This window comes from Vibrio sp. 03-59-1 (assembly GCF_013114135.1).
Lineage (GTDB): Bacteria > Pseudomonadota > Gammaproteobacteria > Enterobacterales > Vibrionaceae > Vibrio > Vibrio cortegadensis.
The window spans coordinates 115,343-173,013 of the sequence record NZ_VTYA01000009.1; the positions used below are offsets into that span (position 1 = coordinate 115,343).

Annotated in this window: 50 protein-coding genes (1 of these 50 cut by a window edge); 22 read left to right on the top strand and 28 right to left on the bottom strand. The window is 42.1% G+C overall.

Going from position 1 to position 57,671, the window contains the following annotated elements:
• The 13 genes from F0249_RS11135 to F0249_RS11195 form a co-directional block, all read right to left on the bottom strand.
• Positions 1 to 387, bottom strand: partial view of a DapH/DapD/GlmU-related protein gene (locus tag F0249_RS11135; protein WP_171756717.1) — the 5' portion only. 363 nt of this gene lie to the left of the window's left edge; 387 of the gene's 750 nt are visible here — the first part of the coding sequence; its start codon is at positions 385 to 387; the stop codon falls past the left edge of the window.
• A 96-nt stretch (positions 388 to 483) separates the two neighbouring features.
• On the bottom strand, positions 484 to 1,866 hold the full coding sequence (locus F0249_RS11140; protein WP_171756718.1) for an O-antigen ligase: 1,383 nt from the start codon (positions 1,864 to 1,866) through the stop codon (positions 484 to 486).
• Positions 1,866 to 3,320: a lipopolysaccharide biosynthesis protein gene (locus tag F0249_RS11145; RefSeq protein ID WP_171756719.1), complete on the bottom strand. Its 1,455-nt coding sequence runs from the start codon at positions 3,318 to 3,320 to the stop codon at positions 1,866 to 1,868. Before F0249_RS11145 ends, F0249_RS11140 begins: the two co-directional genes overlap by 1 nt.
• Positions 3,317 to 4,588, bottom strand: coding sequence for a glycosyltransferase (locus tag F0249_RS11150; RefSeq protein ID WP_171756720.1), 1,272 nt, complete (start codon positions 4,586 to 4,588; stop codon positions 3,317 to 3,319). The genes F0249_RS11145 and F0249_RS11150 overlap by 4 nt, the downstream gene beginning before the upstream one ends.
• Positions 4,581 to 5,792 (bottom strand): glycosyltransferase family 4 protein, encoded by a 1,212-nt coding sequence (locus F0249_RS11155; protein WP_171756721.1) that lies wholly within the window; start codon positions 5,790 to 5,792, stop codon positions 4,581 to 4,583. The genes F0249_RS11150 and F0249_RS11155 overlap by 8 nt, the downstream gene beginning before the upstream one ends.
• A 200-nt stretch (positions 5,793 to 5,992) precedes the next feature.
• The gene (locus tag F0249_RS11160; protein ID WP_171756722.1) at positions 5,993 to 7,120 is read right to left on the bottom strand and encodes a glycosyltransferase family 4 protein; all 1,128 of its coding nucleotides are present in this window, start codon (positions 7,118 to 7,120) and stop codon (positions 5,993 to 5,995) included.
• Positions 7,101 to 8,663 (bottom strand): sigma-54 dependent transcriptional regulator, encoded by a 1,563-nt coding sequence (locus F0249_RS11165; RefSeq protein WP_171756723.1) that lies wholly within the window; start codon positions 8,661 to 8,663, stop codon positions 7,101 to 7,103. Before F0249_RS11165 ends, F0249_RS11160 begins: the two co-directional genes overlap by 20 nt.
• A gap of 111 nt (positions 8,664 to 8,774) precedes the next feature.
• Positions 8,775 to 11,228, bottom strand: a complete 2,454-nt coding sequence (locus tag F0249_RS11170) for a response regulator (protein WP_253825310.1) — start codon at positions 11,226 to 11,228, stop codon at positions 8,775 to 8,777.
• A 40-nt stretch (positions 11,229 to 11,268) separates the two neighbouring features.
• Positions 11,269 to 12,078, bottom strand: a complete 810-nt coding sequence (locus tag F0249_RS11175; RefSeq protein WP_017051591.1) for a phosphate/phosphite/phosphonate ABC transporter substrate-binding protein — start codon at positions 12,076 to 12,078, stop codon at positions 11,269 to 11,271.
• Between the two features lie 10 nt (positions 12,079 to 12,088).
• Positions 12,089 to 12,778, bottom strand: a complete 690-nt coding sequence (locus tag F0249_RS11180; RefSeq protein WP_136994651.1) for a CpsD/CapB family tyrosine-protein kinase — start codon at positions 12,776 to 12,778, stop codon at positions 12,089 to 12,091.
• Complete coding sequence (locus F0249_RS11185) at positions 12,778 to 14,886, bottom strand: SLBB domain-containing protein (RefSeq protein ID WP_171756724.1); 2,109 nt, start codon at positions 14,884 to 14,886, stop codon at positions 12,778 to 12,780. The genes F0249_RS11180 and F0249_RS11185 overlap by 1 nt, the downstream gene beginning before the upstream one ends.
• Positions 14,873 to 15,733, bottom strand: a complete 861-nt coding sequence (locus tag F0249_RS11190) for an OmpA family protein (RefSeq protein WP_171756725.1) — start codon at positions 15,731 to 15,733, stop codon at positions 14,873 to 14,875. Before F0249_RS11190 ends, F0249_RS11185 begins: the two co-directional genes overlap by 14 nt.
• Positions 15,734 to 15,808: 75 nt before the next feature.
• Entirely contained in the window at positions 15,809 to 16,135 is a 327-nt protein-coding gene (locus F0249_RS11195) for an STAS domain-containing protein (protein ID WP_017051587.1), read from the bottom strand.
• Positions 16,136 to 16,474: 339 nt separating this feature from the next.
• Between F0249_RS11195 and F0249_RS11200 the strand changes: the two genes are divergently transcribed.
• On the top strand, positions 16,475 to 17,350 hold the full coding sequence (locus tag F0249_RS11200; protein ID WP_171756726.1) for a DNA ligase: 876 nt from the start codon (positions 16,475 to 16,477) through the stop codon (positions 17,348 to 17,350).
• Positions 17,351 to 17,432: 82 nt separating this feature from the next.
• On the opposite strand, the gene F0249_RS11205 is transcribed toward F0249_RS11200, so the two are convergent.
• Complete coding sequence (locus tag F0249_RS11205; protein WP_017051585.1) at positions 17,433 to 18,803, bottom strand: MATE family efflux transporter; 1,371 nt, start codon at positions 18,801 to 18,803, stop codon at positions 17,433 to 17,435.
• Between the two features lie 183 nt (positions 18,804 to 18,986).
• Between F0249_RS11205 and F0249_RS11210 the strand changes: the two genes are divergently transcribed.
• The gene (locus F0249_RS11210) at positions 18,987 to 19,601 is read left to right on the top strand and encodes a riboflavin synthase (RefSeq protein ID WP_017051584.1); all 615 of its coding nucleotides are present in this window, start codon (positions 18,987 to 18,989) and stop codon (positions 19,599 to 19,601) included.
• Between the two features lie 127 nt (positions 19,602 to 19,728).
• Here the strand turns inward: F0249_RS11210 and F0249_RS11215 are convergent, their stop codons facing one another.
• Positions 19,729 to 19,932: a CPXCG motif-containing cysteine-rich protein gene (locus F0249_RS11215; RefSeq protein WP_017051583.1), complete on the bottom strand. Its 204-nt coding sequence runs from the start codon at positions 19,930 to 19,932 to the stop codon at positions 19,729 to 19,731.
• Between the two features lie 242 nt (positions 19,933 to 20,174).
• Positions 20,175 to 21,044, bottom strand: coding sequence for a fructosamine kinase family protein (locus F0249_RS11220; protein WP_171756727.1), 870 nt, complete (start codon positions 21,042 to 21,044; stop codon positions 20,175 to 20,177).
• 231 nt (positions 21,045 to 21,275) lie between these two features.
• Here F0249_RS11220 and F0249_RS11225 point away from each other — a divergent pair, with 231 nt between their 5' ends.
• From F0249_RS11225 to F0249_RS11235, 3 genes are all read left to right on the top strand, one after another.
• The gene (locus F0249_RS11225; RefSeq protein ID WP_029203247.1) at positions 21,276 to 22,241 is read left to right on the top strand and encodes a response regulator; all 966 of its coding nucleotides are present in this window, start codon (positions 21,276 to 21,278) and stop codon (positions 22,239 to 22,241) included.
• Positions 22,241 to 23,194 carry a diguanylate cyclase gene (locus tag F0249_RS11230; protein WP_017051580.1) on the top strand — a complete coding sequence of 318 codons (954 nt, stop codon included), beginning with the start codon at positions 22,241 to 22,243 and terminating at the stop codon, positions 23,192 to 23,194. Before F0249_RS11225 ends, F0249_RS11230 begins: the two co-directional genes overlap by 1 nt.
• 232 nt (positions 23,195 to 23,426) lie before the next feature.
• A complete protein-coding gene (locus F0249_RS11235) occupies positions 23,427 to 23,771 on the top strand; it encodes a DUF3802 family protein (protein WP_113795559.1) in 345 nt (114 codons plus the stop codon).
• Positions 23,772 to 23,797: 26 nt separating this feature from the next.
• On the opposite strand, the gene F0249_RS11240 is transcribed toward F0249_RS11235, so the two are convergent.
• Entirely contained in the window at positions 23,798 to 24,289 is a 492-nt protein-coding gene (locus F0249_RS11240) for a C40 family peptidase (RefSeq protein WP_136994659.1), read from the bottom strand.
• 110 nt (positions 24,290 to 24,399) lie between these two features.
• On the opposite strand from F0249_RS11240, the gene F0249_RS11245 reads away from it, so the two are divergent.
• Positions 24,400 to 26,457 carry a methyl-accepting chemotaxis protein gene (locus F0249_RS11245; protein ID WP_171756728.1) on the top strand — a complete coding sequence of 686 codons (2,058 nt, stop codon included), beginning with the start codon at positions 24,400 to 24,402 and terminating at the stop codon, positions 26,455 to 26,457.
• A gap of 30 nt (positions 26,458 to 26,487) precedes the next feature.
• On the opposite strand, the gene F0249_RS11250 is transcribed toward F0249_RS11245, so the two are convergent.
• The gene (locus F0249_RS11250) at positions 26,488 to 27,291 is read right to left on the bottom strand and encodes a sterol desaturase family protein (protein WP_171756729.1); all 804 of its coding nucleotides are present in this window, start codon (positions 27,289 to 27,291) and stop codon (positions 26,488 to 26,490) included.
• A gap of 76 nt (positions 27,292 to 27,367) precedes the next feature.
• On the opposite strand from F0249_RS11250, the gene F0249_RS11255 reads away from it, so the two are divergent.
• Both F0249_RS11255 and nagK read left to right on the top strand, forming a co-directional pair.
• Complete coding sequence (locus tag F0249_RS11255; protein WP_113795554.1) at positions 27,368 to 28,114, top strand: tRNA-uridine aminocarboxypropyltransferase; 747 nt, start codon at positions 27,368 to 27,370, stop codon at positions 28,112 to 28,114.
• Positions 28,115 to 28,259: 145 nt separating this feature from the next.
• Positions 28,260 to 29,168, top strand: a complete 909-nt coding sequence (nagK, locus tag F0249_RS11260) for an N-acetylglucosamine kinase (protein ID WP_113795552.1) — start codon at positions 28,260 to 28,262, stop codon at positions 29,166 to 29,168.
• A 136-nt stretch (positions 29,169 to 29,304) separates the two neighbouring features.
• On the opposite strand, the gene F0249_RS11265 is transcribed toward nagK, so the two are convergent.
• The 6 genes from F0249_RS11265 to F0249_RS11290 all read right to left on the bottom strand — a co-directional run bounded on the left by F0249_RS11265 (position 29,305) and on the right by F0249_RS11290 (position 34,294).
• Positions 29,305 to 29,571: a DUF2960 family protein gene (locus F0249_RS11265; protein ID WP_017051573.1), complete on the bottom strand. Its 267-nt coding sequence runs from the start codon at positions 29,569 to 29,571 to the stop codon at positions 29,305 to 29,307.
• 73 nt (positions 29,572 to 29,644) lie between these two features.
• A complete protein-coding gene (locus F0249_RS11270; protein ID WP_171756730.1) occupies positions 29,645 to 31,474 on the bottom strand; it encodes a bifunctional molybdopterin-guanine dinucleotide biosynthesis adaptor protein MobB/molybdopterin molybdotransferase MoeA in 1,830 nt (609 codons plus the stop codon).
• Positions 31,474 to 32,058, bottom strand: coding sequence for a molybdenum cofactor guanylyltransferase MobA (gene mobA, locus F0249_RS11275; RefSeq protein WP_171756731.1), 585 nt, complete (start codon positions 32,056 to 32,058; stop codon positions 31,474 to 31,476). Before mobA ends, F0249_RS11270 begins: the two co-directional genes overlap by 1 nt.
• A complete protein-coding gene (locus F0249_RS11280) occupies positions 32,036 to 32,755 on the bottom strand; it encodes an energy-coupling factor ABC transporter ATP-binding protein (RefSeq protein WP_017051570.1) in 720 nt (239 codons plus the stop codon). Before F0249_RS11280 ends, mobA begins: the two co-directional genes overlap by 23 nt.
• Before the next feature lie 9 nt (positions 32,756 to 32,764).
• Positions 32,765 to 33,463, bottom strand: coding sequence for an ABC transporter permease (locus F0249_RS11285; protein ID WP_171756732.1), 699 nt, complete (start codon positions 33,461 to 33,463; stop codon positions 32,765 to 32,767).
• 18 nt (positions 33,464 to 33,481) lie between these two features.
• Positions 33,482 to 34,294 (bottom strand): substrate-binding domain-containing protein, encoded by an 813-nt coding sequence (locus F0249_RS11290; protein ID WP_171756733.1) that lies wholly within the window; start codon positions 34,292 to 34,294, stop codon positions 33,482 to 33,484.
• A gap of 346 nt (positions 34,295 to 34,640) precedes the next feature.
• Between F0249_RS11290 and F0249_RS11295 the strand changes: the two genes are divergently transcribed.
• The 3 genes from F0249_RS11295 to F0249_RS11305 all read left to right on the top strand — a co-directional run bounded on the left by F0249_RS11295 (position 34,641) and on the right by F0249_RS11305 (position 40,132).
• On the top strand, positions 34,641 to 36,092 hold the full coding sequence (locus F0249_RS11295) for a sigma-54 dependent transcriptional regulator (protein ID WP_171756734.1): 1,452 nt from the start codon (positions 34,641 to 34,643) through the stop codon (positions 36,090 to 36,092).
• Complete coding sequence (locus tag F0249_RS11300; protein WP_171756735.1) at positions 36,070 to 38,256, top strand: HAMP domain-containing sensor histidine kinase; 2,187 nt, start codon at positions 36,070 to 36,072, stop codon at positions 38,254 to 38,256. The genes F0249_RS11295 and F0249_RS11300 overlap by 23 nt, the downstream gene beginning before the upstream one ends.
• Positions 38,257 to 38,545: 289 nt before the next feature.
• Positions 38,546 to 40,132 (top strand): ABC-F family ATPase, encoded by a 1,587-nt coding sequence (locus tag F0249_RS11305; RefSeq protein WP_171756736.1) that lies wholly within the window; start codon positions 38,546 to 38,548, stop codon positions 40,130 to 40,132.
• A 191-nt stretch (positions 40,133 to 40,323) separates the two neighbouring features.
• Here the strand turns inward: F0249_RS11305 and F0249_RS11310 are convergent, their stop codons facing one another.
• Both F0249_RS11310 and fdhD read right to left on the bottom strand, forming a co-directional pair.
• Positions 40,324 to 42,210, bottom strand: coding sequence for a methyl-accepting chemotaxis protein (locus tag F0249_RS11310; RefSeq protein ID WP_171756737.1), 1,887 nt, complete (start codon positions 42,208 to 42,210; stop codon positions 40,324 to 40,326).
• A 347-nt stretch (positions 42,211 to 42,557) separates the two neighbouring features.
• Positions 42,558 to 43,382, bottom strand: coding sequence for a formate dehydrogenase accessory sulfurtransferase FdhD (gene fdhD, locus F0249_RS11315; RefSeq protein ID WP_017051563.1), 825 nt, complete (start codon positions 43,380 to 43,382; stop codon positions 42,558 to 42,560).
• A gap of 229 nt (positions 43,383 to 43,611) precedes the next feature.
• Between fdhD and F0249_RS11320 the strand changes: the two genes are divergently transcribed.
• The 11 genes from F0249_RS11320 (at position 43,612) to cobB (ending at position 55,352) form a co-directional block, all read left to right on the top strand.
• The gene (locus tag F0249_RS11320) at positions 43,612 to 44,130 is read left to right on the top strand and encodes a DUF3305 domain-containing protein (RefSeq protein WP_171756763.1); all 519 of its coding nucleotides are present in this window, start codon (positions 43,612 to 43,614) and stop codon (positions 44,128 to 44,130) included.
• Positions 44,120 to 44,800 (top strand): DUF3306 domain-containing protein, encoded by a 681-nt coding sequence (locus tag F0249_RS11325; RefSeq protein WP_171756738.1) that lies wholly within the window; start codon positions 44,120 to 44,122, stop codon positions 44,798 to 44,800. The genes F0249_RS11320 and F0249_RS11325 overlap by 11 nt, the downstream gene beginning before the upstream one ends.
• Positions 44,801 to 45,049: 249 nt before the next feature.
• A complete protein-coding gene (locus F0249_RS11330; protein WP_171756739.1) occupies positions 45,050 to 46,711 on the top strand; it encodes a 4Fe-4S binding protein in 1,662 nt (553 codons plus the stop codon).
• 6 nt (positions 46,712 to 46,717) lie between these two features.
• Positions 46,718 to 47,377 (top strand): molecular chaperone, encoded by a 660-nt coding sequence (locus F0249_RS11335; protein WP_171756740.1) that lies wholly within the window; start codon positions 46,718 to 46,720, stop codon positions 47,375 to 47,377.
• A 73-nt stretch (positions 47,378 to 47,450) separates the two neighbouring features.
• The gene (locus F0249_RS11340) at positions 47,451 to 47,648 is read left to right on the top strand and encodes a twin-arginine translocation signal domain-containing protein (protein WP_017051558.1); all 198 of its coding nucleotides are present in this window, start codon (positions 47,451 to 47,453) and stop codon (positions 47,646 to 47,648) included.
• A 10-nt stretch (positions 47,649 to 47,658) separates the two neighbouring features.
• On the top strand, positions 47,659 to 50,514 hold the full coding sequence (locus F0249_RS11345; RefSeq protein ID WP_171756741.1) for a formate dehydrogenase subunit alpha: 2,856 nt from the start codon (positions 47,659 to 47,661) through the stop codon (positions 50,512 to 50,514).
• Positions 50,515 to 50,525: 11 nt separating this feature from the next.
• Positions 50,526 to 51,134 (top strand): formate dehydrogenase FDH3 subunit beta, encoded by a 609-nt coding sequence (gene fdh3B / locus F0249_RS11350; RefSeq protein ID WP_017051556.1) that lies wholly within the window; start codon positions 50,526 to 50,528, stop codon positions 51,132 to 51,134.
• Positions 51,135 to 51,151: 17 nt separating this feature from the next.
• Positions 51,152 to 52,156, top strand: a complete 1,005-nt coding sequence (locus tag F0249_RS11355; RefSeq protein WP_171756742.1) for a formate dehydrogenase subunit gamma — start codon at positions 51,152 to 51,154, stop codon at positions 52,154 to 52,156.
• Positions 52,157 to 52,269: 113 nt separating this feature from the next.
• The gene (locus F0249_RS11360) at positions 52,270 to 52,689 is read left to right on the top strand and encodes a hypothetical protein (RefSeq protein WP_171756743.1); all 420 of its coding nucleotides are present in this window, start codon (positions 52,270 to 52,272) and stop codon (positions 52,687 to 52,689) included.
• A gap of 490 nt (positions 52,690 to 53,179) precedes the next feature.
• Positions 53,180 to 54,400 carry an ammonium transporter gene (locus F0249_RS11365; RefSeq protein WP_017051552.1) on the top strand — a complete coding sequence of 407 codons (1,221 nt, stop codon included), beginning with the start codon at positions 53,180 to 53,182 and terminating at the stop codon, positions 54,398 to 54,400.
• Positions 54,401 to 54,614: 214 nt separating this feature from the next.
• Positions 54,615 to 55,352, top strand: a complete 738-nt coding sequence (gene cobB / locus F0249_RS11370; protein WP_171756744.1) for a Sir2 family NAD+-dependent deacetylase — start codon at positions 54,615 to 54,617, stop codon at positions 55,350 to 55,352.
• 104 nt (positions 55,353 to 55,456) lie between these two features.
• Here the strand turns inward: cobB and F0249_RS11375 are convergent, their stop codons facing one another.
• Complete coding sequence (locus F0249_RS11375) at positions 55,457 to 56,494, bottom strand: extracellular solute-binding protein (RefSeq protein WP_171756745.1); 1,038 nt, start codon at positions 56,492 to 56,494, stop codon at positions 55,457 to 55,459.
• 132 nt (positions 56,495 to 56,626) lie between these two features.
• Complete coding sequence (locus tag F0249_RS11380; protein ID WP_171756746.1) at positions 56,627 to 57,661, bottom strand: extracellular solute-binding protein; 1,035 nt, start codon at positions 57,659 to 57,661, stop codon at positions 56,627 to 56,629.
• Positions 57,662 to 57,671: the final 10 nt, after the last annotated feature.

Below are 57,671 nucleotides of genomic sequence, written 5' to 3' on the forward strand. Positions count from 1 at the left end.
AATACCAATATTGTGTCCAAGTGTGAGGGTAGGTGATTGAGAAGAGGATCGTCCGCTGAATGTCGTTTGACCTGATATTCGGCAGTCGCTCCCAATATTGATTGTGAGTGGGCCCGAAATGTAGGGAATGCCACCATATAGGTAGAGGCGTTTTCCGTAACGTGAAAGTCTTCCTTTAAAAGTTGGAGTGTGAAATAGGATTCTGAGAATTTCGTTAATGCTATTTCGTGCGAACGTATAAACACCATAAAAGATCTTGTTCATGATGTGTGGCGTTGGTAATTCAGCCATTCGAGCTTGTTTCAAAAAGAGAAACAAATTGCGAAATTTAGGATTTGGATGATCTTTAAGCCAACTTTTGAATTCATTTGTTTTGGTTGCCAACATAAGCTTGTCTCTTTTTGTTTATCTATATGTTGGTTATTACACAGATTGTGCCAATTAATTTAGTCAATAAATTCAATTGGATAGTCATGAAGATATTTAGGTGGCGGTATTATTCTCAATTTGACAGGCATTTTGAGTGAGGTGAGATACCGCAATAGTCAGCGCAGCGAGAATATAAATGGGCCAAGTGAAGCCTTGAGTAAGGAAAGTTGCAGAGACAATGGTTCCGATCAGTCCGGCATATACTGAATTTGCCATCGCAATTAAATAACAGTTATGAGTTTTTGGTTTTATGGCTATCTGCATAAGCGTCTTTCTCGCGGTGAGAATCAAAGAGGTGATAAATCCGATAAACACGACTAAACCAAGCATCCCCGTTTCAGCCAATACACCAAACCAAGTGCTGTGTACTGCGTGATTTAATCCATCCCAATGTGGACTATAAAAGAAATAATTAGAGTAAAAATTGTTCAAGCCGACGCCAGTAAATGGATTGTCGAGTGACATTTTGAACGCCGCTTCCCATGCATACAGTCTTCCCATTGCGGATGCGTCAATTCCTGCTTCTGCTGCACCTCCAGATGCTCTATCAGATATCCCTGCGACGCTGTATAGAACCAATGCCGCGATGGCTCCAATACTGAATAACGCAACTTTTGAACGTATCAGCTTTATAGCAAAAATACCGAATACCGCTAATGAACCAAGCAGTCCTCCACGGCTTTGTGTCGCGATGACAGCCATCATTAAAATAACAATCGTGACAATGCTGCATAAGCGAATTAGCCAATGGACTCTGGGTGTTGTCGCTAACCCTGCCGCAAAGGCGAGTGGAAACATAAGTACTAGCGCTAAATCGTTAGGATCGCCAAGAACAGAACCGATATCGCGGCCAATAGTGACTCGTGAACCTTCAACCAAACCAATGCCATTTACTGAATTAGACAGCGCGACCGTTCCCACCAATAATCCTGCCATCACGATTAATACCGATACCCGAGCGAGATTGTCGATATTGTTCATCAACCAAATTATGGCTAATGTCATGACAATAATTTTCCAATAGGTATTCTTAAATGTGGTGATGGCAATGCCACGATTTGAAGCGAACGCAATACCCACGATAACAAGCCCCCAAAAAATCGCTAACCAAGTGAGTGATGGATGCCAATACACTTTAAGTTCTCGGCTGATTAAGGTATGCCAAATAAGAGCCGATAACGCTCCTAAAGAGAGCAATAGGGGGATTTTCAAAGAATACAGAGCAGGGATCACTTCGTGAATACGAAAGAATGAAAACACCACAAATAGAGTGACGAGCCAGAAGGTCTGGCTAATCACAAACAGAGCACCAAGCGGAAGCAGAGCCAGAACTAGAGCAACCGCAGGGTTAGGAACAAGCATCCACACCAAACCAATCAAGGCGCAGATTAGGCTGACAAGAATGAATGAGCTAAGTCGTGATGGGTATGATGTCATTATGCTTTCCTTAGCGAATGCAATTTTGAAAACAATTCAGACCTAAAAGCAGAGTTAACCACTCGACTCGGCAGGGTAACAAGTTTGAGTTTAAGCGCACAAAAGATAACGATCATTGGCGCAAGAACGCTCATTAGTATTAGCGCTAAAACAGTAAGAGCGTAGCTTGCAATAAAAAACAGGAGTATGCATACCACTAAAAGGATGAGCATCGATTTGAAATCATAAGGAAGTTGGCGAAGACGTTGACTGACAACGGTTACAATGACCATGCGACTAACCTGAACCAAAAATACCGCCATTAAGATACCCCAAATTCCAAATGAGTTAAGTGTGTACGCCAGAGACAGACCAACAAATGTACAAAGCATGTTGATTCTCAACAGAGTCTGGGTGTTTTTTTCAGCAAGTATTCCAATATTGAACAGCTCAGTAAGCTCTTTGAATACGGCAATACTAAGTGTCGCAACGAGAATTTTTCCAGCAAATAAGTAGCTCTCCGGTAAGGCGATAATAATAAAAGCTTGACCGAAAAAAGCGATACATACGGCTAGAGCGGCGATAAGAACAATGCCATATTGCGTATAAATAGCGGCTTGCTTTGGCCCTTGTTGTTCGATGACATGAAAGCGTTTGGGCATCCACCACATTCCGAATGGCTGGACCAAAATACACATGGCTAAGGTAAATTTTGCTGCAATGGCATACAACCCAAGTTGCTCTAAATTGGTGGCGTATAAGATCAACCAACGTTCTGCACCATTTAGTCCAAAAGCGAGCAAGCCTGATAGCATGAGTGGGAAACAGTAATTTAGGTAACGAGATGAATATTGTAATTTGGGAAGGGAAAAGTTGAGACGTTGAGTTCCCTGAATTAAGAGAAATTGAACAAAATGAGCCACTGTACTCGCGAGTAATATTCGGACAACACTTGGGCCCGTGAACAGCACCCCTAGAATCAAACTGACTTGTAGCGTTGTGGTTGCAATACTAATTAATAGAAAGTGACGGGCTTTGTTTTGCATTCGAATCCAAGCCATGGCCACACCAATTGCGCCTTCTAAAGAGAGAGAGGCAATAACCACGAATAACTCGCTTGATGATAAAGGGGAGATCCAGCCATCAAGATCATCGATGAATAGAATAAAGCCAATCAAAGCGGCTATCATTAAAAACGAAATAGTGAGCGTTAAGCTAAGCAGTTGGCTCGCGATGCGTTTTTGCTCCTCATGGGAGGCTTTCTCTCCTGCAAACCGATACAGAGCTTCATGCAATGCAACACTGATAAACATACCTAGGAACGCACTTACTGTAGCAAGCAGTTCCAGTTTTCCAAGTTGTGCAGGTTCAAGGTATTGAGCCATCACAGGAAGCATCAACAATGAAATACCTTTAATTAGGAATATCCCAACTGCGTAAGTCAGCATATCGCCCATGGCCGATTTTAATTTCATAGCGATGTCCCTGTGCGTGAACAACGCTCTGAACAGACAGAGAGTGTCATCTCAGAGGTAAATTTATCGGTATCAATGAAACGGGCGATAGGTAGGTAACAGGTCTCAGCTTGGTACTCTTTTGCCAAAATATAAGCTCGAGATTGAATATTCGAACGCCATAATGGGGTAATGGCGAGTGTGTGCAATATGGTTTGTAAGCTCTTTGGGTCTTGAGGCGTGTATTTCATGCAGTTCAGACCATGAGTTAACTGGGTATCCCAGTACGCGCCATCTTTGGGGATAACGACACACATTCCTGCGGCAAGGGCTTCTAAAATGGATAAACCAAACGGCTCATTGATGCTAGTAGAAACGAAAATACTGTTTTGAGATCGTAGTTGATCCAAATTATCTGGCTGTTCGTGCCACTGAACATTTTGAATAGCGATAGGAGCTTGCGTGATATTGAGATTGATCCCTTGAGGGCGAATATAGCAAACCGTGGTGTGAAGGCAGGTTGTCGCATCATTTGGCGAGGAATTAAGAGTGTTAGTCTTTAGTGCATTGAGCAATAGATCTAAGCCCTTCCATTTAAGAAGTGATGCAGCCCAAAATAGAGAGGCATGATCGGTTTGGCTTTTTGTTGGCCAACAGGTCTGGGAAATACCATTCACAAAAGTGTGAGCGTGTGGGGAATGCAGTACAAATTCTGCTAACGTCGTTGAGTAATGATCGCCATTCTTAATTGAAAGATAACAGGAGAGAGCGTCAATAAGAGATTGTTTGGTACTGGGTAGATAAAATAGAGCATCACAGCGCGTCAGGCAGAACCCAATGGAGCGAGAAGACGCGACTGGTCCGTGAATAAATTGAATAATGTTAATTGCGACTAGGGTTCGGCACAGGTACAGGCTCATATCGATTCCAGGGCCAGAGCAACCAACCAGTTTAGAAATAGAGTTGGAAGCGGACACCTTAATACTCAACAGGGTTAAGCAGATGTACATTAATAGATAAAGCTGTTTTACCCAAAATAGACCGCCGCATGATGCCTTTGCGAGTGAGTATGGAATGTGCAATTTTACTATTGTTACATCATGCCTTCGTGCCAAGGAGCTGTTTGACCAACATTTAGGGCTTGCCGTCAGAATAGTGAACTGACTATTTTTCGCGTTACATAGCGCTAAAGCTTCACTTGTCGCCACTTTTGAACCTCCAGAAAAACCTATTGGGTCAAAGACTAAACTGTGTCCATATTCAGCACCGACTTTCGCTGTGTTATCCATGATGACCTCCTATCGACGGTACATAATTGATCATACTTTTAAGTGGTTTTAAGCCATCGAGTAGCGAAATTTTAGGGACTGTAGCTTGAGCGATCTTGGCTGAATACAATGATTGAATGGCTTGGGTGTTACGCTCAATAGTCAATTGAGTACTGACATAATTAAATGCATTTGCTCCTAGCATTTTTTGAAGAGGTTTATCGTCAATGAGTTTTTCAATGGCATGAACAATGGGAGCAACGCCACTATTTTCGTACAAAATGCCCGTGTCATTGTGAGTGATAAATTCTGGGATACCCCCGGTGCTCGGGGCAATAATTGGCAAACCAGCCAGCGCGGCTTCGCCAAGAACCAATCCGAAAGCTTCCGATCTCGCGCCACTAATAAAAGCGTCAACACCACCACTTAACCAATTCGCTACGTTGGTCTGTTCTCCTACAAAATGTATACGACTCATCAAATGCAACTTGGCAACTTGCTGAGCCAGTTCATCTCGCAGTTCGCCGTCACCAATCACCACTAAATGCAAATTAGGGTAGTGGTGCTCAAGCAGTTTCACAGCGGAAATCAGTCTATCAACGCCTTTTCGTTCAATGAGTGAACCGACTGTCGCTAAAACAAAATCACTCTCTTTTAAATTGAGTTTGGCTTTTACATTCAGCGGGGCACTTTTTGATATATCCGCTTCGATACCATTATGAATAATAGAGACCCGATTTTGCGGGTAACCTTCGTTAATGAGGTTAAGACTGATCGCTTTACTGACACAAATGATATTCGGTGATAAGTGTAATCCCAGCGACATTCGATCTCGTAGTTGGTAGTCGCTGTGGAGTTGGGTGATTAGCGGGATATTGCAAAGCTTGGCAACCAAACACATCCACTGACAAGGCGCACCACTGTTGACATGAATTAGGTCAATGTTATTGCGACGAATCAGGTTCAAGCCTTGCTGTACCAGATGGTACCAACCATTGACATCACAGCGTGGGCGACTCCAACCAGCGAGTAATGAGAACTCACTATGTTGGCTAAATATGTCACGCTCACTCACATGTGTGTGAAGCGCTTGGCTGTTGGTCCAAAGATGTGGGACAAACAGATCTCGGTCTAAATGTTTGAATAGACGGATGAGGCACATCTCGCTGCCTCGGATCCAGTTATCACCATAATGAACAAATAGGATGTTTTTTTTATTTTTCATTTTGATATACCTAACGTAATGACGATAGGTATACGATTGCAAAGGTGATGCCAAACTTAACTGTTAATTAACTATCTGATTTTAAAGGATGTGGTTATGGTTGGTTAATAGTTTATATACGTAATTCTCATATTGAGAAACATATTCTCAGTTTGAGATGAGCCTATTGTATGAATATAAAAGCGCTTTTGTTCAGACAATTAGCAACTAGAACTTTCAGATTTTGTCGGAAGGATTTGATACACATTCAGAAACTGAGGGATCACAGCTTCACTAGAGTAGTGCTTATTCACCGTGTTAATCGCATTTTGAGTCATGGCATTTTTTTCACCTTCAGAAGAAGAGAGCCAAGCTTGGAGATGTTCAAACAGTTGATCGGCGTTATTCGCGATAAAGCCATTTTCATTATGTTGAATAAGTTGGCTTAGATTTCCAACATTCATCGCTAGTACTGGTATACCACGTGACATCGCTTCTAATGCTGCCATTGGCAAACCTTCAAATCGTGAAGGAATGATAAGCAGCCCAATATTCTGCCAAACGAGTGACATATCATTTTGATGTCCGTGAAACTTAACATTTGAGGTTTTGTTTGCACTCAAATCAGAGTCAAGTGGACCGCTGCCATAAATATCAAAAACAAGTTCTGGAAAGTGTTTGGCTAAATCTAAGATTCGGTCTGGGGCTTTTTCATGGCTTAGTCTCCCAACAAAAGCCAGTTGCTGTCCGTTACTACGCGTCACATTACCTGTGTTGACGAAATTGTTAAGAACCGAAGCTTTAACGGGCAATTTCGTTTGTATCAACTGACTGACCGCAAGGTTGCTATTTGAGACACTAGCGGAATAGCGATCACACATGTCATACAATTTGACCTTTCCTGCAGGGGTTTCTCCGGCATGAAAAGTTGACAATTGAGTGATAGGCTGCGCCCATGAGAGTAATTTAGTTAATTTGCTTAAGATACTCGCTTTATACCCGTGAGCATGAATGAGTGTCGGTTGATGAATACGATTGGCGAGATGAAGTTGATGCAGCGGTTGATTCAATAATTGATGAAATCGTTGCGTGGATCTATTTTCCGTATCAACTAACTGGTGAAGATAAGAGTAGGGAATACCTTCAACATTCAATTTCTGGATGATCGCAGATTCTTCAGGATACTCTGTCAGTAATACCACTCGGACAGAGGGGATTTTACTTTTTGAATGCAATCCAAAATGCTTAAGCCCGATTGCGAGCTCAAGCACGTGCGTTTCTATCCCACCAAAAGTTAGGCTATCGATTAACAACCATATCTCGCCTAATCTAGGCTTGATCGCATTCACTTTCGGATTCCCAAGCCTGTTTCTTCCGATATACGGTAGAAGGACTTAACTCTAATAGTACTGCTGCATTTAGGACGTTACCGTCGCAAAAATCAATCGCATGCTGAATCGCTTCGCGCTCGATTTGCCACATTGGTCTTATGTCTCCATTCGGTTTAGTTAAGACCGAGTTAATCATAGACGAATCGGCGGCACTCACTGGCTGACTATTTGTGATGCTGTCACTTAAAATGGATTGAGCATCGAGATCGCCAGACTGTCCAGAAATTGTATTCGTCTGCTCAGAAATTTGAGGGACAAAAGTAGGCTGTACTTCAACAGGTTGCTGAATTTTGGTCGCCGCCGAGAGCCCCATTGGCTTAGTGGTGGTATCTTTGCTATTAATTGGAGGCGGTAGATGTTCAACAGAAACGTGAGTTTCATCATTAAGAACGACAATGTTTCGAATAATATTTTGCAGTTGACGAACATTCCCAGGCCAAGTGTAGCGTTTTAGAATCGTTTCTGCATCACGGTTAATTCCGATAAATTTCTTACCGTCTTGCTTAGCATAGACTTTCAAAAAGTGCTTCGCTAGAGTCGCAATATCAGAGCCTCGCTCACGAAGTGCGGGCATCTCAATGGGCACGACATGAACTCGATAATAGAGATCTTCGCGGAACCGACCTTCTTGAACTTCCAATAAGGGATTTCGGTTGGTTGCACATATTATACGCACATCAACTTTTATCTCTTTGCTGCCACCTAGTGGGGTAAAGGTGCCAGTTTGTAAGAAACGCAGTAACTTCTTCTGCATTTCCAGTTCCATTTCGCAGAGCTCATCTAGAAACAGTGTTCCACCATGAGCAAGCATCGCCGCACCTTTGCGATCGGTGGTGGCTCCAGTAAATGCGCCTTTCACATGGCCAAATATTTCACTTTCCATGAGATCACGAGGAATCGCGCCGCAGTTAATCGCAATAAATGATTTATCTTTGCGGTTACTCTCTTTGTGGATGGCTTCAGCACAAACCTCTTTACCCGTTCCACTCTCTCCATTAATGAAAACACTGGCGGTTGTTGGTGCAACAGAATCAATGGTTTTATACACTGCTTGCATTGGTAAACATGACCCGATAAATCCATGAAAGCGAGAACGGTCAAATTTGTTCTGCATATCATCAACTAAGTGCTCTAATTTAGCGCGCTTAAGATGAAGTTGAACAGAGGTTTTAAGTCGATCTGCTTTAATCGGTTTCTCAAGGAAGTCTTCCGCCCCTTTTTGAATCAGGCTGACGGCAATATCGACAGAACCATGCGCTGTGGCAATAATCACAGCAGTCGGTATTTCGTTGCTTGAAATCCACTCTAGGACATCTTCTCCAGACATATCGGGAAGTTTTAAATCAAGAATGACCAATTGTGGAGTGTTGCGTTGTATAAAGTCTTTTGCTTCGCGTCCGGTTTCAACATGAAAGATATCGTAAGGTTCATCTTTCACATATTGTTTATATAGCACGGCCAGCGAGGTCGAATCTTCAACTAGTAATACTTTAGGGCGCATGCATACTCCTTTTAAAATCATACGATTAAAAAATCGCTATAAACAAATTAATAGCACAGCCTTTCATAACTATGAATCTGATTGAATTAAATATTTGAACTCGAATGGTTTTCAAGCATGGCTTTCAAAGCCGAGAGCACTTCGTAATTTAAGCGCTTTAATTGAAGCATTAGCAAGCTCTTCTATTCCAGCACATAATTTGAATGCTTCTTCTGAGTTATTTTGTAGGCACTGTTTTTCTATTGCACGAGCTAAAGTGGACAACTTACGGTTGCCAAGTGCCAGTGAAGAGCTGCCTAATGTATGTGTTTCAAATTCGAGTGAGTCTATATCTTGAGCATCCATCGCCGCATATATCTTTTCTAAACGGACATGACACTCTTCGACATAGTGTTCAATCAAAAGAGGAATGACTTCTGCGCTTGTATCTTCAATCATTTGAATCAAAATCGATTCATCAACGTATTGGTTTATCAGTTCGGAATCCAAACCTTCCGACGCGACAGAGTCTTCAGGTGAGTGAAGGTTAATGTTAGATTGCAGTGCAACTTCGTTAGTTGTGTCCATATTGCTTGTGTCCATGTCGGTTAAATTCCCTTGTTCTTGAGTCATTGCTGAGGTTGCTCTCTGTTGCTGGTTTGGCATCATTGCGACTTCGTTATTATCATTACCGCTTGAACCCATCCCCGTTTCATCAATAGACAATCGCTCCGGATCTAAATAGCGGTTTAGCATTTCGATGAGTTGGAACATTCTAACTGGCTTCGAAAGGTAGTCATCCATGCCAGCTTTCATAAATTTTTCTTTGTCTCCAGAAAGAGCATGAGCGGTCAGTGCCACAATTGGGACCGATGATTTCAGCGAAGACTCTAAATTTCGTATATCGCTACATGCCTCAATCCCATCTTTTTCGGGCATAGAGATATCCATGAATACAAAATCATAGGTGCCATTAAGGACCATTTCCACCGCTTGATTCCCATTTTCAGCGATATCGATATCCATTCCTACGTGAAGAAACATATTTTGAATAACGAGTTGATTCGCTTTGTTATCTTCTGCAACTAGAATCTTACATTTGCGTATTGCTTCCGAAAGAACGGGGGACGTTTTACTGGTTTTATCTGACTTTTCCTCTTCATCTGACAGTTTTAGGTAAGAGGTGAACGTAAAAGTGCTACCTTGATTTAATGTGCTTTTGGCCGTAATACCACCATCCATCATCTCAGCTAGACGTTGTGATATGGCAAGCCCCAAACCGGAACCGTCACGACTTCGAGAGTAACTTTGGTCAACCATTGTAAATTCATCAAAAAGGTAATCGAGGGCATTAGTTTCTATGCCAATTCCTGTGTCCGTCACCGAGCAGGTCACTTGAATTTTGTTATGATCTTGGACTTCGGTTTGCAATTGAACGGAGATCAATCCCTCGGAAGTAAATTTAAATGCGTTTCCAAGTAAGTTAAGCACAACTTGGCGGAAACGGTTGACGTCTCCGATAACACTAATGGGTTTAGTATTATCAACCGAACAGACTAACGCGATATTTTTCTTGTTCGCAAGAGCATTAAAACTATCCACGATGTCGATCATGCAAGTGTTAAGAATGAAAGGTTTATGCTCCAGAATCAAGGTATTAGCATCCATTCTTGAGAAGTCGAGAATGTCATTAATAATCGAAAGTAGCAACTCGCCTGATTCAGTTGCAGTATGTAAGAGTTTCATCTGTTCTTTATCTAGTTTGGTTTCCTCAAGGAGAGATAACAAACCAAGAACGCCATTCATTGGGGTACGAATCTCGTGTGACATTGAAGCTAAGAAACGACTTTTAGATTCACTGGCTTGTTCGGCTTCACTTCGCGCGAGTTTTAATTCACCGTAATTTTCTTGAAGGCTACGCGACATCTTATCGAAGGCATTGGCGACTTCAGCTAATTCATCCTTCTGCTCCATTTTAATTTGATAACCGGGGCCATTCTCTGCAACGTTATGCGCGGCTTCGGTGAGTTTTGTGAGATTTCGAGTTAAATACGTGCCTAAAACCAATGAGAAAACAGCCACAAGAAAGACTTCAAGAGAGGCGATAGCAACGATCGATTTTTGGGCACTGGCCAAAAGGTTATCAATGCTTGAGGTTCCAAATCCCATATCGATGTGACCGTAAACCGTGCCGTCGACTTCTATATTAACGCGTGTATCAAAAATGCCGTCATCAATAGTATCTAACCCCTTATCAAAGGTCGGCGTTCGATCTAATAGAGATTTGTCTCCACTGCACGCTAGGACTTTATTGTTACGTATTACTTTCACATACAGAACATCTTCTAGAACAACGATCTCGTTCGTTAAGTCGTCCAGTGTGGCGAGATCCATGGATAAGACAGCATCTTGAGTGGCTTTTGCAAACATGATTTTAGTTGCATCTGCCCGTTGTATTAACTGTTTTTCGTTTGAATCAGCAAGAAATGACATCGAGCTAATCACTAAGATCATCAATAATACAATCTCTATTAGTGCAATGCCGATTACTGTTTTCGCTCGAAAAGTCATAGCTCGAAATGTCATAGTCAAACCTTTTGTCTAATGAACCTTGTCTATTTTTGAGTTACTTTTTATCACTCATTAGATTGTTGATATGAAGTTCTCGGACGTCATCCCAGTCGTCGTTCACTGCGGCTTCAAATCCAATAATTTTCAGTGGTGTTAATAACTTAGAACCTGAATCTGTTTTCGCTAAATCCGCGAAAATCTCCTGAACTTGTTTTGTAACAGATAGAGGCACTCTAGGGTGAGAGGCAATGGCATGGGGTGTGTAACCTTTGGTGACCCAAATTGGGGTTAATTGCTCTCTGATTTCACTGTTCATCGCTTTGAATGTTCGCATTACCCCACCGCCTGCGGGGTAAAAACCTCTTGCGACGGAAAGATAAACAGAATCATGGGAAGAGACGTATTGAGGGGTCGCGTTAATATTTTGAGCGGCAAGATCGGCTTGAGTCAGTATAGTTGCGGCAAATGCGGCCGGAGCAGGGAAGGCAAGTGTTTCATCTTGCAATTGTTTTAAGTCTGTAATGCCACTGTCTTTACGTACAACGAGTATCCCCTTGATTTGTTTATTCTGAGCTTTTGCAATGGCTTGATAACCAGGCGCTTGATTAAAGGTAACGAAGTGGTAGGGATTCATGTACGAGAAGTCATATAACCCTTCGCTTAACCGTTGCTCAAAAGTAGGAATATCAGCGGCTGTAGTAAAAACAAAATCATGGCCTGTCCGCTTACTTAGTTCATTCATAATAGGAGTCCATTGCTTAGCAAGTCGACTCGCAGATTGTTGCGGCACAATACTGAACGTGTACTGCTCAGCAAAGGTTAACATAGGTGAAAGTGCAAACATCATACAGAGCAGTTTTTTCATAGCAGCCTCATTAAAGTGGTAAATTTAAAAAATCATTGTTATAGATTACCGATTCTAATTTCGCTCTTAATGACTTGGGAATCAGCTTAAATTTATTGAGTTGTCTTACTATCTCTTGAGCCAGCGATGGATGTTGCTGCATGTTCATAACACACCCGAATAAGTTAATTGAACTCGCGGAGAGCAGTGATTTCGCTTTTGTTAGGTGATGCGCTGATGTCACACCTGTAAGCATAACCAGTAGAGTACAATCACATGCACTCGCAACACTTTGAGCCGGGATATTCCCCTTATTTACCTGTAGTAGTGGGGAAGTATCAATAACAATACGCTCATATTCGTTGAGCCACTGTGCCACTTTTCTCTGTAATGTAATTGGATCTTTGTACGCAAGTTGAGTCGACGTCTCTTTTGGCGCGGGTAAGCCTACAAATAATTGATGAGTCTCACTATATTCTAGCCAATGTTCTCCATCCTGTGTGGAACTTAACTCAAGATCCAAGAAAGCGGGGTTAAATAAATTGAGATCGACAAGTAAGGTTTTGTGTCCGGCAAGTAGGTAGCGCTCTGTTAATGCCGCTGCTACTGATGTTACGCCGTCACCTGAATGACAGGCTGTTATGCAAATAGAGCGGCATTTTTCGAGTTCAGCTGATAAATAGAGCTGTTCAATCTCAGCATGAGTAGCAGATATAGCCATTAGAGTGCTCCTATTAATACGATTGTGGTGGCAATTTGTAATACATCACGTAAACCTGAACGAGCTTGTTCGATGTAACTTTCGCTACGATCCGGAATGTAAATTGTGTCGCCAGCTCGTAATACAGGTAGTTGATAAATATTCCCTGTTTTGCTGAATTTAATGAGGTCGAATGTTCTTGATTGTCCTTCACAGCACGACATATTCACCACGCTGATTTTCTCTAAGTATGCCGAATCACTTGGGCCACCAGCTTCAGCTAAAATATCCAGAATTGTCATGTTGTCATCGAATACATAACGACCGGGATCATTAACCGCCCCTAAGATCCGCACTGTTGATTCTTTAGAACGATCTAACCAGTTACGGTCTTTTTCTGGAATATAGATGGTGTCCCCAGTTTTAACTTGTGGAAGTAGAGATTCATCACCCGTTTCAAAATAAAGAGATAAGTTCAATTTACTAACTTGAGAGTAAGTTTTATCTCTATGAGTCACGCGAATATTATGAATGTCGGCATCTTTAGTTGGTCCATCAGCAGCAGATAAGATATCTAAAAAGTGCATTTGATTGGTAAAACGGTACCGGCCTGGAGCGTTAACTTGGCCAAAGACATAAATAGACGAATCTGAGCTTTGGCGGACCCATTGAGATTTATTGTCTGATGGATCTTGAGGAAGGTCGTGTACACGTACAATCGCACCCGCTCTGATGACAGGAAGATCACTTCGTTGAGCGCCGTTTATTATGTAGCTATCTAAATCAAAGACTTGCATCTGTCTTCCGCCGGATACCACTTCAATTTTTGTGGTGTCAGCTCGAAGAGTCGGGCCACCTACATGAGCCAGTAAATCCATCAAGTCCATTTCATCAGACCATTCAATACGGCCGGGGCGTACAACCTCACCAATGACATTAACCGCTCTATTCGGTGCAATCTTTAACCACGATTTTTCATTCATATCTGTTTTTTCAGGAACGAAAATGGCATCACCTGATTGAATCGCTGGTGGCTTGATTCCGTTTAAGCCTTCAGTGTATGCCGCTAAATCAAACTTAATGACTTTACCGTTAGCCTTTAAAATTCGAATTTGGCGAGACTCTGCAAATCGAGTAGGTCCACCTGCGTTAGCGAGAATATCCATAAATGTTGCGCCTTTTTTCCCTTCAAAAGCACCTGGTTGAGCAACTTCACCCATGACGTATACGGTATTCGCCCCTGATTTAATCTCTTCTTCTTGCATTGGAACGAAAATAGTCGAACCGGGAAGAAGTGTAGGGAGTAAACTTGAGTCGCCAGAATCGAGATAACGCTTTAAATTAAATAGAGTTGGTGCGTTGTTGCTGATCACTCGAATCTGTTCGACGCCTGCGTAACGAGTAACACCACCAGAACGCATCAGAATATCCACAAGATCGGCATCTTTTGTGTATGAAAATGACCCCGGCGCATTAACTTCACCAAAAACTTTTATTGCTAACTTCGCATCTGAACTGTCACCTGAATTTGCAAGTTTTGAAGCGTCGAACTCTTGCTCAATGTTACCCACAAGTGGAGAGGCTGGAACAAATAAAGTATCAAGGGATTTTAGAGCAGGTAACAGATCTTCATTACCCGTATCTAAGAAGTTCTTATAATCAAAATCTTGTTTTTGAGCACCACGTTTTAGCTGCATTTTATTAAGTTGGGCACCTGAACGAAGGCCGTCCGCAGCGTAAATTGCCATTTGGATGCTGGCACCTTCAGGTAAAGTATATTCACCCGGCTTCTTTACATAACCTTGAATTGAAATAAGCATCTGACGCTTTTTAATGAACACTTTTGCGTTTGTTAGGTCACGGAAAACACTCTTTAGTGCGGACTTCACCGTTTGCTCTAGTTGGGCCTCGTCATAGCCAGCGACAAAAATAGGACCAATCTCAGGCAGCGTTATTCTTCCACGCTTATTTACTTGAAATCCTTTGTTTAGCGTCTCTTCACCTGGTAGGTTAACTTGAATCAGGTCACCTACCTGAACGACGTCTTCTGCCGCATGACTATGAGAAGAGAGTGAAGCACCTGTAAATATAAATACAAGCGTTGTGAGTAGTAGGCTAGTCCATTTCATAACGAACTCCTTGGTAAGCGGCTAGCTCACTTTGCGTTGATTGGCTGTTTTTATCATTCGATAAAATTTCTATGCTGACTCGTCGATTAGTTAACATCACCCCTGGCGTATCACCTTCAAATAGAGGTAAGCTAGATCCTAATGAGTTAGTTGTAATTCTTTGTGGGTTTAGACCAAAAATGGTTAAGTAACGTTTGACCTGCTTAGCTCGACCAAGTGCCAGAGTTTGATTATGTTCTTCACTCCCAGAGGCGTCGGCATGGCCAGTTACTTGTAATGTGAGCGCGTTATGTTGTTTAAGAATGTTTGCGGCTTCAGCAAGCTTACCCATGTATTTCGGGTTAATCTCAATAGAGTCGAAAGCAAATTGATTGTCGACATTGAGCAAATCAAATAAGTGCGAAACAACAGATAATTGAATTTGAAATTGCGCTTCATTTTTAGGTGGGGCGCAGCGAGTTTGGGATGTGACATAGTCTAATTGTTGCTCTAATTGTCTCAGTCGCTTTCTTTGAATGACAAGATCATTCGCTGCATCCAGCAATAAACCACCTTGAAGCTCTCGTGCTATACGGTTTTGTTTCTCAATGGCTTGAACAACAGCAGCAGGGAAACACCATTTTGCTCCTTCTTGAATTAGAGCATCCAAATGCAGTTTGGCCAGTTTCCAATCAAACCTTAACCCATGCTCTGGTCCTAAAGGTTCATCGGGCATTACTGGCGAGAAGTCCGCGTTAGTGTAACTCTCTGCAAGCCCACCAGTACCGCTTTCCGGGTAGCTGGTACAGCCTGTTAAGTAAAATGATAATACAGCTGTTGCTATGTAAGTCATATATAAGTTTTTCATGCCAACGTCCCTTGTCATTCTTCAATTATTCTGAGCAATTAGTTATTGTTTTTATTGGAATAATTGCTGGTTCGATTAAGCGTTATTACTACGAGAGTTTACTGGGATGGCATGTCCTATACGTAAAAGATTCATGATCTCTAGTGGCTGCCCCTGAACATTTTCAATGCGCATGTTTCGTTCACGTTCGACAAGACGTTTATAGAGATAAACAATCGCACCAACACCTGACGAATCGAGAAAATTAACTTGGCTGAAATCAATTTCAATTTCTGGGTGGCTGTCGTGTGCGATGACATCATCGATATGTGGTTGTGCATCTCGACTTCCTGAAGCATCCATATCGCCGCAGATTGAAAGAGTCAGTATTGTGTCGTTAGCTTCAATTTTACGTAGTTCCATGATGATATCTCCTGTTTGGGTATGCATAGATAAGAGCAGAATCTGTGCCAAGAAATATATTCAACTAAATCAGATAGATAAAAATTTCTTGTGTCCTTTTCTCAATTTAAGAATCGAGTTTTTCTCAATTTGACAGACGAATGATTGAACAATTTAAGTGCGTGAATGGCGAAAATTGACACGGTGAAATCAACAGTTATTTGTGCATGAGTCCAAATTTCATGTAACTGACAAATGGAATATCAGCATGAACTGTTGCCTTACTCGCATGCCACAAGGGGTAGTTTGCTTGTAACGTCATATTGGTTTTTTATAAATCACATATATAAAAAACGTTGGATGAGTACATTGAAAAAAAGAACTGCGGTTTTATTAAGGCTTAACTTGGTCACTATTGCGCTAGCAACAGCATTTCCCTCTAAATCTGAATCAATAGATGAGCGGATACCTCAAGTCGTAAAAGCGAGTCATTACCAGCAGGACATTGATGTGTCTGAATATTGGAAAAGTGAAAAGTTGGATGGGATACGAGCCTTATGGACAGGAAAAATGCTGGTGACACAAAATGGAAATCCTATTTATGCCCCTGATTGGTTTATTGAAAAGTTGCCTCCAATACGTTTCGAAGGTGAACTGTGGGCAGGAAGAGGCAATTTCCATCTAGTACAGCAGACTGTGTTAGACGATATTCCGAATTATGCAGCATGGAAGAAAATCGATTTGATGCTATTTGATATGCCAGATTCAGCCGGTGACTATCAAAAACGCTATTATAATATCTTGGCTTGGGTAAGCCAGTTAGACGTACAACACGTTAAATATGTTGAACACACACCGATAAAAACAGAGAAAGAGCTCTTTAGCCAATTGAATAGCGTAAGCGAGAAACTAGGCGAAGGCTTAATGCTGAGGAAGGTGACCAGTCGATACCAGGCAGGACGAAGTAATGATTTGCTCAAACTAAAAAAGCATCAAGATGCTGAAGCCTTGGTGATTGGCTATAAATCAGGGACGGGTAAGTATAAAGGTAAAATGGGCTCTATTTTAGTTAGAACGGGTGAAGGAGTAGAGTTTTATATCGGGAGTGGTTTTACTGATGAGATGAGGCTATTGCCACCAACGTTAGGCTCAACTGTTACGTATCGTTACAACGGATACACCCAAAATGGCGTACCAAAATTTGCAAGGTATTTACGTGAGCGTCCAAATCGATAGGTAACATTTTGCTAAGAGCTAAGAGCTAAGAGCTAAGAGCTAAGCGGAAGCCAACCATACGATCGACTTCCAATTTAGTTCTTTACTGGGAAGCAAATTTCAGTTGAACTGAATCTTCTTGGCTGTGCATCCAATGTAATCTGATCCCAAGCATAACAGCAGCAGAAGATAGGCCAAGAATAAAACCAATCCAAAAACCATGAGCACCCATAGGCTCAACAATCCAATCGGTTAACCCCAAAATACAACCAATTGGTAATCCAATTAACCAATAGGCAATAAAGGTACGATTGAAGATGGCTTGCATGTCTTTATAACCACGCAAAGCACCTGCTGCAATAACTTGAACGGCGTCTGTACATTGGTACACCGCAGCAAATAGCAATAGCTCCATAGCCAGTTCAATAACTTCGCGATTATCGGTGTATAACAGTGAAACTTGTTCACGGAACAACGTGGTTAAAATGGCAGTGCCAAAGGCCGTTACTAAGCCAACGATTATCCCAACATGTGACGCAATTCTTGCCCCTTCAATGCTCTCTTCGCCTAGCTTGTGTCCCACACGAATACTAACAGCCGCACCAATACTCATCGGGAGCATAAAAACAAGTGATGAGAAGTTAATGGCAACTTGGTGCGCAGCCACAATTGTCGGGCCTAAAGGCGCAACTAATAGAGCGACAACCGCAAATAGTGTTACTTCAAAAAATATAGAAGCCGCCACAGGGAAACCAAGCTTGAAGAGTCGAATTTGAGCTTTTAATTCAGGTTTATGAAATTGACTAAACAATCCTACATGTTGGAGTCTCTTAGCGCTGATTACATAGAGAAGCATCAAAGCAAACATCACCCAGTAGACAATTGCGGTCGCCACGCCACAACCGATACCTCCTAATGCAGGTGCGCCTAACTTACCGTAAACGAACATCCAATTGAGTGGGATATTTAATAGTAAACCGATAAAACCAATCACCATGGCTGGTTTTGTTAAAGCCATACCGTCGGTGAAACTTCTCAATGTTTGGAAAAACAAAAAGGCAGGAACGGCGTACATTACAGCATCCATATAACCGATAGTTTTATCGGCCATAGCGGTTTCAATGTCCATCAATCCTAAAATCCACTGCGTTTGAAATAGCACGGCAAGAATGGGTAAGGAGATGATGACGGCAAGCGTAAACCCTTGCTGAATCTCAAATGGAATTCTCTCTTGCTTACCTGAACCATTCAACTGAGCAACGACAGGAACAAGTGCCATCAACAAACCAACACCAAATAGGATAGACGGTAGCCAAATACTTGCCGCAATAGCAACGGCAGCCATATCAATAGCACTGACGCCACCCGCCATTATAGTGTCAACGAACCCCATTCCTGTCTGAGCAACAGAAGCAACAAGAACAGGCGTTGATAATTTAACTAAATTAACCGCTTCTTTTTTATAACGATGCACGAAATTCTCCAAAACAAGCATGGCTTTGTTACGTTCTAGCCCTGTGTTCAGTATAGGTAAATGTTCGACATATTATTGGGGTTCAGGATAATCCTTAAATGCTAATAATATGTACAGATATATTGTGGTGAATGATAAAGAAATGTCACAATAAGCACCATTAAAAATTGTCGGAATCAGCAAATGTTTACAGGTATTGTTCAAGGTATGGCAACGATTGTTGCAATAGATAAGAAAGAGAACTTCCAAACCCACACTATTGAGCTATCTGGTGAAATGAGAGAAGAACTTTCAATCGGCGCTTCAGTTGCTCATAACGGGTGCTGTTTGACCGTTACCAAGCTTGATGGAGGACGAGTGTCGTTTGATTTAATGCAAGCTACGTTAAAGTTAACCAACCTTGGCGAACTTAGCGTGGGTAGTGCGGTGAACATTGAGCGAGCGGCAAAGTTTGGGGATGAAATTGGTGGCCATAGTATGTCAGGGCATATTCATTGCCTCGCTGAGATAACTGAAATAATCGATACACCAAATAATCGAACCATTTGGTTTAGCTTGCCGAATGAGCAGAGCAAATATGTTCTTACTAAAGGTTATATTGGTATTGACGGCTGCTCGTTAACCATTGGGGACGTAGAAAAAAATACATTTTGTGTACATTTAATTCCTGAAACCTTGAATCGTACTCTTTTTGGCCAACGCTTAGTGGGGGAAAAGGTGAATATTGAAATTGATCCACAAACACAAGCCATCGTCGATACGGTAGAGCGAGTACTTGCTGCCAGAATTGATCAATAGGACAGGGCTATATCTAGAAGCTAATCACTTAGTCGCTTCATTTAGTAACTAAAGTGCCAAAAAATACAGACAAAGCAACGGGTAACCAGTCGCTTTGTCTGTTTATTTACTGAATCGTATATAGCACTTAGAAAACTTGCTCATCATCGGAATCGACCAGTAAATCGACTCGATCATACTGCTCATCCACCGTCATATTTAAATGGATCGCGTGACAACAAGCAGGGCAATCATCGTAAAAATTTTGACTTCCTTGTGAAGCATCAAGAGTGATCCCAATTGAGTGTCCACAGTGTGGGCATTGAACTCTTCGTTCTGTGTAGTTACGCATAAATTTCCCTTACACCTTATATACTGAGGTTCTCTTTACTCCTTACACTTTAGATGGTTTGGTTACTTATTGGCGCTAAATAAGTACAAAATTAGCTCTGTCTCATATATTAGAAACTGTTACATTTAAGGGTTTGACGTAAACTCTCAATTACCTGAGTTTAAAGTAAATATTATGTTTCATATAAATACTAAAGCTCTGATTATCAATTTAAACCGCTTCGCCTTTTGCGAACGTGACAATTATGGTTGAGATTGTATTTTTGTAATAAGTAGCTGAGCTTGTTCAACATAATGGCCACCAAACTGATTACAGTGGTTCAGTATATGATAGAGATTATAGATGTCTTTCCTCTCAGCGTAATGAATGTCTAAAGGGGTAACACTTTCGTAGCCCTGATAAAAATCAGGCTGAAATCCTTCAAACAATTCAGTCATCGCAATATCACACTCTAAATCCCCCCAGTAAGAGGCCGGATCATAGCAGATAGGGCCTGACACTGAATTAGAGACGTTGCCATACCATAGATCACCATGAATCAATGATGGGCGAGGGTGATGATTGGCTAAACGTTGATGAATACTTTCTACAAAAGCATCAATATCGCAAAACTCGATACCTTTCTCTTTTAGAAGTTGCAACTGCCAGCCGATTCGTTGCTCTGAAAAAAAACGACTCCATTTTTTACACCACTTATTCGGTTGGTGTGTAGCGCCTATGAAATTATCTCGATCAAACCCAAACTCTTTTTGTTCACCCCATTGGTGCAATTTGGCTAGTTTAACGCCAAAGGCATAACTGTTTTTAGCATCGTCTAACGTTTTGGTTGGTAGATAGTTTAAGACAATGAATGAATTTGTTTTTGATTTACCAATCAACACGAGTTCAGGCACGAATATGGTGGAAGTTTCCCGCAGTAAGCGTAGATTTTCTGCTTCTGCTTCGAATTTAGCAAAAAAATCACGACTATTGACCTTAACGAAATATCGCTGCTCACCATCGCTGATCATGTAGCATTCGCTAATGTCCCCTCCGGAGATTTTGGTTTTTTCGACTAAATTGAAGTCAAACAATAAAGTATCTGATAATTGCTGAGAAATGGCTTGCCACATAATCACCCTCACTAGGTCATTGCTTTATTTACTTTCTATCTTAGGTCATTAATTTAACAATGATTGCTAAGTTCTGCATACTTTTCACAACAAGTGGCTGTAATTGCTCAGAGAACTGAATAAGTGTGATATCGGTCGCCTACATGAAGTCATCCACAGAATTTAACAGTATGAAATACATGTTGGTATGAGTATTATGTATGTTACGAGTATAAAAATTAAAAATGACTTATGAAAATTCTTATTTGTGATGATTCCTCGGTCGCTCGGAGGTCAATCGCCAAATGCATAACACAGACAGACAACGTACAAATAGTATTTGCCAAAGATGGCCTTGAAGCACTGCAAGTTTTAAAAGAGCAAAATATAGACATTTTGTTCTTGGATTTGACCATGCCGGTAATGGATGGGTTCGATGTACTTGCTTCACTTCCCGTTAGCAACTATCAAACTAAAACGGTCGTAATTTCTGGTGATGTACAACAAGAAGCTAAGACAAGGTGTCGAAATCTTGGGGCGTATGACTTCGTATCCAAACCATTTACCGCTGAAATAGCCAAGCCACTTTTTGATGAACTAGGCATTGTTTTCTACACAGCAAACAAGCCTAAACCCGTTCAAGAAGCAGAAACGATCGATCCTTTAACTAAGTTTAAAGAGTTAACCAACATAGCACTTGGTCAAGGGGCTGCGGTTCTTGGCGATCATCTGAGTGAATTCATTCAGTTACCCATTCCTAACGTCGGTCCATTAACCTATGGCGAATTAAAAATGACCATGGAAGACGTGATCAGTCGTGATAACTCAATCGCAGTGTCTCAACGTTTTGTTGGTGGTGGATTACACGGCGAAGCTTTGGTCTGCTTAAGAGGATCGCATGTTAATGAGATCGGAATTCGTCTTGGTTATACGCCTGAACACTCAACCTACAACGAAATTGTACTAAATATTGCAAACTTATTAGTTTCTTCCTATTTAGTCGCCCTGGGGGAGCAATTAGCAAAACGAGTCGCTCTCAGACAGCCTACCGTTTTGGGTCATATTCAGAAAACGCAATCCAGCATTTCAGATTCTGAAGAGATCTTTACTATCGAATATACCTACTCAGCGGAAACACTCGATTTCCAATGTGAAGTGCTTTTCTTGCTTGATAATAAGTCGGTTGCTGAAATTTATAAACTAATGGAGATGATGTAATGTCTGATTTAACTGTCGATATGACGGATTTTCATTGGGTTATGCAGCTAATGGATACACTTGATTCTGGCCTTGTAGTGATTGACCGCCAATATAACGTGTGTGTCTGGAATAATTTCATGCAGTCATACAGTGGTATTCAGTCACAAAACATTATGGGTAAGAATCTTTTTTCTGCCTGTCCAGACTTACCTGAATGTTGGATGCACACCAAAGTTGAAGCCGCGATAGCACTAGCGACAAAGTCATTCTCAAGTTGGGAAGATCGCCCGTATTTGTTCAAATTTTCAAACTTCTCACCAGTGTCGAGAGGCGTTGAATACATGTATCAAGATGTTGTCATCACACCTCTGCGTTCATTGTCTGGAGAAGTGACTCATATTGCATTGATGATCAATGATGTTTCTGATATTGCAAAGAATAAGATCGAACTTAGAGATGCGAACCATGACTTAGCCAAAATCAGCCGTACTGATGGCTTAACAGGCTTATTTAATCGTTCTTTTTGGGAAGAGTGTCTTAAAGAGCAATTTGATCATGCTCAAGTGGTTAACTCACCTTGTTCGCTGGTGATTTTCGATATCGATCACTTCAAAAGAGTGAATGACACTTACGGGCATACCGTGGGTGATGATGTTATTCGAGAAACCGCCTCTATTTTACTGAAACAAGCACGTAAAACCGATATGTGTGGGCGATATGGTGGTGAAGAGTTCACTGCGGTCTTACCCGATACCACGGCAGATCAAGCCCTTTACTTTGCAGAAAGGCTGAGGAAACGAATTGAAGCAGAGGTGGTGAAATCTTGTGGGGTGGAAGTCAAGTTCACAGTAAGTTTGGGTGTGTGCCAATTTAATCCAAAATTAGGTGACCATTTGGAGTGGATCCAACAAGCTGACGAAAACTTGTACCACTCGAAACAGAACGGAAGAAACCGAACAACAGCCAGTTAGTGGATGGTTGGTGCGTGTTTATTAGCCTGTTTTTGGTGATAAAAACGACATTCAACCAAAAACGCAGCATAACACTTACCGATTAGTGTGAAAATGTGACGACATGTCTTAGTATTAGATTTGATATTGTATTAGTTTAGATACGTTTTCACACTATGTTATAAAGTAGATATGTTGCTTGAACAGGTTGCCGTTTAGCAAATTGTTGTAAGCACCAATACGGAGAAGAAAAGTGGTTGTTGAAACCGATGGATATTTAGCGCTGATTGAGCACCTTTCCTTTAACTTGTCAGTCTTTGCTAATGAGCAAGGAGATACGGGAGAGGAGAGTATTGAAGATATAGTTACTGATATGATTTCATCCAATATCATGGCTATTTTCGAACAAAACCCGGAACTGCATTCAAGTGTACGTTTCCAACTGCTTAAAGAAGCTGATGCGGTAGTTGAAGATCTTGGAGAAGTACTTGCTGGTGCTTGGACTAAGAAAGCAACGAATCAACAGATCGAATTCTTAGATGAATACATTGCATTAGTTAAAAACCTATTTGATACAGCAGTAGCGAAATACGACTGATCAAAATAGACGAGAGTTATTTCGATTTAACTCTCGTTAACTCGTCTTATTTGCCAAAACGCAGAAGCCCAGTACGGGTTATCCAATCTTGAAATAATCACCCCTTTTGATGTTGATGCATGCATGAATCTATTGTTATCTAAATAAATTCCAACATGTCGTGTTTTATACGACGTCTTAAAGAATACTAAATCTCCCGTTTTAACCTGTTGGTACTCAATACTTCTACCACGCTCACTCTGTAACGCCGTTGTTCTTGGAAGGGCCAAACCAAGCGCACTACGATAAACCTCTTGAACAAAAGCTGAACAATCAACACCATTCAAGCTGTTTCCACCAAGCCGATAGGGCGTCCCTGACCATTTATTAAATTGAACCATTAGAAGATGATTATCGGGCAGTTGTTCTTCAAATGGCACCACTCTATTTTGACTTCCAATAATATGGCTCGGCGCATTCGAACAACCTGTTATGACTAAACTGATGATTATTGGAAATAAAAGCTGATTTTTATACATAGTAGACCGTCACATAAATGATTTAAAAATGAAATATTGGCGTCATATCCACTTACTAGCATTGCTCTCAATAAATGCAAATGATTGCATCAGTGCTTTAACGGAGAGATATGAAATATTTAATTGGTGTATTTAAATCGCTTTTTCCACGGAACCCATCCATTACTCAAACGATCAGCTTTATTTTTATTGCGCTCATCTCACTAGTTCTTGCACTCATTATCGCCAGTAATAAAGGGCTTGAGAAAATTACGGTTCAATTTAACAATCTTTCGACTCAAGCTCTACCGCTTGCATTTAATAATGCAGAGCTAACACAAAATATTCTAGAACAAGTAAAACTCATAAATTATGGGACTCAAGTTGAATCAGAAGCCCAACTAAAACCTGTGCAAGAAAGAATTCAGCAGCTAAAAAGCCTCAGTAATCAAAAGCTGTCATCGTTGGTAGCCATCGCAAAAAGTGCGGACTCAACAATATCAATCGATCAACTTGAAGAGCTAAAACACAGCTTGCAGCAACTACATCAAATCACCGAGTCCGTGATGCAAGGTCAAAAAAATATAGTTGCACAGCAGGCTCTCATATCCTCGAACGCCACCGCTTTTCGTTACGGTTTGAATTCCATTGGGCCAGAAATGAACCGCATTAGTATGTTCCTCGTAAGCGAAAACCCTGAAGCTTCGGATTCAGCGAACCGTTTTATTTCAAGTGCAACGTCTATGGAAAGTTCGTTTCTTCTAATGATGATGGAAACAACAACAGAAAGCGCATTAAAGTTGTATAAGGAGATGCGAAATCGACAAGCTGGAATTAAGCTTGCTTTTGATGATTTCTCACATTGGCACCCTGATATTGTCGAATATGCCAGCTTGGTTGCACCACTTCAGATGGTGAATGAGGGGTTCGAACCTAACGGTGTCCTAAAGCAGATCCTCAGCAAACTTGAATTCATAGAGAAACAAAATAACGAGCTACAAAAGGCTTCGGTTATCGCCAAAAGTACCATTGGGTTACTTAATCAAACATCAACGATGGCAAGAGATAATATAGCCCAAAGCGAAAAAGTCGTTCACAACACCATGCAGACCGTCTCAAAAGAGTTGATTATATTCGGTGTATTTATCGTTGCCATTGTTGCAATGTCATGGGTCATTTTGAGGGCATGGATCGATAAAGGATTGAATAACCTCAAAAATGGCTTAAATGAAATCACCACTCATAATTTGACCCAACAGCTCAAACAAGTTGGGCCGTACGAGATGCGAGAACTTGCGGTAAAACTGAATCAAGTTATAGATTCAACCAATCAGTCTATTTCGATGGTGACGCGTAACTGCGAAATGCTATACCAAACAGCTGAAATCAGTCACGATGCCGCAGAGCGTTCCAATCGAAGCCTAAATAAACAAAATGAAGCATTAACTTGTATCGTAACTACTGTGAGTGAACTTGAGGCTTCAATCCAAGAGATTGCAACCGTAACGAATGATTCATACTCGGATTCTCAGACTGCTTCGGGTCAAGCAACGACTGGTGTTAAGGTTGTTGATAAAAACAGGCAACGTTTAAAGTCATTGGAACAATCTTTAGATTCTAGTGATCGCGCGATGCAAGAATTGGATATGAAAGTCACAAAAATTCAAGCAATGGTCGACTTGATTAGTGGTATTGCCGAAAGCACCAATCTACTTGCACTGAACGCAGCCATTGAAGCGGCAAGAGCAGGAGAGCAAGGACGTGGTTTTGCAGTGGTTGCGGATGAAGTCAGGGCTTTGGCTAGTGGAACCTCGAAACAGACGTCAAACATTCGAGTGATGATGAATGATCTTGTGAATGCGGCCCAAGTGTCGCGTAGTGCAATATCAGACTCTAGAGTAGAGATGGTAGAGGCGTTGATATCCAGCGATGAAGTTAAAACCACTTTTGGGGATATTCAACAATCAGTGAACCACATCAGCCAAAGAGTCGAACAGATCACCGTAGCCACAGAAGAGCAAGAACGAGCAACCGCCGATGTCAGTCGTTCTATCAATCAAATTAGTGAGCAAGGGGAACAGACTAAGGTTAGGTTAGAGTCTATGGTTGAGAGTTCTGAGCAAGTGGCTGATATTGCAGCCCAACAGCAAACGATGTTACATAAGTATCAGTGTGCAGTTCAAGCATAAACAAACTCACACTGATATATGGATATTGCCTTAATTATTTCTAAACGGCTGAGTAAGCATATTATCCAATCTTTGTTCATCTGGCTTATTAAAGATAGGTAACCCAATAATCACCTTATCATGGCCAAGTTGCGGCTGAGAAATATAAGTACCAAAGCTTCTGTCCCATATCGAAAGGAAGAAGCCAAAATTAGAATGAGTCTCTTTGACGACCACAGAATGATGGACTCGATGCATATCAGGAGTAACGATTAGGCGTCGCAAACATGCATCAACCTTGAGTGGGAGTTTAGCGTTACTGTGATTGAACATCGCACTTCCATTCAAAATAATCTCAAATGCGACAACAGCCAGCGGTGAAATCCCAAGGGCCATTACACATATCATTTTGATCCACATAGATAGCACGATCTCGATAGGGTGAAAACGAGCCCCTGTTGTGACATCTATATCCTGATCAGCATGATGAACTCGGTGTAACCGCCATAAGAATCCAACACGGTGAAATATCATGTGTTGAAAATAGATGATCATATCCAGCAAGATGATACTGAATATGATTTCTAGCCATAGGGGTATCGCGATGGCATTCTGTTCGAGAAGATTGAAAAAGCCCCAACCGTGGTCATGAGCGACAATGGCAACCTGAAAAGCTAATACCGGCATGAATAAACTGAGCGTGACACTGTTTAGAACAATTAAGCCCGCATTATTTAACCAACGAAAGCCTTTACTTTGCGTTAATTGTTTACGTGGAGATCGCCATTCCCAAATTGCACATAAACAAAAAATGACGATAAAAAAGCTAAAACGAACTATTGATGGGTCTTGCATGACATCACTTCCTCTATGAATCTGTCACTACTGTAAGTACAATCGAGCCAATTTTCTATAGTAGTAGCTTATATCAATGCGAATCCACGCTTTTCACCGCTTATTTGAACATCGAATGTCCCTTTCAACCAAACCTTTCAACGCTCGTGGCTCAAAAGTTGTACGTTGTAAGTTCTGTCAAATCATGGTTGATCACTGCATGTGTGAACATCAACCCGATCTTGACACCAACCTTGCAGTGATGTTGATTGTTTCAGACAACGAAGTGATGAAACCAAGTAATACAGGCCGCTTAATACTGGACGTCGTTAAAGAAGGGTTTGTCTATCAGTGGAATCGTACTGAACCTGATGATGAGATGCTCTCACTGCTTAATAGTGATGAATACCAGCCCGTGATTGTTTTCCCAAGTGATTATGCTGATGACAAAACACGTGTATTAGAAAGTTTAGACACGCCATTGAAAGGTGAGAAAAAGTGGTTACTGATTTTCATTGATGGCAGTTGGCGTGAAGCGAGAAAAATATTCCGCAGATCTGATTATTTGGCTCATTTACCCGTGCTTTCCATTAACCCAGAATCTGTTTCTCAATACATGATGCGAAAATCGGAGAATGAACAGCACTTGTCTACCGCTGAGGTTGCAAGTTTAGTCTTAAAGCAGGCACAAGAACCGCTGGCCGCACAAACACTTGAGCTATGGTTTGAAGCATTCAGAGAAAGTTACATGTTAAGTAAGACTCGTTATCGCCCTGACTTAACAAAACCATCCCTAAGAACATTTATTGAGTTTAAAAAACCGAGAGATGCCTCTAATCTTTAACCACTATGTGCAGACATGTTGTTCAACTGATTCTAGTGAAGAGATAAATTCGCACTAGGTCACGGTTTGTAGGGTGGAGGATATGGATAATGCCAATAGTTGATTATTTACGCTCTGGATTTGGAGCGGTTTTAGGAGAGATTTCATGTATTACGGCTTCGATGTTGGCGGCACTAAAATTGAATTTGGTGCTTTTAACGAGAAACTTGAACGAGTAGCGACAGAGCGAGTGCCTACACCGGGCGACGATTACCAAAAGTTGATCGACACCATTGCAGGGCTTGTGGCTAAGTATGACGCGGAGCTTGGCGTTGAAGGTAAGATAGGCCTCGGTTTACCGGGCATGGAAGATGCGGATACTAACGCGGTATTAACCGTTAATGTTCCTGCAGCGAAAGGCAAACAGTTACGTGCAGATCTAGAAGCGAAAATTGGCCGTAGTGTAAAAATTGAAAATGATGCTAACTGTTTTGCTCTTTCAGAAGCATGGGATGAAGATTTAAAAGATGAACCGTCAGTGATGGGGCTGATTCTTGGCACCGGTTTTGGTGGCGGCTTAATTTATGATGGCAAGGTTTTTTCTGGCCGTAACCACGTTGCTGGTGAAGTAGGGCATATGCGTCTTCCTATCGATGCATGGTTCCATCTAGGTGATAATGCACCTCTACTTGGCTGTGGTTGTGAAAAGAAAGGCTGTATGGATAGCTACCTATCTGGTCGTGGGTTTGAGCTTATCTATGAGCACTACTACGGTGAGAAGAAGAAAGCGATCGATATCATTACCGCTCATGCGGAAGGTGAAGCGAACGCAGTAGAGCACGTAGAGCGTTTTATGGAACTACTGGCTATCTGTTTTGGTAACCTATTCACGGCTTGTGACCCGCATGTTGTCGCGCTTGGCGGTGGTTTATCTAACTTCGATCTTATCTATGAAGAGATGCCAAAGCGTATTCCGAAGCATCTGTTATCTGTTGCTAAGTGTCCGAAGATCATCAAAGCAAAACACGGTGATTCAGGCGGTGTTCGTGGCGCTGCTTTCCTTAACATTAAGTAATTAAATTATTTAGGTGCCGTTATAAGACGGGACAAGTTAAGACGACTGCACAATAAAAAAGGGCTGATGGCATTTCTCTTTCTAGTAAAGAGTAAAGCAATCGGCCCTTTGTGTTTTTGCAAAATAACCTGTTAAATTATTCTTCTTTCTCGCCAACACCACGGTTTACTTTTGGCTTCATGGTGATTTTACCAAAACCAAGTTTTCTGAAGTGATTATCACGATAGTTTCGTACTGATTTAGTATCAGAGATAGCTTCGATTTGCTGTTCCATTTTTAGAAACTCAGTTAAATCGATGCCTTCTTCTTCTGCTACCGCTTCATGGATATTGCGGTGATGTTCGTATGAAAATGTCAGTGTTTTTTCTTCATCTTTATAAGTGTAGATAATGGTACGAGCCATTGAATATTCTCTCTAAATATTTAAACAAAAATGCTAAACTGCATCTTTAAACAAGTTCTTTGAATGATATTGGCTAGATTCTGCCTTGTAGTGGGATGATTGTCACGCTTTCTCCCTCTTTTACTGTATCAATCGCTGGGCTAATCTCAATCAAACAGTTCGCCTCACTCATTGAACGAAGGATCCCAGAGCCTTGCTTACCTGTGGTTTTTACTTCTAATTCACCATGTTCATTCATCGTATAAACACCACGGCTGAACTCAGTTCTTCCTTGGCGAGAACGAAGTTGTTCACTCGCAATCGCTGCAACTTTCAATGGCGTCCAATTGGACTCCCCCTGCATTTTACGAATCGCAGGCTCAACAAAATTAATGAACGATACCATTACCGCCACAGGGTTCCCCGGCAAACCAAAGAAAGGCTTCTCATCAATTTGTCCGAAGGCAAGTGGGCGACCCGGACGCATGTTAATACGCCAAAAATCAATTTGCCCTAACTTTTCAAGAGCGAGCTTAATGTAATCCGCATCACCAACAGACACACCACCAGACGTAATCACTAAATCCGCTTGTTGCGCTGCATTTTTCAGTACTTCCATCATGCGATTTTTATCATCTTCAATGATGCCTAAATCAAGCACTTCACAACCTAATTTTTGCAGCATACCCATGATAGTAAAGCGGTTAGAGTCGTAAATAGAGTTCGCGCGTTGTTCTGTTCCTGGGGCTTGAACTTCATCACCAGTAGAGAAAACTGCCACTTTAACTTTGCGCAGTACAGGGCATTCACCAAAGCCAAGTGATGCCATCATCCCCATTTCCGGAGATTCAACGCGTGTACCTTTAGCAAATACAGTTTGACCAATAGAAATGTCTTCACCTGCTTGACGAACATTTTGTCCTTGCTTAATCAGCGCATCAGGAAAACTTACAGTGTCACTTTCTTCAATCGCTTGCTCACGCATGACCACAGTATCTGCGCCCATAGGGACGGGGGCTCCGGTCATGATTTTAACAGATTCACCAAGTTTCAGTTCTTTGTCATAAGCGTAACCCGCAAGAACTTCAGCTACGATTTTGTAGGAATTGCGTTCCAGATCATCCCCTCGAATCGCGTAACCGTCCATTGCCGAGTTTGTGTATTGCGGAACATTTATCGGAGAGACAATATCTTCATTTAATACACAGCCATAAGACGCCATTAACGGAGACGATGTTGTGAGGGTTTGCTGAGAAATAAGAGAGAGGATTTTCTCTTGTCCTTGACTAACCGAAAGTGCGGCTGGGGCCAAAGTGTCACAGCATGACATCTCTCTCTTTTTGGATGTTGATTTGCAATCAAGTGCTGATTTGCAGTCTAGAGAAGTCGATTGGCCATTGAACTTAGCAGCATATTGGATGACGAAATCGGCAATAGCATCAAGGTCATTAATCGACATTTGTGGCAGTTCAGTTTCAACACGGCTATCCGCTGCAATCGCGATGATATTACTGTCATTAGTGTATAGCCACGGTTTACCCACTTCTTCCCGATGTAATTCAATCTTAGGGAATGCGATATTCTTACAGCCTTCAACTAAAATTAAATCAAGTTTATCAGTATCAAATCGGGTCAACAGGTATTCGAAATCGGCCTCAGCTTCAGGAGTCTCAGTCATTAAAGCATGGCGGTTGCGTGAAGCAATTAACATCTGTGATGCCCCTGCTTTTCTCAAGCGGTGGCTATCTTTTCCAGGCTTGTCGACATCAAAGTTGTGGTGAGCATGCTTAAGTACGCCAATTTTTAGCCCTGCATCGGTCAGTTTCGGCAACAGCATCTCTAAAAGGGTCGTTTTCCCAGTACCGCTGTAGGCAGCAAAACCAAGCAATGGGAGTGTAGGTACTTTTATATTTGAAGTCGTCATTATTGAATAGTTCCAAATTGCTTAAGTTCTTCAGGAGTGTTTAAATTAACAAAACAGGTAGGCGAATCACTAAAATCGACATAACTGGTTTGACACTCTTTATACAACAAGATGATTTTACGGTCTCCGCGCTGTAAAAAAGCTTCAAGCTTAGGCAATACGCGCTTATGAAAAAGGGTAAATACTGGTTGTTTATAATCACCATCGTGTGCGACTAAAATGTCCGAATCCACTTGAACTTCAGCACAAAAACGAGCGACTAAGTCACTGTTAATTTGTGGGCTATCACAAGGAACGAAACCAACCCAATCAGTACCCGCATGCAAAAGACCGGCATGGATCCCACCTAGAGGACCGGGATAATCAGGAAAAGAGTCAGAGACAACCGGAGCAAGGGTGCTGTACTGCTCTACATTACGATTAGCATTAATAATAATGCTATCGGTTTGTGTGGAGAGTTTATCGAAAACGTACTGAATTAGTGGCTTACCATTGAGCTCCACTAATCCTTTATCTTTACCGCCCATGCGACTTGCTTGCCCACCGGCTAAAATGACCCAACTAGTTTCCGTTGGTTGCAACATATGAATTCTCTTGTGCTTGTTCTTTAGAAATAACGTGTAACAACGGTGATTCAACCATGGTTGTCTCTTTAATCCACCACTGTTTTTTGCATAAATCGGTTAGCGCATTGGTTTGATGACTGGTAATGACCAAACTTGATCCTCTCTGTAACAGATCTTTTGCCATGACAACCAATCGCTCAATGGACTCTTGGTCTAAGGAAGCACTTGGTTCATCCATCAGAAGTATTGATGGTTTTATGATCCAAGCTCTTGCCATTGCGACACGTTGTTTTTCGCCCCCAGATAAGACTGAAACGTGCTCGTCTGCGAGGGTCTCTAATCCTACCATTCTTAGGGCATTAATAACCTGTGCTCGTTTGTCTTTTGTCGCTTCTTTTTGAAAACGAATGGCATAAACAACGTTTTGATACACTGAACCATCAAATAGATAGGGTGATTGATGCAGATAAATGACATCTTTCCTGCCGGTTTTTCTAAACATCGTCGAAAACAGAGAGCGGTTAGGGCAATCGACTTTCCCCGTTGTTGGTTTAACTAAACCTGACAAAATTTTAAGTAAGGTCGTTTTTCCTACGCCATTGTCGCCTTTCAAGTAGATAGCGTCATTTGGGCCAATCGATAGCTCAGGAATGTGGAATAAAACACGATCTTTAAAACGCATCGAAAGCTGTGTAGCGGTTATTTTTATCGTCATTCCGCGCACCTAAGTCCGTAAATAACCTTTTCCTCTCATACTAGAAAGGAAAAAATTGAGAATAAGAGCCAGTGTCAGTAAAACAATACCGAGTGCAACACCTTGAGCAAATGCACCTTTATGGCTTTCCATTGCAATAGCGGTTGGAATATTTCGAGTCATACCCATGATATTACCACCGACCATCATTGAACAGCCAACTTCGGTAACGATACGAGAGAATGCTGCTATGGTCGCAGCAAAGAGTGGAAAACGGGTTTCCCATATTAAAGTCGCCGCCACTCTCGGGACAGAAACACCCAAGGTAATGGCTGTTTCTACTGCACGGCGATCACTCGATTGTAATGCGCCATGCATCATGGAGACTAGAATAGGAAAACAGATGAACATTTGGCCCAAGATCATCGCTTTTTGGGTGAAAAGCATTTGCCAATCACCTAATGGTCCCGCCCGTGAGAGAAGCATATACAGCAACAAACCAATCACAACCGTAGGAACGGCTTGAAGTGTATTAATGACAGAAAGCAGCAGCCATTTCCCAGTAAAGTCAGTGTAAGCAAGAATGAAAGACAACATAATTGCTGGCAACAGAACCAGAGAAATAGCGGAAAGTGAGACACTGGAAGAGACCGCAACGATCTCCCATAAATTGGTATCTAAACTCACCAGCAGATGTAATGCTTCTAACGTAGTTTGCCAAAGGCTCATATTGGTTTCCGTTAAGACCTATTTTTCTTGTGCGTTTGCTACAAACAGTTGTTTACCGTTTAATTTAAAATCATTAATTAGCTGCTGAGCACGTGGGTTAACTAACCAATCACTGAATGCCTTCGCGCCTTGGTAATTGATGCTAGGGTAACGTTCAGGGTTGACTAAAATCACTTGATACGGGTTAAACAGTTTCTTATCGCCTTGGAAAAGAACAGAAAGCTGAATTTTGTTTTTATAAGCCAACCACGTACCACGGTCAGTCATGGTGTAACCTTGCATTTCTGACGCCATATTCAATGTTGGGCCCATACCTTGTCCAACAGAGCGGTAACCTCCGAAGTTCGGTTCCATTTTCGTTTGCGCCCAAATGCCCATCTCTTTTTTATGAGTGCCTGAATCGTCGCCACGAGACACAAAAGTCACGTCATTTGAGGCGATCTTTTTGAACACTTCGGTCACATCTTTTTCAGATGCTATTTTCGCTGGATCTGATTGTGGGCCAACGATAACAAAGTCGTTATACATTAATTTACGTGGCAGAACACCGTAACCTTTCTCAACAAAGTTCGCTTCCGCTTTTGGTGCGTGGGTCATCACCAAATCAACATCACCATTTTGGCCCATGCGAAGGGATTTACCAGTACCTGCCGCTAACACATCTACTTTTAAACCAGAATCTTTCTCGAATTCAGGCAATAAATAATCCAACAGACCAGAGTGATAAGTGCTGGTTGTTGTCGCCAAACGTACGTGAGTTGCATCATCGGCACTCATTGCGGAGTAACTGACGAGAGAAAGAGCGGCAAAAGTAACTGTAATCGCTTTCATTATGTAATCCATTATGTGGTTATTAAATTTAACGCAGAGTGATTATCTGCATATGCTCATGTATGACGATAACCGAAATTAAATTTCGAATCTGATAAGCCACGAGCTTATTGCAAACCTAATGCCAAGTTATTTGATTGCGTAAAGTATACCAAGATGCTGTTTTTAAACTCGATTTATAGAGATAATTTAAGAAAACAGACAAAATGTCTCACATTAGTTAGGTTGAATATAAGAAGTATTGGTACACTCTGTCCCATAAGATTCAATAATCTCGAAATCAACCGTCAATATACTTATTCGGTTCTCTCCCCAATGATTAACAGATTCATATTTAAGGCTTTCTATGTCCAAACTGACCGATTACAAAAATACATCTCAGTACCAAGCATTCTCTGTTTTAGTTGTCGATGATGAAGTGGGGATGCAAACCATCTTAAAAAAAGCCTTAGGAAAATGGTTTGCCAAAGTGGATACCGCGGGATGCATTGATGACGCAGAATCTCTGAGAATGAGTAGTCATTACGATCTTATTATTTTGGATATCAACCTTCCTGGTCGTTCAGGCATTGAGTGGGAAGAGGCGTTTAATGATTCAGAAAAACGCGCTGATGTGATTTTTATGACGGGTTACGCCGATTTAGAAACCGCAATTTCAGCCTTAAAACTGGGCGCATCGGATTTTATTCTCAAGCCATTTAATTTAGAACAGATGCTACAAGCAGTGCAGCGATGCATGGATAAGCGTTTGAGCGAAAGAATGCAATACGCGCTACAGCATGACTTTAACCGCTACGTGACAACAGAAATTATTGGTGGCTCAGATAAAACGAAACAGCTCCGCCAATTAATCACTCAATTCGCACCGTCAAGAGCCTCCGTTCTTATTGAGGGAGAATCGGGAACGGGAAAAGAGTTAGTCGCCCGTGGTGTGCATGAAGCGAGCCAACGCACTGGGCCTTTTGTCCCCATCAACTGCGGTGCGATTGCGCCAGAGTTGCTTGAAAGTGAATTGTTCGGGCACACATCCGGAGCATTTACGGGAGCTAAAAAAAATAGAGAAGGGCTATTCAGAGTCGCAAGTGGCGGAACACTATTTTTAGACGAAATTGGTGAAATGCCACTTTCAATGCAATCTGCACTGTTACGTGTATTAGAGCAGCGAACCATTCGTCCTGTTGGCTCAGAAAAAGAGGTGAGTATTGATGTTCGAGTTGTTGCGGCCACGAATCGCAACTTGCTTGAAGAGGTTGATAAAGGCAATTTTCGTCGAGATCTCTATTACCGACTGAACGTGCTCAAAATCGAAGTTTCACCCTTGCGCGAACGTCGTATCGACCTGATGGACTTAGTACCGTATTTCACGCGCATGTTAGCGGCTGAATTGGCGATGCCAGAGCCTAAATGGGCGCACGAAGATATACTCGCAATGGATGAGTACGAATGGCCAGGGAATATACGTGAATTAAAGAACCTGATGGAACGCTGCATATTGTTAGGGAAACCGCCTGCTCACTACTGGCGTGAGCTTAACGGCACATCTACGCCAACTCACGTTTCAGTGACGGTGTCACACAGTATGGAAGTACCATCCATTCCAGAAGGAAAACCCGACAATATTATCGGTTACCCAAATTCATGGACGCTAAAAGATGTCGAAAAGTCTCATATACAACAACTTGTCGACTATCACGATGGCAATAAATCAGCTGCGGCAAGAGAGCTAGGCGTTGCGAGAAAAACACTAGAACGTAAATTTAAAGAGTGGGACACCGATGGCTCTGAATATGTTGGCTGAGACAGGTTTTATCTCTAAATGGCGCTTTCGTTTTAAGACGATGGTGCGATATAGGTTACTATTTTTAACTTCAGCGCCTATATTTCTGACTCTATTTGCACTGGTTGGAATTACCATCTATTGGTCGATCCATTATACGTGGCAGCAAGCGTTGGTAAATATCTCCGAGCGCCTAGATGTAGCTGATAACAGCATTAGTCTGCTTCAACAAAAGCAGGCTAATCATGTTAATGCGCTCTCAAATTCTTATGACTTTAGAGTATTAGTCAATAAGCAAGCAACAAATACCGAGATCTCGCAATGGGTGACTAAACAAAAAGTACGCTATAACTTAGATTTTCTTCATTGGCACCCAAACGATGTTGTCGTGCATCCGTGGCAGTTAACGGGCGCTCAAAACGAAACTGCTTTTTTCGATTTACTTGATAAACGACAACTTGAGCATTTAGATCCCGATCTAGCAAATAGAGCTCAAGTCCCAATTTTGGGTACAGCTCAGGTAGAAACGCAAGGGCTAGTGAGTAGGACAATTATCCCTGTCCGGAATCAAGAGAAAGAGATCATAGGCTTTCTTGATGGTGGCCTGTTGTTAAATAACAGCACGAAACTTGTCGATCAGATTCGGGATCTTATCTACCCACCAGCACACAAAGCGTATTCGGCGCAAAGTCATCAAGCAACTGCAGCAACAAGCAACAAGCTGATGACTGAGAGTGATTCAAGTAATAACAATAATACAGACCATCTGCTGGCAGAAAAAAATGAGCCACTCGGTGGAAGCATAAATAAGAAAAGAACGTCTAGTCGTCCTGTTGGAACCGTGACCATTTTTCTTAACGACCTACGTGTCTCGACGAATGTTCCACTTAATAGCGACATTAGAGAAGGGCGTGCAATCGGAACGCGCGTTTCTCACTCTGTTCATCAGAAGGTATTGAATGATGGCAAAGAGTGGATTGATCGAGCGTATGTGTATGACGCTTGGTATATCACCGCTTACCGACCACTTAGAGATCAACAAAATAATGTCGTAGGGATGCTCTATACCGGGTATTTAATCTGGCCTCTGTTGAAAACCTACCTAACTAACTTAGGTGAAATAACCTTTACCATTCTTAGCCTATTGCTTATTTCAGGTTTCATGGTGTATCGAGGCTCTAGAGACCTCTTTAACCCAATCGAACAGATCCATAAAGTGGTGAAAGAAGTTCAAATGGGCAAGAACACCCGCATTGGTAAGATCGGGTTAGATGACCAACATGAACTGACGCAACTCGCAAAACAGTTCGATACCATGCTCGATTTACTCAGGCAGAGAAATGCTCAAATCGAACAAGCTGCAGCAGAGCTAGAGTGTAAGGTACAGGTCAGAACCGCAAGTTTGCACGAAAAGACACAACAGCTTGAGCACCATATACAACTGCTTAATCAGACACGTGATAAATTGGTTGTGAATGAAAAACTGGCCGCGCTTGGTGAATTAACGGCCGGTATTGCCCATGAAATCAACAACCCAACCGCAGTGATACTGGGAAATGTCGAGTTGATGAAGTTTGAGTTAGATGAAGATGCAGAGCGCGTAGAGGAAGAGATTACCGCCATCATGGATCAAATAGATCGCATCAGAAATATTACTCGCAGCCTTTTGCAATATAGCCGTCATGGTGGTGTTCAAGATGAGATCACTTGGCAACATGTGAACCCTATTCTCGATGAAAGTATTACGTTGGTAAAAACGGGAGCTAAGAAACGAAACATTACCTATAAAACGGATTTACATGCCAAAACATCCGTCGAAGTAAATCGAAACCAGCTGTTGCAAATACTAGTCAATTTACAGATGAATGCTATCCACTCAATGAATGGAGAAGGGCAGTTGACCGTCATCAGTGAGGATTGGATCAAAGGAGAAGAGAGTATAGGGGCGATAATTCATGTTGAAGATCAGGGGTGCGGAATCAAGCCTGAAAACCTGAAACGTATTTTTGATCCCTTTTTCACCACTAAACGTGATGGCACCGGGTTAGGGCTCTCAGTATCTCAAAGTATTCTTAGCCAGACTGGTGGAGAGATTCGAGCAACATCGACCTTCGGTGAAGGAAGCCGTTTTAGTGTTTACTTACCCAAGAAATCTGATACCAACCTGCTCATTACTAGCAAGTAAACACAGGGCTGTTTTTTTCTCTCATCCCTATACTCGGCCGGTCGATAGTCCGCCGAGTGTCAGGCTGACATTTAACGACGTCAGTGGTTTATTCGAACAGAGAGAGTATGCCCGATATACACCCAAGCTCTTTTGATGAAATAATCATCAATTATTCACCATATTCCCTTCCCTTAAGAGTGATGTACTTCACGAAAGCTGCTATACTCGCCCCCGCTTTTAACGCTAGAGCTGTCTATTTGATGGCTTTTTTAACGTTTGATAACTATACGACAATTGGAAGAATACATTGATATCTACCGCAAACATTACCCAACAATTCGGCGCTAAGCCTCTTTTTGAAAACATCTCAGTTAAATTCGGTGAAGGAAACCGCTACGGTCTCATCGGTGCTAACGGCTGTGGTAAATCGACGTTTATGAAGATCCTTAGCGGTGAGCTAGAGCCTTCTGGCGGTAACGTAAGTGTTGATCCAAATGAGCGTGTAGCAAAACTGAACCAAGACCAATTTGCTTATGAAGAATTCACCGTTCTAGACACGGTAATCATGGGCCACAAAGAACTTTGGGCAGTAAAACAAGAGCGTGACCGTATTTACTCTTTGGCAGAAATGACTGAAGAAGACGGCATGAAAGTGGCGGATCTAGAAGTTGAATTCGCAGAAATGGATGGTTACATGGCTGAATCTAAAGCCGGTGAACTTCTTCTTGCTGTAGGTATTCCTCTAGAACAGCATTACGGCCTAATGAGCGAAGTCGCTCCTGGTTGGAAACTTCGTGTTCTATTGGCTCAAGTACTGTTCGCTGACCCGCACATCATGCTTCTTGATGAACCGACCAACAACTTGGATATGGATACTATTCGCTGGTTGGAAGACACGCTAAACCAACGTAACTGTACAATGATCATCATTTCGCATGACCGTCACTTCCTAAACAGTGTTTGTACGCATATGGCGGATCTGGATTACGGTGAGCTTCGTCTTTACCCTGGTAACTACGATGAGTACATGTTTGCTGCGACACAAGCTCGTGAACGTCTACTATCTGATAACGCGAAGAAAAAAGCGCAGATCGCAGAACTTCAAACGTTCGTATCTCGTTTCTCTGCAAACGCATCAAAAGCGAAACAAGCAACATCTCGTGCTAAGCAAATCGATAAGATCCAACTTGATGAAGTTAAAGCATCAAGCCGTCAGAACCCATTTATCCGTTTTGAGCAATCTAAAGAGCTATTCCGTAATGCACTTATTCTTGAAGGCATTAACCAAGGCTTTGAAGAGGATCTATACGAGAAGTTCGATGCAATTTTTGAAGTTGGTGAGCGTGTTGCTATCATCGGTGAGAATGGCGTAGGTAAAACAACGCTGTTGAACACGCTTGCTGGTGTTCTAGAACCTCGTAACGGTTCTTACAAATGGTCTGAGAATGCAAACATCGGTTACTACGCGCAAGATCACGCACATGATTTTGAGCAAGATCTAAACCTATTTGATTGGATGAGCCAATGGCGTCAAGAAGGCGAAGACGAGCAAGTTGTTCGTAGTTTCCTAGGCCGTATGCTTTTCGGTCAAGATGATATTAAGAAATCAGTAAAAGTGATCTCTGGTGGTGAACAAGGTCGTATGCTTCTTGGCAAGATCATGATGCACAAGCCAAACATGCTTCTTATGGATGAGCCTACCAACCACATGGATATGGAATCAATCGAAGCATTGAACTTAGCACTTGAGAACTACAAGGGCACACTGTTCTTCGTTTCTCACGACCGTCAGTTCGTTGATTCACTTGCAACTCGTATCCTTGAGATCAGAGATGGAAAAATCAATGATTTCCGTGGTACGTATGCCGAGTTCTTAAAATCTCGCGAATCATAATTTAGTTTAAAATCGCAGAGTCACTGGTTAGCCACTTTTGCTCTTGCATTTCGGCGCACCAGAAACTAAAAGCGAAATTAAAACGAAAAACGCTCCGCAAGTCGGAGCGTTTTTGTATCTGTCACCTACACATTTGTATTGAGCGAATATTCCTCTCTCATTCCTCATTTGTTAATCGAACTATCTTGGTATCAATATTTAAATTGACCGACTACGCGTTCTAATTTTTCGCTTACCTCTGTGACATGTTCACTGCAATGCACTGATTTAATAACAAGATTTGATGTGTCGCCTGCCAGTTCCGCAATTTGCGTTATGTTACGGTCAATTTCTGCTGACACCATCGATTGCTCTTCTGAAGCAGTCGCAATCTGTGAATTCATATCAAACATCTCACTAATTTGATCGACGATCTTTGTGATAGAACTCGCTGCATATTTCGTTTGTTCATTCGTTTCATGTGCTTGACCTAAACTGGTTTGCATCAAACTCACCGTTTGCTCAACACCATCTTTTAAGCCTGAGATAGTGGACTCGATTTGCTTAGTTGAATCATTGGTCATATGAGACAGTTGGCGAACTTCATCCGCGACCACCGCGAAACCGCGTCCATTCTCTCCCGCTCGAGCCGCTTCAATGGCAGCATTCAATGCGAGTAGGTTAGTCTGTTCGGCAATGCCTTGTATGGTGGTTATTACCGAGTAAATATCACGGCTTTGCGACTCTAATGTTTTAATCAATATCTGAGATTGTTCAATATTCCGAGTGAGCTCTTGAGTGCTTGCGCCCGCAATATTGGTTAGTCGCATGCTTTCTTCCGCTTCCAGTTTAACATTGTGTGCAGTATGAGCCGCGCTTTCGATGTTTGCTGTTATCTCGTTGCTTGTCATAACCAATTCATTAACCGCCGTCGCAACGGACTCAGACTCCGCTTTCTGTTTACTCACATTATCAAGACTTTGAGTGGCGGCTTGCTGTGATGTCTCTGAACATTCAGTCAGGACATTCATCACTTGAGCGATATCGGTAATATTTACCTGCAATTTAGAAATGAATAGGTCGAACGAATTCGATAGCTGTGCCAACTCATCACTACCTTTAGCATTCATTCGAACGGTCAAGTCACCACTACCATGAGCAATGTCGCTCATCAGTGTATTGATATCATTGATTCGCCTTGTGATCATATTCGACACAATAATAATCATGCTCGATACAATCAAAACAATACCGCCTCCCATTAACGCCATATCACGTTTTATTTCCGTAGAGAGTACATCGACGCTGTTATTAATTTGAGTGAGCATACCTGAAAGTGCCTGCTCAGTTTGATGGACATTCGCACGTAGCTTGCCGCGCATTCCTGAATTTGGAGAGAGGCCGAAAACGACCATCGCATCTGCCAAGGTTTCAAAATGGCGTTGGTAAATCGTGAGGTTATCATTAGCAATATCAAATTCAGCAAATAACACACTCAACTCGTTCAATGCTTCAATGAATGTTTCCCGACTCTCTGCGCTTGGAGAGCTAACAAATGTGTACTCTTGCTCAATAAGTTCAATAAACTGAAGCGTGAGAGAAACATTGCGCTCTTGCTCTAGCTGTTGGTGCAATAACTCCCGAGATTGGCCGAGCTTTGCACGATAACTGTGTTCGCTTTCAGAATTTATCAACAGTGCATGCTGGCTTAAATTATCAAATTGGTTTTTATAACTCTTCAGCGAACCGAGCAGCTCATCAATTTCATGATGGGGTTTAGAGTCTATCGACATCAGCAAAGGCTGGAGGGATGCGATATGGCTCTCTAAATCAATATAAGTATTGTCGAACTTAGATAAGTATTTTTCATCCTTACGCATCAAAAAGTCTTTCTCATGGCGTCTAAGCGTTAAAAGTTCAGCTTTACTGGAAAGGTTTAGCTCTGCGGCATGGTGAACGAGCTCAAGCTTTTGCAAACTATAGAACTCATAGATGGCATAACTCGCGATACCAGAGAATAGCGTCATCGTGATAAGTAATAATTTAACTTTTATCGATAATGAACGCGATGGAGCAGCGTTTTTTGGTGACCCATTCATAGGCACCTCCTTGTTAGCTAACGTCGACGTTGACCACTATGTTTTGGTTTAAACCAATTTATAATTAACTTCTTTAGTGGATATACAACTAATAGCTGTGAAACATATTATTACAAGTTTGTATGAATAAAAAAAATGAAAGGGATATAAATTATGCAGGATTTGAATAGTAACCACTTGAATTTATAGAACTTAATAAAGTAGTGATGACGGAGAGATAGATAAAAAAAATACTGCATTCACCAATATTGGAAAATACAGTATTTATGATCTAAGGGAATATCATTTCAACCATAGATTGTGGCGTAAAGTATTGCGATGTACAGGGTAATCATTAACAGCTTAGGCTATGCGTTGCCTTTAACATCAAACTCAATTTTATCTGCTCCAGTAAAGACTTGGAATCGTAAACCTTTTGCACGAGCAATGGTCGTAATCCCAAATTTCTGCGCCAAATCGAGGCCCATTTGAGTGACACCAGAGCGAGAAAGTAGAACCGGAATGCCCATCTGCGCCACTTTAATTACCATTTCTGAAGTCAATCGACCTGTGGTATAGAAGATCTTATCTTCGCCACTCTCTTTGTTAAGCCACATCTCACCAGCCAAAGTATCAACGGCGTTATGTCGGCCTACATCTTCTACAAACGACAAAACCTGATCATCTTTGCATACCGCACAACCGTGAACGGCGCCTGCTTTTTTATAGGTATCGTTGTAGTGTGTTAAGGCTTCAAGCGCAGTATAGATTTGAGATTGCTTAATCTTGGTTTGTGGAACCTGATAGTTATCCAACTGCTTCATCACATTGCCATACATAGTGCCTTGCCCACAGCCAGATGTGACGGTTTTCTTCTTTAATGCTTCATCAAGTTCGCTGGTGTCTTCTTTTGTAATAACCGCAGCAGAGTGAGTTTCCCAATCAATAATCACAGAATCAATCGCTTCAGGATCGCTCAAAAAGCTCTGATTCTTAAGATAACCCAGAACTAAAGCTTCTGGTCTTGAACCAAGAGTCATTAAGGTGACAATTTCTTTCCAATTTAACATCACTGTAAGAGGGCGCTCACAGGCGATTTGTTTCGTTAGTTTTTCACCATATTCATCGAATACTTCAACTTCTAGCGTTTGAAATGGGTTTGCCCCAGTTTTAATGATATTCGGCTTGGTCACTAAATGATCCTTACATTGTTTGAAATGGTCATAGTTTGAAATGGTCATACAGAGTTGTGAGTCAGATAAAGTCTGTTGCCTCTGTCGTAATACCTTATACGTTATAATTGATTAACATAGCAATTCTTGTTCCAAAAAACGTTAACTAATAAAACGACATGAATGTGGCTGGCGTGAAAATTGCTTTAGTAACAACAAAGAGAGAATGAATAAAAGGTATGCAACGCTTATGACTCACGATAAACAGGTAAACGTCGATGACTCTAAAAGCCAAACGGCAACGGTCGAGAAGACAGAGTCTATTTGGCATATTGAGTGTCAGTTAATTTCAGAACAGATCGTTAAGAAGCTTTGGACGACCACCCAATGGCAACTTAAAGGGTTCAATACTCGTCCTCAAATATTGCAGAAAAATGTAGGACTATTAGAGCTTCATAGAGATGAGCGTACGGATTACCGATTCAACTTGAACTCTCAGATGCCTAAACTCTTTGTCGTACTCGAAAATTTAGATGATGAAAGTCTTGAAGAGAGTAGCGAAGCTAACGTTATCGCACCTAACATTGTCACACTTACCGCGTCTCAGAGCGTTGCAGGACAATATATGGACGGTGATTACTTGGTGCTTTCCGATGACATGCCATTAGCGGTACAAGCTTGGATGGAAGCGTATATTGGGCGTCATGGTGAATTGATCGAAGTTCGACGTAAGAAACGTAAAGGTGCGGGGCGCGCAAGTGGCAACTAACTTTCTTTCACGCTGGTCTCAACGAAAGCTGAGTAACAAAGAAGAGCCTGAAAATGAAGTCGACCTTGATGTCGGTAGTGAGGCTGCGACCGATGCACCGAGTGCGAATGAATCGGATTCTGACCTTATAGCGACAGAGCCTAACACGATAACTACAGGCCCTAATACACCCACAGAGAGCGGTGTTAGCGAAACTGGTTATCTAGAATCTGACCCTCTCGAAACAGAAAGCTCGGCCAATGTTGTGGACTCTTCCGTTACAGATCTTCCCGTAGCTGAACTATTAACCGCAGGTGCTGAGGCCAGTGTTAAGAAAGCTGCGCTGAGGAAGCTATTTCTGAGTGGCGAATTTAGTGAAGTCGATGCGTTGAATGATTACGATCATGATTACAAAGCAGTTAAAACGCTCTCAAAAGAGGTTGCTGAAACACTAAGAGGCTGGGCGAAAGAGATTATCGAAGATGATCCTGAGGGTATAAACCAGCCCCAAGAGAGTGCGTTGAATGATGAGGCGAATACTATCGCCAGCTCAGCAGAGCCCAATACAAACGAAACTCAGCAATATGTTACTGATGCCAAAGTCGCTGATGAGCATCTCAATGATGACCAAGTTGAGCATAATCAAGATAGTATGAAACAATCGCCACTTAATGAGAATAATTACCAATAGAAACAATCACTAAATACCTCATTAGGGCTAGGACAAAATATACCACACAACAAATAGGTACATTTTGACTGATGAATCAATTGAAAGAGTGAGACAAATTGTCCCGCTCTTTTTTTTTGTTTGATGAAACTGAACTTTTAAGATGCAATTTATGTGTATCTAACTGTTATTTAATACAAAAGTAAAAATGGAACACTATTTGCTATACAACGTCTATCGCATGAATACGTTCTTTGATGGAACCAAGCAATGTTAAAACAATTTTTACAACAAGCAGAATCGGACAATGGAAAAGCAAGAGCCTTTGCCATTGAGAATACGGTTGAGTTAACCAACCTTATTCCACCGACAGTCAGTTATGAAAGTGGCGGTAATACGCTAATTATTGGTCCAACCGCTATCATTGTGAGTGCCTCTGAACAGCTCTCTCAAATGAACTCTTTGACCCTTCTGTCTACTGATGGCGAGAGATCTGAGCATTCCAATCTTTATTTCGCTAATTCAATCGAACTAAGTGGATTCTTAGGCACATTTGAAGTTGTTATCGAAAATCATGGTGTTCGCTCTAATCTTGCAAAAATAGCCGTTCACAGTGACTGTTTTGATGTGGTTTTGGACTTATCTCTTAATGGTTGTATGACGGAAGAAGTTCCAGTCCCTGGTTATTACCCGGTAGGAAGAGGTTATCCTTCACTCGCTGAAGCGCTAGAAGAGATCCCAACGCTAATGGGAACCTTTGATAAGCCAAAGTACTTCCGTTTGGATACCGATCTTTGTGCGCACAGTTCACGTGGTGTAAAAGGGTGTGAGCGATGTGTTGATGCTTGCCCTGCAGGTGCTCTTTCTAGTGAAGGAAATGATAAGATTGGTCATAAGATCGAGATCAACCCTTATTTATGTCAAGGCGTGGGGACATGTGCGACAGCTTGTCCTACAGAAGCCATTCATTACGCACTTCCAAATCCTCAAGATACCCAAAAATTCATCGAACGTACGCTGCTTAATTACGAAGAGGCGGGTGGGCGAGATCCTATCGTGCTGATCTGTAGTGCTCGTCATGAAACTTATAATTTGATGGCGCTGAAAGTACTACCAGATAACGTTGTTCCAATTGTGGTTGAAGATTTGGCTTCTATCGGTATTGATACTTGGTTTGCAGCCTTGACCAATGGCGCGACTCAAGTCTTGTTTGCGGCGAGTAAGCACATGCCTCAAACCATTCAACGCGTACTGAATCATGAAGTCGGAATTGCTCAAGATCTTCTTGATCAGCTTGGTATCAACAAAGAGTGCGTTGATATCTTGTATCTGGAAACTCTAAGACATCAAACGCCATCATTACAAACTCTTCCGTTTGAACTTTGGATAGGGGAGTTAGAGGGGAATAAGCGAGAAAGGCTCTTCACCGCACTTGATGCTTTAGCCAGTAATCGAATTCCGGTTGAAACCATTCAAGAGATGCCTTCAACAGCTCCATATGGTTCTGTTTCGTGTAGTGAGAAAGATTGCACACTGTGTATGGCGTGCGTTGCGGTTTGTCCTACAGCGGCTCTACATAATGATGGTCAATCTCCAAGCCTTAAATTCATCGAACAAGATTGTGTTCAGTGTGGCTTGTGTGAAAAAGCCTGTCCTGAAAAAGCATTGAGTTTAGAACCTCGTATGAACTGGGATAAAGAGACTCGCCAGTCTGCTATTTCACTTTATGACGAACCAGCAGCAGAGTGTTTACGCTGTCATAAGCCGTTTGCCCCACAATCTATGATTACCATGTTACAAGACAAGTTACGTGGTCACTCTCACTTTTCTGATGCAGCCTCTCTTAACCGTATTGCGATGTGTGAAGATTGCCGTGTGGTTGATGTTTTTGAGTCGATGGCGGAAAAGCCTGAAGATCAACTGACTTACTAGAAGGGAATGAACGTGGAACTAGAACAAGATCAATCCTTAAGAATCGATATCTATCTGCTAATTGCGCAGTTATTAAGAGAATCCCCAAGCCAAGATTTACTTCATTTTCTTGCAGAGATTGAACTGAATCAAGGTACTCAGCCAATGGCTATCGCGTGGGCTAAATTGAAATCGGCAGCTCAAGCAGGTGATGTTTCCAAAATCGAAGAGGAGTTTCAAGATCTCTTCATTGGTGTTGGGCGCGGAGAAGTCGTTCCATTTGGTTCATGGCATATTGCTGGTGCATTAATGGAAAAGCCACTATCCGATCTTCGCCAAAGTTTAGCGGAACTTGGCTTTGAACGAAATGAGGATGTGAAAGAGCCAGAAGATCATATGACAGCACTTTGTGAAGTGATGTCTCTATTGATCGAGTCTTCGAATGATGAACCTAAAGCTGCATTTGCGATTCAGAAGAAATTTTTCAACCAGCACATATCGCCTTGGTACCTGTCGTTAGTAAATCACATTCAACAATCAAAAAGTGCGGATTTCTATCTAGCTGTTGCCGCTTTAATTGAAGGTTACTTGAGCTTAGAACAAGTGAACTTTGCAGAAAACCCGATGAATAAAAGAAATAACTCAAAAATTGACGTGAAGAACGTTGTTGATTCAGCAACGAATTAACCAGAACTCCACATATTAAGCAAAAGAGATGCACAAGCATCCACTGATGCCAATTTGGCAAAGGACGCAATGTATGAAAGACAAAAACGAAGTAAACACCAGCCGACGAGATTTACTTAAAGGCATAACAACAGCGACAGTAGCAGGTGCTGTGATTGCTGGCACGACTAAAATCGCTGCGGCATCGGATACTGAACAACCTAAAGTTGAAGTTAAAACAGAAGGTTACAAAGAAACTCAACATATTCGTGATTATTACGACACGCTTTAGGAGCTAAATAATGAAATTAATGAAACGCTCCGATAGCGTATCAAAGGCTGAAAATCAGTTTGGTATTAGCCGCCGCGCATTTATGAAGAACTCTTCACTTGCTGCTGGTGGTGTAGCGGCTGGCGCTTGTATGTTTGCGCCGGGCATGATGAAAAAAGCGGAAGCAAAAACAGTAGATGCTGATGCTAAAACTGAGATAAAACGTACCATCTGTTCACACTGTTCTGTTGGCTGCGGTATCTACGCAGAAGTACAAAATGGCGTATGGACGGGTCAAGAACCCGCTTACGATCACCCATTTAACGCTGGTGGACACTGTGCGAAAGGTGCTGCGTTACGTGAACATGGTCATGGTGAACGCCGTCTTAAATACCCGATGAAGTTAGAAAACGGCAAATGGAAGAAGTTATCGTGGGATCAAGCGATCGAAGAGATCGGTGAGAAAGCGTTGCAGATTCGCAAAGAGTCTGGTCCTGATTCGGTTTATTGGCTAGGCAGTGCAAAACACAGCAATGAACAGGCCTACATGTTCCGTAAGATGGCATCGCTTTGGGGTACGAATAACGTCGATCACCAAGCGCGAATTTGTCACTCAACCACAGTTGCTGGTGTTGCCAACACTTGGGGTTACGGGGCAATGACAAACTCTTTCAATGATATGCATAACTGTAAGTCGATGCTATTCATTGGTTCAAACCCTGCAGAAGCTCATCCCGTTGCCATGCAGCACATCTTAATCGCTAAAGAGAAGAACAACTGTAAGATTGTGGTTGCTGACCCTCGCCGCACTCGTACTGCAGCTAAAGCGGATCATTACGTATCGCTTCGTCCTGGTTCTGATGTCGCCTTTATTTGGGGCGTGCTATGGCATGTGTTTGAAAATAAATGGGAAGACAAAGAATTCATTCGTCAGCGTGTATTTGGTATGGATGAAATCCGTGAAGAAGTGGCGAAATGGACGCCAGAAGAGGTTGAGCGCGTAACTGGCATTTCACGTGATGAAGTGTACCAAACGGCGAAACTGCTTTCTGAAAACCGCCCTGGTTGTGTGGTTTGGTGTATGGGTGGTACTCAACATACAACGGGTAACAACAACACTCGTGCATACTGTATTCTTGAGCTTGCTCTTGGCAATATGGGCAAATCAGGTGGCGGTGCAAACATCTTCCGTGGTCACGATAACGTTCAAGGCGCAACAGATTTAGGCGTTTTGTCTCATACACTTCCGGGCTATTACGGCTTATCTGAAGGCGCGTGGAAACACTGGTCTAAAGTATGGGAACTTGATTACTCTTGGGTTCAAAACCAATTCGACCAAAATAAATATCGCGGTAAAAAACCAATGAACAACATGGGTATCCCTGTGTCTCGTTGGATTGATGGTGTATTAGAAAATAAAGATAATATCGAACAGAACGATAATATCCGCGCGATGTTCTATTGGGGTCATGCCGTTAACTCACAAACTCGCGGCGTCGAAATGAAAAAAGCGATGCAGAAGCTCGACATGATGGTCATTGTCGATCCATACCCAACCGTTGCGGCTGTCATGAATGACCGTACGGATGGCGTGTATCTGCTTCCTGCAACCACGCAATTTGAAACGTCGGGTTCAGTTACGGCTTCAAACCGTTCATTCCAATGGCGTGAGCAAGTGATACAGCCACTGTTTGAATCGAAGGCCGATCATGAAATCATGTACTTACTGACGAAGAAACTTGGCTTTTCTGATCAACTTTTCAAAAACGTTGCCGTGAACGGAAATATTCCCGTCATCGAAGACATCACTCGCGAATTCAACCGTGGTATGTGGACGATTGGTTACACAGGCCAAAGCCCTGAGCGAATCAAATCACACACTATGAACTGGCACACTTTCCATAAAACATCATTAGAAGCGGAAGGCGGCCCTGCGCACGGTGAAACCTATGGTCTTCCTTGGCCATGTTGGGGCACCCCTGAAATGAAGCACCCGGGTTCGCATATTCTTTATGATACATCTAAACCAGTAGCTCAAGGTGGCGGTAACTTCCGTGCTCGTTTTGGTGTTGAGTTTGAAGGTAAAAACCTACTTGCAGAAGACAGCTTCTCAAAAGATTGTGAGCTTGAAGATGGCTATCCAGAATTTAGCTCTAAACTGCTAAAACACCTTGGTTGGTGGGATGATCTCACTGAAGCAGAAAAAGCAGCCGCTGAAGGTAAAAACTGGAAAACGGATACTTCTGGCGGTATCCAACGCGTAGCGATTAAACATGGTTGTATGCCTTACGGTAATGCAAAAGCTCGTGCCGTAGTTTGGACTTTCCCTGACCGAGTTCCATTGCACCGTGAGCCGCTATATACGCCACGTCGTGATCTTGTCGCAGATTACCCAACTTGGGACGACAGTGAATCAATTTATCGTCTACCTACGATGTACAAATCCATTCAAGATCAAGACAAGTCGAAAGAGTATCCAATCATTCTAACGTCTGGTCGTCTTGTTGAGTACGAAGGTGGTGGTGAAGAGACACGTTCAAACCCTTGGTTAGCGGAATTACAACAAGAGATGTTTGTTGAAGTAAACCCGAAAGATGCCAATGACATCGGATTCAAAGATGGTGACATGGTTTGGGTTGAAGGCGCAGAAAAAGGACGTATTAATGTGAAAGCAATGGTGACTCGCAGAGTGAAACCGGGCTTAGCATTTTTACCTTTCCATTTCGGCGGTAAATTCCAAGGTGAAGAGTTACGTGATAAGTACCCAGAAGGCACCGATCCTTATGTTATTGGTGAATCTGCAAACATCGCAACGACTTATGGTTATGACCCTGTAACGCAAATGCAGGAAACCAAAGTTACTCTCTGTAAAATTAGTAAAGCGTAGGAGTCATAAAGATGGCTAGAATGAAATTCCTTTGTGACACCAAGCGTTGTATCGAATGTAATGGCTGTGTCACAGCATGTAAAAATGAAAATGATGATGCTCTAGAGTGGGGTATTCAACGTCGACGTGTTGTCACTTTGAATGACGGTGAACCGGGTGAAAACTCAATCTCAGTGGCTTGTATGCACTGTACTGATGCACCTTGTATGGCAGTTTGTCCAGCAGACTGCTTTGAGCATACTGAAGATGGCATCGTGCTGCATAATAAAGATTTATGTATCGGCTGTGGCTACTGCCTGTTTGCTTGCCCGTTTGGTGCACCACAATTTCCTAAGCAGTCTGCTTTTGGTGAGCGTGGAAAAATGGATAAATGTACTTTCTGTGCTGGCGGTCCTGAAACGGAAGCGGGTTCTGAAGAAGAGCGCAAAAAGTACGGTGCAAACCGTATCGCTGAAGGCAAACTGCCAATGTGCGCGTCACTCTGTTCAACGAAAGCTTTGATTGCGGGTGATGCTGAGAAAGTATCTGAGATTTTCCGTCAACGTGTAGTTGAGCGCGGAGCGAAAGGCGCAGGCTGGACAAACGGCGAAGATCTTTCTTTTGATGCGACTAAGAGCTAATGATGACGGAGAGAGTTATGTTTCAACGTCTTAAACGTGCGACTCTCGTGATGCTGCCTTTATTGGCAGCATTCCTACTCGCGTTTAGTTTTCCTACGTCGGCACAAGAGCAGAGTGCATCTTCTGCTGAGAAAGAGATGACTCAGTTAGCGGGAGCAGATTTTTGGCGTCAAGTTAAAGATGGAGAAGTCGGGTATACCACCTCTCAATTTCCTGAGCATGGCATGCTTATCAGTACCCCGGGACAAACATGGTTCTTATTAAAAGAGAAGTGGATGTCACCTGCTGGTGCAATCGCTATTTTTGGTAGTATCGCGATGGTCGTCTTGGCTTACATTGCCGTAGGGCCGCTAATGCTGAGCGCACCGAGAACAGGTAAGAAAATTAAACGTTGGTCTCGTTTAGATCGTGCTTTGCACTGGAGTATGGCGTTTACTTTCTTAACGTTGGCTTTTAGTGGCTTGATGTTGGTTTACGGAAAACATTTCCTAAAACCCTATATCCCAACCGATTGGTGGGGATATATCATCTATCTCGCTAAGCAGTATCATAACTATGTAGGACCACTGTTCTTCATTCTACTGACTTGTATCTTATTGAAATGGTGGCGTAAGTCGCTATTTAACAAAACAGATATATCTTGGTTTATGAAGATGGGCGGTATGGTAGGGAAACATAAAGGAACCCATCCATCAGCAGGGTTCTCCAATGGTGGTGAAAAAGCGATCTATTGGTTGTTGATCGTATTTGGTGCAGTTGCGGCGGTCAGTGGCCTAGTGCTCGACTTCCCAATTTTTGACCAAACTCGCCGAGATATGGAGCTATCGAATCTGGTTCATATGTTCTCTGCACTGATCTTGATTTGTGGTTTCATCTTCCATATCTATATCGGTTTATTTGGCATGGAAGGCGCACTAGAAGGTATGGTTACTGGTGAAGTCGATGAAACGTGGGCCAAAGAGCACCATGATCTTTGGTATGAAGAGGTAAAGTCGGCTCAACACTCAGAGAAGGGTGATTAGCAGATCTCTTTTATCAGTAACATCAACCAAGGTGGCTTAGTCATCTTGGTTGATAAAACGATACTTGAATCAAGCTTACATAACGTTAACTAGTTCAGAGAGTAAATAGTTCCATGAACGCAACCAACAAAAATGGCATCTGGTTTGCCTATATAGCCAGCCTTTTAACCCCATTTACGTTTCTCATATCAGGCATTATAGCCATCGTTTACGCGGGCTACCGACTTGATAAAAACGAAGATGGTGACATGGTGAATTCCCATTACTATGGGCTGATCCGTAGCTTTTTTCTTTTTCTAACATTTTTTGTTGTTTTAGTCGTTACTGTTGCGACATCGAACGGTGTGTTAGCTGGAATGAATGACTACTGGTATCAAGCGACTTGGATTGATTCGATTGCTTACGTTATTCCTTACATTGGCGCTGGATTCGCTGCAATGGCAATTGTGGTGTGGATTTATCGCTTAATACAAGGGATGAGACAACTGCAACAAGGCATTTCGCATGCCCCTTCGACAGGGCCAAACTTATAAATTTCAAGAGCGGTATCGCCGCTCTTTATTTCAATATTCATATTTCCAAACTCAGATTTACAAATATTGAGATACTGTGTATATAAACAGGCAGCTTATCACTCAACCTGAAACTACCTCTTAGACCTTCGATTTACACCTAGTTAATAGAAAAAGTCCATCAGATAAAAACCATCACATAGTAATTACCGCTCTGACGATGATCGCTCATGCCAGTTGTTTTTCTATCGGCGTAAATTGATACGCCTTGTTTTAGGGCAACATCACCAAAATAGTGCATTATCCTTTATTTTATCCATTTGCTATACGATGAGACACTCTAACAAATCGTTTAACCCATTAAATATAAACAAGTTTTAATTTATATAGGATATGAGGGCTAACTGGAACACATTTTGCTGAACTCCATGCATTATAGAAATTCACTGTTTTGGTGAATGAGCAACAAAAAGCACAGGATTAGTGCAATATAAAAAATGGAGAGATAATAATGAGCCAAACCGTAAGTCAAGTGCATGGAGCCGTTCAAACCTTGACTCAAAGCTCAGACACGCTTTTTTTGCTTTTGGGGGCAATAATGGTGTTCTTAATGCACGCTGGATTTGCATTTTTGGAAGTGGGTACGGTACGTAAAAAGAACCAAGTGAATGCCTTAGTAAAAATTTTAGCTGATTTTGGAGTTTCCGCTATCGCGTATTTCTTTATTGGTTACTGGGTTGCCTACGGTGGACACTTTTTTGCCGATGCTGAGACGTTATCCCAAGGTAATGGCTATGAATTAGTTAAGTTCTTTTTCCTATTAACCTTTGCTGCCGCCATTCCTGCGATTGTTTCTGGAGGTATCGCGGAGCGGGCTCGATTCTACCCAATACTGATTGCCACTTTCTTTACTGTTGGACTGGTTTATCCATTGTTTGAAGGCATCATTTGGAATGGTAACTTTGGTATCCAAAACTGGTTTGAAGTGACATTCGGTTCAAGTTTTCATGATTTTGCAGGCTCAGTTGTCGTACATGGTGTAGGGGGCTGGATTGCTTTAGTCGCAGTCCTTTTCCTAGGGATGCGAAAAGGGCGTGTAAGAGCAGGAAAACACACCAACTTTGCGCCATCCAATATCCCATTCTTAGCATTGGGAGCTTGGATATTGTGCGTGGGTTGGTTTGGATTCAATGTCATGTCGGCACAAACCTTAAATGGTATTAGTGGACTGGTCGCAATGAACTCATTGATGGCAATGGTAGGTGGCATTCTTGCTGCGTTAATTGCTGGGAAAAATGACCCAGGGTTTATCCATAATGGTCCCTTGGCTGGTTTAGTCGCAGTATGTGCAGGATCGGATTTGATGCATCCTCTCGGCGCGTTAATAACGGGTGCAATTGCCGGAACTCTATTTGTCTACTTGTTTACCTTCTTACAAAACAGAACCAAAATTGACGATGTACTCGGTGTATGGCCACTTCATGGTGTATGCGGAGCTTGGGGTGGTATCGCTGCGGGTATTTTCGGTCAACAAGCTCTCGGGGGGCTTGGTGGTGTAAGCTTTACCGTTCAACTGCTTGGGACAGGATTCGGTATTATCGTTGCATTTGGAGGTGCTTTTATCGTCTACGGTGCTTTAGATAAAATGACAGGACTGCGATTGTCAGAAGAGGATGAATTTAATGGCGCCGATCTTGCGATTCATAAGATTTCATCAATTAATGAAGATTAATTGTCTAGAACAGAAATAGTTAACACTAAAGAGCGGCTTTCGGTCGCTCTTTGTCATTGGGTATCTCATCTCGAACATTGAGCTTGCTACCTGTTTCACATTTTAACTTATTAGCTTGTATTCTAAGACTATTGTCTAATCCTTATAACTATTGTTGATTTTTGAACAGTGCTAAGCTGATAAAAGGATCGAATAATGTATATAAGGATATCCCATGAACTTTCCATATAAAAATATTGTCATTCTAACTGGTGCTGGGATCTCAGCTGAGTCGGGGATCCAAACTTTCCGAGCTCAAGATGGCTTATGGGAAAATCACCGTATTGAAGATGTTGCCACCCCTGAAGGTTTCGAACGTAATCCGGACTTAGTTCAGGAATTCTATAATCAACGACGGGCTAAACTCCAATCTGACATTATAAAACCAAATCCAGCGCATCATGCTCTTGGCAAGCTTGAATCTGAACTGGATGGCAAAGTCACCATCATTACTCAAAACATTGACAATCTTCACGAGCGAGGCGGCAGCAAGAATGTCATTCATATGCACGGTGAGCTATTAAAAGCGCGATGCAGTGAATCTAACCAGGTGTTAGAGCATTCGGAAGATATTCTAACTGGTGAGCTATGCCATTGCTGTCAAATCCCGGCTCAAATGCGACCACATATTGTTTGGTTTGGTGAGATGCCACTGCGAATGGGCGATATATACTCAGCCTTAGAAGAAGCGGATCTGTTTGTCTCAATTGGCACGTCTGGTGTGGTTTATCCTGCCGCTGGATTTGTACATGATGCAAAAATGCATGGCGCACATACCATCGAAATCAACTTAGAGCCGAGTGCCGTTGAGAGTGAGTTTGAAGAGAAGCGATATGGTAAAGCGGGTCTGGAAGTACCTAAACTGGTCGAAGAGTTGCTGCTCATGGGCGATGACACGGAATTAAGCGCCTAACAAATAATAATGCTCAGATATAAATAAAGCGGCCAACGCCGCTTTATTTTTTATATTAACTAAAGATATTTATCATTAGTTAAAGCCTGAGACTAGTTGAAGACTTAGTTGTCTACTTTTAATCTTTGGAAGTATTCATCATAGATAGCACTTGCTGCGCCAACTTCATCTTGCCATACACCAGAATCCATAACTGATTGAGGTGGGAAGATGTTTTTATCTTCAGCAAACTCTTTTGGTAGTAGTGGGTAAGCAGTTTTAACTGGCGTTGGGTAACCAATCTCAAGTGCAATTTTCGCTGCATTTTCAGGGCGCAGTAAGAAGTTAATCATCTTATGTGCCGCGTCTACATTTTTTGCGCCAGCAGGAATCGCTAAGCTATCCATCCAGAAGATTGTGCCTTTCTCTGGCCAAATCATATCAATAGAAGCGCCTTCTTGGCGAGCCATGTAAGCAGAGCCATTCCACAACATACCAAGTGATACTTCGCCCGCTAAATATGGGTTTGCAGGGAAATCAGAGTTGAAAACCAACACGTTTGGCATCAATTTGCGTAGCTCTTCGTACGCCGCTTTGATCTCGTCTGGGTTAGTTGTGTTAGGTGAGTAACCTAATTTACTAAGAGCAATATGGAAGACTTCACGTGAGTCATCCATCATCATTAGTTGACCTTCCCACTGATCATCCCAAAAATCGCCCCAGTTTTTAACGGAAGCACCATCTAGCATATCAGAGTTGATACCAATGCCTGTCGCGCCCCAAATATAAGGGATAGAGAAATTGTTCGCTGGGTCGAAAGGCTTATCTAAATAGTTTTTATCAAGATCGTCAAAATGAGATAGTTTGGTCTTATCAATCTCTTGAAGCATGCTCTCTTTGCGCATTTTAGAGACAAAGTAAGTTGAAGGTACGACTAGATCGTAACCTGTGCCTTGAGTCTTTAACTTCGCATACATGCTTTCATTCGATTCGTATGTCGAGTAAATGACTTTGATGCCCGTTTCTTTACTGAAATCTTCAAGCACTTCAGCTGGAATGTATTCAGACCAATTATAGAAATAAAGCTCTTGGTCAGCCGCGAATGAAGGGGTAGAGAGCAGAGTTGCAGCGCATAATGCACCAACGTACAGTTTACTTTTCATTACTAATCCGTTCGTATTGTTAGAGAGCCCATAAGGGCAATGAATGGAAATTATTTATCGCGACAAAGTATATCAGCCCAAACGAAAAATAGGCAGCATAAGCCACCTATTTTAAAATAAATACAGTTTGAATTATTGGCCAGCTTTCAGTTTCAAGAAGTATTCTTCATATTTGATGGTTTTATCACCAACTGAATCTTGCCACTCAACTCTATCGAGATCGTCTTGCGAAGGGAATAGAGCGGAAATGCCTTTGAATTTCTCATTCGATTCTGCAACCGCAGTTAAGTAACCGGTATCACGAGAGATTTGTTCTGCTATGTCAGCTCTAAGCAGGAAATCAATCATCTTATGTGCCGCTTCTGCATTCTTAGCCCCAGAACTTATGGCAAAGTTGTCAACCCAACCAATCCCACCTTCTTCAGGGAAGATCAGCTTTAACGGTAATCCCTCAGCTTGTGCCGCTGCCGCCGAGCCATTCCATAACATGCCTACACCTACGTCACCTAACATATACGGTGCTCCAGGGTTATCAGAATTGAAAACGAGCACGTTCGGCATCAATTTTCTCAACTCCTCATACGCTTCGTCGATTTGCTTTTCGTTTGTGCTGTTACCTGAATAGCCCAATTTACGAAGGGCAATATGGAAAACCTCGCGAGTGTCATCCATCATCATCAGTTGACCTTCTAAGTCAGGGTTCCACAAATCTCCCCAACTAGTGAAATCATCAGGATTATACATATCGGTATTCACCGCCAAACCAGTAATTGCAACCACATGTGGTATAGAGTAATCGTTGTTTGGATCAAATGGCTTATCGAGATAGTTAGTATCAAGCTTATTGAAATTACTCAGTTTGGTTCTATCTATTTTTTGTAGCATACCTTCATCGCGCATTTTTGCGACGAAATAGGTTGATGGCACCACCAGATCATACCCTTTATTATGCGTCTTCAGCTTTGCATATAAGGTTTCATTCGATTCATAAGTTGAATAGATAACTTTAATGCCAGTCTCTTTGGTGAATTGCTCCAATAGGGCACCGTTAATGTACGGTCCCCAATTCATAAATACTAGCTCTTGGTTTTCGTCCGCAGATGCTGTTCCGATGAACATAGAAAGCGCACATGCACTACTAGCAAATAAAGTAGCCCATTTTTTCATTGAGTGTAAC

Bases quoted from the DNA above. Each gene is read 5' to 3' on its own strand.
- F0249_RS11170 (WP_253825310.1), bottom strand. From the start codon at position 11,228: ATGACATTTCGAGCTATGACTTTTCGAGCGAAAACAGTAATCGGCATT.
- F0249_RS11355 (WP_171756742.1), top strand. From the start codon at position 51,152: ATGTTTCAACGTCTTAAACGTGCGACTCTCGTGATGCTGCCTTTATTG.
- F0249_RS11245 (WP_171756728.1), top strand. From the start codon at position 24,400: ATGAAATATTTAATTGGTGTATTTAAATCGCTTTTTCCACGGAACCCA.
- F0249_RS11360 (WP_171756743.1), top strand. From the start codon at position 52,270: ATGAACGCAACCAACAAAAATGGCATCTGGTTTGCCTATATAGCCAGC.
- F0249_RS11380 (WP_171756746.1), bottom strand. From the start codon at position 57,661: ATGAAAAAATGGGCTACTTTATTTGCTAGTAGTGCATGTGCGCTTTCT.
- F0249_RS11340 (WP_017051558.1), top strand. From the start codon at position 47,451: ATGAAAGACAAAAACGAAGTAAACACCAGCCGACGAGATTTACTTAAA.
- F0249_RS11225 (WP_029203247.1), top strand. From the start codon at position 21,276: ATGAAAATTCTTATTTGTGATGATTCCTCGGTCGCTCGGAGGTCAATC.
- F0249_RS11240 (WP_136994659.1), bottom strand. From the start codon at position 24,289: ATGTATAAAAATCAGCTTTTATTTCCAATAATCATCAGTTTAGTCATA.
- F0249_RS11185 (WP_171756724.1), bottom strand. From the start codon at position 14,886: ATGAAATGGACTAGCCTACTACTCACAACGCTTGTATTTATATTTACA.
- nagK (WP_113795552.1), top strand. From the start codon at position 28,260: ATGTATTACGGCTTCGATGTTGGCGGCACTAAAATTGAATTTGGTGCT.
- F0249_RS11220 (WP_171756727.1), bottom strand. From the start codon at position 21,044: ATGTGGCAAGCCATTTCTCAGCAATTATCAGATACTTTATTGTTTGAC.
- F0249_RS11280 (WP_017051570.1), bottom strand. From the start codon at position 32,755: ATGACGATAAAAATAACCGCTACACAGCTTTCGATGCGTTTTAAAGAT.
- F0249_RS11190 (WP_171756725.1), bottom strand. From the start codon at position 15,733: ATGAAAAACTTATATATGACTTACATAGCAACAGCTGTATTATCATTT.
- F0249_RS11375 (WP_171756745.1), bottom strand. From the start codon at position 56,494: ATGAAAAGTAAACTGTACGTTGGTGCATTATGCGCTGCAACTCTGCTC.
- F0249_RS11155 (WP_171756721.1), bottom strand. From the start codon at position 5,792: ATGAAAAATAAAAAAAACATCCTATTTGTTCATTATGGTGATAACTGG.
- F0249_RS11255 (WP_113795554.1), top strand. From the start codon at position 27,368: ATGCGAATCCACGCTTTTCACCGCTTATTTGAACATCGAATGTCCCTT.
- F0249_RS11165 (WP_171756723.1), bottom strand. From the start codon at position 8,663: ATGCGCCCTAAAGTATTACTAGTTGAAGATTCGACCTCGCTGGCCGTG.
- F0249_RS11175 (WP_017051591.1), bottom strand. From the start codon at position 12,078: ATGAAAAAACTGCTCTGTATGATGTTTGCACTTTCACCTATGTTAACC.
- F0249_RS11290 (WP_171756733.1), bottom strand. From the start codon at position 34,294: ATGAAAGCGATTACAGTTACTTTTGCCGCTCTTTCTCTCGTCAGTTAC.
- F0249_RS11285 (WP_171756732.1), bottom strand. From the start codon at position 33,463: ATGAGCCTTTGGCAAACTACGTTAGAAGCATTACATCTGCTGGTGAGT.
- F0249_RS11335 (WP_171756740.1), top strand. From the start codon at position 46,718: ATGAACGTGGAACTAGAACAAGATCAATCCTTAAGAATCGATATCTAT.
- F0249_RS11345 (WP_171756741.1), top strand. From the start codon at position 47,659: ATGAAATTAATGAAACGCTCCGATAGCGTATCAAAGGCTGAAAATCAG.
- fdh3B (WP_017051556.1), top strand. From the start codon at position 50,526: ATGGCTAGAATGAAATTCCTTTGTGACACCAAGCGTTGTATCGAATGT.
- F0249_RS11150 (WP_171756720.1), bottom strand. From the start codon at position 4,588: ATGGATAACACAGCGAAAGTCGGTGCTGAATATGGACACAGTTTAGTC.
- F0249_RS11265 (WP_017051573.1), bottom strand. From the start codon at position 29,571: ATGGCTCGTACCATTATCTACACTTATAAAGATGAAGAAAAAACACTG.
- F0249_RS11310 (WP_171756737.1), bottom strand. From the start codon at position 42,210: ATGAATGGGTCACCAAAAAACGCTGCTCCATCGCGTTCATTATCGATA.
- F0249_RS11215 (WP_017051583.1), bottom strand. From the start codon at position 19,932: ATGCGTAACTACACAGAACGAAGAGTTCAATGCCCACACTGTGGACAC.
- F0249_RS11195 (WP_017051587.1), bottom strand. From the start codon at position 16,135: ATGGAACTACGTAAAATTGAAGCTAACGACACAATACTGACTCTTTCA.
- F0249_RS11320 (WP_171756763.1), top strand. From the start codon at position 43,612: ATGACTCACGATAAACAGGTAAACGTCGATGACTCTAAAAGCCAAACG.
- mobA (WP_171756731.1), bottom strand. From the start codon at position 32,058: ATGTTGCAACCAACGGAAACTAGTTGGGTCATTTTAGCCGGTGGGCAA.
- F0249_RS11210 (WP_017051584.1), top strand. From the start codon at position 18,987: ATGTTTACAGGTATTGTTCAAGGTATGGCAACGATTGTTGCAATAGAT.
- F0249_RS11295 (WP_171756734.1), top strand. From the start codon at position 34,641: ATGTCCAAACTGACCGATTACAAAAATACATCTCAGTACCAAGCATTC.
- F0249_RS11180 (WP_136994651.1), bottom strand. From the start codon at position 12,778: ATGGCTATATCTGCTACTCATGCTGAGATTGAACAGCTCTATTTATCA.
- F0249_RS11270 (WP_171756730.1), bottom strand. From the start codon at position 31,474: ATGACGACTTCAAATATAAAAGTACCTACACTCCCATTGCTTGGTTTT.
- cobB (WP_171756744.1), top strand. From the start codon at position 54,615: ATGAACTTTCCATATAAAAATATTGTCATTCTAACTGGTGCTGGGATC.
- F0249_RS11140 (WP_171756718.1), bottom strand. From the start codon at position 1,866: ATGACATCATACCCATCACGACTTAGCTCATTCATTCTTGTCAGCCTA.
- F0249_RS11330 (WP_171756739.1), top strand. From the start codon at position 45,050: ATGTTAAAACAATTTTTACAACAAGCAGAATCGGACAATGGAAAAGCA.
- F0249_RS11365 (WP_017051552.1), top strand. From the start codon at position 53,180: ATGAGCCAAACCGTAAGTCAAGTGCATGGAGCCGTTCAAACCTTGACT.
- F0249_RS11300 (WP_171756735.1), top strand. From the start codon at position 36,070: ATGGCTCTGAATATGTTGGCTGAGACAGGTTTTATCTCTAAATGGCGC.
- F0249_RS11230 (WP_017051580.1), top strand. From the start codon at position 22,241: ATGTCTGATTTAACTGTCGATATGACGGATTTTCATTGGGTTATGCAG.
- F0249_RS11250 (WP_171756729.1), bottom strand. From the start codon at position 27,291: ATGCAAGACCCATCAATAGTTCGTTTTAGCTTTTTTATCGTCATTTTT.
- F0249_RS11200 (WP_171756726.1), top strand. From the start codon at position 16,475: ATGAGTACATTGAAAAAAAGAACTGCGGTTTTATTAAGGCTTAACTTG.
- F0249_RS11145 (WP_171756719.1), bottom strand. From the start codon at position 3,320: ATGAAATTAAAATCGGCCATGGGCGATATGCTGACTTACGCAGTTGGG.